We start from the raw sequence: 56,083 nt of genomic DNA on the forward strand, positions 1-56,083 counted from the left end.
TACTCGGTCGTCATGCGCTGAGGAGACTCGTGTCGGAACGACCGCGCCGTGCACAGTGACGGCACGGGAAGACACGGGGACGACACGGGGACGACACTGACCAGGAGCTGCTCCACCTCCCTGGATCAGCGCTCGAACAGGGCCACCGACTCCATGTGGTGGGTGTTCGGGTAGAGATCGAGGACTTGGAGGTCCGCAAGTCGCCATCCACGGGCCAGGAGGTCCTTCGCGTCGCGAGCGAAGGAGGCAGGTTCGCAGGACACGTAGACGATCTGTCGTGGGCCGGCCACGTCCAATCCGGCGATGACCTTCTTCCCCGCACCGGCACGCGGCGGATCCAGCAGGACCACGTCATGGCCGCAGAGTGAGTCCAGCACACGCTCCACCGCTGCTCGCTCCACGCTCACCTGCGAGGAAGTCGCGAAGAGCTCACGGGCTGAGGCGCTGGAGCCCGGGGCCGCCTCGACGCTGACCACTCGTCCCTCCGCGCCGGTCCGCTCGGCCGCCCAGGCGCTGAAGAGCCCGGCCCCGGCATAGAGGTCGGCCACCGAGCCCCCCGCCCCGAGGGAGACCATCTCGTCGACGGTGCGCACCAGCGCATCGGGCGCGTGCCGGTGGATCTGCCAGAAGCCTTCGGGGCGCAGCGGCACAAAATGGCGTACCTCGCCGGCATCCGTGGTCAGCGGCACCGGAAGCGGCTCCTCGACGGTGCGCCCTCCCAGGACCACCTCATACTCGACCACCGTGGGCACCTGAGGTGCGGCCAGCCGCTCACCCCGAGCCCGCCCGCGGGCACCGTTGCGTGCGCCCTGTCGGGACCCGCGGCCGCCTGCGCTGCTCGGATCCCCGGAGGTGCTGTCTCCGGCGCGCGCGTCGTCTGCCCGGCCCAGGGCCAGCACGATGGTCTGAACGGTCGGCTCGATCTCCGCGATGCGCAGGAGCCGCTCTCGCAGTCCTGCCTCAGCGGCCCGATGCTGCTGGGCGTGGACCACCAGGGCCAGCGGAGCCCGCCCGCCCGGAGCCACGACGTCGACCCGTTCCGCACCGGTGAAGTCTCCGCCGAAGAGTCGGGACTCGTGGATGGCCTCGACGGCCAACGGCATGCCGCGCAGATCGATGAGCTGGTGGCTGCGGTAGGGCTTCATGCTCAGCACGCCGTGATCGTTGATGCCGAAGCTCACCCGGGTGCGCCAGTGCAGGCCGTTGCTGTGCCGCTCTCCGACGTCGGCCACATGGATCTCCCCGTCGGCGGGGCCATGGGCCAGGGCGAGGTCCTGCAGTGCGATGCCCCCGATGCGCTGGAGGGTGTCTCGGAAGACCTGGGCCTTGACCCTCCGCTGGTGCTGATCGGTGATATGTCCGTACTCGGCGCCGCCCACCGGCAGCCGGTCCATCTCATGGGCGCGCAGGGCGTCGGCCAGCTTCCAGATGTGGCGGCGGCGATAGTCCGAGGCCGCGAGCACCTCGATGACGTCTGCGCGCCAGAACTTGGCCTGCGGCCCGGAGTCGGTGACCCGGGCTTGCACGACTTCACCGGGAATGGCGTGCCGGACGAAGATGACGCGGCCCTCGTGGCGGGCCACGCAATGACCACCATGGGCCATCGGGCCCACGTCGAGGGTGAGCACCTGCTGCGAGTTCGTGGTGCGTGCGGTCTGACCGGTCATGGGCTCAGGTCACCGCCCCACCGGTGCGCGGAGCGGGAACCGCCGAGGGGCGGGTGATCATCCAGGCGATCCACAGCGCCAGTGCATAGAGGGGAAGCCCCATCACGAGGCGGGCGGTGCCCAGCGCGACGACGGCGTCGGAGAGGTAGAGCGGGAGCTGGACCATCAGCCGCAGCGCCAGCACCCCGGTGACGATCCACGTGGCCAGGGCGTAGCGCCGTCGGCGTTCGTCGTCCTGCCGCCAGGTGACGCCCTCACCGCGGATGAAGCCGAAGAGGATGCCCAGGAAGGGCCAGCGCACTGCGATCGAGAGGGCGAAGCCTGCGATGTAGGCAGCATTGGTGAGGAATCCCCACAGGTAGAAGTCGCGGGCCTCACCGGTCTGCTGGGCCACGAAGGCACAGAGCACGATGACTGCGAGGCCAGAGAGGGACTGCACCAACGGGCCCCGCTGCATCAGGCGGGCGATGGTGAACAGCACGCCGAGGGCCACCGCCACGAGTGAGGAGCTCAGCAGGTCCTCGGTGATGACGAAGACCGTGAGGAACGCGGCGGCGGGCACCGAGGCCTCCACGAGGCCCCGCACCCCGCCGATGGAGGCCATCACGTCCAGGGAGCCGTCGTCGTGGGTGCGCATCCGGGAGGCGGCCGACTCGGAGAGCCGCTCGCCGAACTCCCCGGCGCCGGGCTCGGTCTCCGCGGGGGTGCCCTGCGGGCCCTCGGCCCGTGGCACGCCCCGGTGCGCCTGATCCGCCTGACGCACGTCGTCGTCCGGCTCACCGGGCGTGTCAGCCCGTGCCGATGAGTCTGTCATCACTGTCGCCTGTGCCTCCCCCTGTGCTGGTCCCCCCGCCGTGCGGGAGACCCCGCCGGCCTGCTCATCACACATCGGGCGTTCTCAGCCCTGGCCCGAGCCGTCCGCCCGTCCTGGACCGCGGGCCGCCCTGTCCTGCTCCTGCGGTCGCACCCCGTTCGCGGCGGGCTGAGCCTCTCCGCCCACTCCGCCGACGGCCGCCGCAGCCGGGTTCGGACCGGGAGCGGCATCCCGTCGCTGCGCCGGGTTCCGCGGAACCACCACACGCTTCGCGCCCTCGGGAGGTCGGAGGGCCAGCAGCTCACGCGGCGGCAGAGGGTCTTCTCCGCGGACGACCACGAGGCGGGAGAAGAGATCCTCCACGCCCTGGGCGGCCTTGGGATCGATGGCACCGCGGCCTCCGACGACTCCCCGGAGGAACCAGCGATTCCCCTCGAACCCGATGAAGCGGGCCACCCGCCAGCCGGAACGGCCGTCCTTGAGGGTGGTGGGCACGCGGGCGGCGATCTCCTTGCCGAAGCGGCCGTCGAGCGCCTTGATGCGGCCCTTCTGCTTGATCACCGAGTCCTGGATCTGCTCACGGACCTCGTCCCAGGTTCCGCCGGACTTGGGCGCGGAGAACGGCTGGATCTGGATGCTGGCCTCGCCGACCGAGATGGTCAGCGCCACCACTCGCTTGGTCTTCTGATCGATGTCGAGCCGGACCTTCTGCTCCTTGCCCGCTGGCACGAGCAGGGCGCCGAAATCGATGTAGCCCTTGGTCGACTTGACCTCGGTGACGTCATAGGGGCCCGCGCCGGCGATGCTCTCGACGGCATCCCCCTCTGCGGCGACGCCCTTGGCAGAAGCCGCTCCCGTCTCCTCGGCCCCGGACCGGGAGGGGCCCGGTTCCGCCGCGGTCTGCGTGCTCTCGTCGGCGGAGGTCTTCGTGGACACATCGGCGACGCCGGCGGCATCGGGGCCGGCAGCGGCCGCCGGATCCTCCTCGCGGAGGGCCTCCTGGATGGTGGCGGGCTTGGGCGCCTGCGCCTCCGTGGACTTCTTCCGTCGTCCGAAGATCATGCTGAAGTTCCTCTATTCCTCGGGAGTCACGTGCCGGTGGAGCCGAAGCCGCCCGCGCCGCGGACACTGTCGTCCAGCTCGTCGACAGGCACGAACTCGGCCTGCGCGACCCGCTGGATGACGAGCTGCGCGATGCGGTCTCCACGACAGAAGCTCACCGGAGTCGAACGGTCGGTGTTCACCAGACACACCTTGAGCTCTCCACGATACCCAGCATCGATGGTTCCCGGCGTGTTGACAAGGGTGATTCCGTGTTTCACGGCGAGACCGCTGCGCGGATGCACCAGGCCGACCCACCCCTGCGGGACGGCCACCGCGACCCCGGTGGGGACCAGACGACGTTCCCCCGGCTCCAGGGTGAAGTCCTCGGCGCTGACGAGGTCCGCTCCGGCATCCCCGGGGTGGGCGTAGTTCGGGAGGGGCAGCCCGTGGTCGAGCTGGCGGATCGGCACTTTCACCCGGTCCGGCACGTCGGTGACCGGGGCGGGCTCGTGAGCGTGCTCATGCGTGGACGTGGTCATCGGTGGTGCTCTCTCCTCGGGTGGGCGGCGACCCCTCGAGTCTACTCACCTCGACTCCCCTCGACACGGCCGGCGGAGCCTCCCCCGCACGGACGGAGCCCGGCCGGCCGGTTCCTCGCCCACCGGCATTCCGTGAGAAGCTTGAGAGCATGACGACCCATTCTCCGAGCTATTCCGAGAAGCTCTGGCCGGCGTGGTGGATCTGGCTCGTCGCGGTCATCATCGGAGCCTCGGTCTCGCTGATCTTCTTCCCGATCAGCATCGGCCTCGGCCTGGTGGTCATGGTGATCGGCATGGCGCTGCTGCTCTTCGCCCTGGTGATCACGACCCCGCGGCTCGAGGTCTCCGACGGGTGGCTCACCGCCGGCCGTGCCCGCATCGACCTGGAGCACGTGGGCATGGTGGTCGGTCACCGCGGCCCGGCCGCCCGCGAGCAGCTCGGTCCCGGCTTCGACGCCCGGTCCTATCAGTGCATCCGCGGGTGGATCGACCCCGTGCTCACCGTGCAGATCATCGATCCGGAGGATGCGACTCCGTATTGGATCGTCTCCACCCGAGACCCGGAGGCCGTGCTGGCCGCGCTCGGTTCCACGGAGCCGATCCGGGAGACCGGGGTCAGCGTGACCGACTGAGCCGATCGTGCACCCCGTGCGTCGGCTGAGACACCACGAGACCAGACTGATGGAGGCCCCGTCCCGGATCATCCGGGACGGGGCCTCCATCAGTCTGCGACCGCTGGCTGCGCCGTGAGGTCAGCTGTCGCAGTCCCTGCAGATGAACATGCCGTTCTCCTCGCGGGAGACCTGGGAACGGTGACGCACCAGGAAGCACTCCCCGCAGGTGAACTCATCGGACTGGGCGGGCAGCACCCGCACCTGCAGCTCCTCGTCCGAGAGGTCCGCGCCGGGGAGCTCGAAGCCCTCAGCGGCCTCGGCCTCATCTTCGTCGACGACGGCAGACTGTCGATTGGTCTGCTGATTCTTCAGTTCCTCGATGGAGTCTTCGTTGACGTCGTCGTCGTTCTTGCGCGGCGCATCGTAGTCGGTTGCCATGAGGGTCGCTCCACACTCCGAGAGTTGAATTCCTGTCGCGCGGCCACCGGCCACCACCAGTGCCTCCGGCGCGATTTGTCGGACAGATTGTGTCGTATCAGTCCCCCTGTGCCAAATCCAGGACGCCATGTTGAGCCGTGGGCGGAAGCGGTCGGACCGCACCGGTGTCCACGGACCTCATCTGGAGTCCAGAGCAGGCACAGGAGCACCCCTAGGAGACACTGTTGAGGCACAAGGTTCAAGTTCTGCTCCATCGGAGTCAGGAGGTCACCGGCGTCCCGCGCTACAGTGACCCCTGGACCACATCCATCAGGACGACGACTGCCGACCACTGGCAGGAGGAAGCATCGATGCAGCAGCTGCGGATCATGGGCGTGACGGAAGAGGACTCCGACGAGACGCTCGTCCTCGCGGACGAGGAGGGCCAGGAATACGCCCTGCCCGTGGACGAGGCGCTGCGCACGGCGGTGGCGCGGCGCTCTACGCGCCCAGCGCACCTCACCACACGAGCCGAGGACGCACGCGCCCCGATGACCGTCCGTGAGGTCCAGGCCCGGCTGCGCGCCGGCGCGACCGTGGAGCAGATGGTCGCTGAATCGGGATTGGACCCCGCCCGGGTGGAGCGCTACGCAGGCCCGGTGCAGGCCGAGCGCGCCTACATCGCCGAGCGCGCCCGGGGCACGCAGATCTCCCCGCCGTCCTCGACGGAGCAGCATCGGATCGCCTTCGGCGACGCCCCGGCCACGCTGCAGGCCATGGTCCTGGTCCGGCTGCGTGCTCTCGAGGTGGACCTCGCCTCACTGGCCTGGGACGCCTGGCGTCGACAGGACGGCAACTGGCAGATCCTGTGCTGGTTCGACGCCGACGACCTCTCCGCCGGCCGTGCCCGCGTCGACGTCGATCCGCCGGCGGAGTGGGTCTTCACCCCCGAGTCACGGCATCTGCGCCCCGTGGGGCCCTGGGCGCAGACCCTGAGCAGCCTTCCTCCGGAGACCGGATCCCGCCGTGGACCTCGCCGGCTGACCGCAGTCGACGCCCCGTTCGACGTGGAGTCCTCCGCCGAGCAGCCCTCGCCCCGGCGCCGCCCCGACCGCGCGGCGGGCCCGGTGCCCGCCGACGAGCAGGACACCTCCCCCATCGATGCCGCCGCCCCGGACCCTGCAACAGCCCGACCGGCAGGCCCCTCCGTCGAGGGAGACGAGCACGAGGACCTGCTGGACGTGCTGCGCGCCCGCCGTGGCCAGCGTCTGGGCGCCGACGAGGACGCCGACGACAAACTGGCCCTGATGCTCACCCGGGACGAGCAGACTGCCGGTCAGGACGCCCCCCGTCTGCGGGCGCTGGAGGACGAGGACGGCGAGGAGCCCTCCCTGACCGAGGCCGAGCGCACTGACGCCTGGGGATTCAGCTACGGCGAGACGGTGGAGGCGCAGACCACCGAGCCTGGCGGTGATGCCGGACCCGCCTCCGGAGCGACCGGCACCCACGACACGGACCAGCCGACGACCGGCGCGGATTCCCGCGGCTCCTCAGAGTCCAGGAGCCCGGACGAGGAGGGCGCCTCCGAAGGGCGCCCGCGACCAAAGCGCACAGGCGCTCGTCGCCCGAACATGCCCCGGTGGGACGACATCCTCTTCGGATCGAAGGGCGACTGAGCTCAGCTCCTGGGTGCGGGCTCAGCCGAAGGGGCGGCCCGTCAGCGAGAGCAGCGGCACCTTGATCTCAGCATCGGTGAGCGACCCGTGCTGGCCGATCATCTGCAGCGGGTCCGTCCCCGTGCGTTCGGTGTGATAGAACGCGAGCGGGCCGTGGACGGCGATGAGCAGGTCCCCGATGCGGGGGCGCACCCGGTCCTCCACGAGGCCGAACCAGCCGGCGTCGATGGCCTCATCCCGGGTGCAGATCCACGCCTGGTCGCCGAAGCGCTCCTCCCAGGCCTCGTGGACCTGTCGGCGCACCGCAGGAGAGGCGTCGTTGTCGAAGTAGACGTGCACGAAGCGTGGTTCGCCGCCGGTGTGCCTCACGCCGCGCAGCAGCGCCTCCTCCTGGCTGAAGTCCAGGCGCCCCTGCGGCGCGATGTCCAGCATCCCGTGATCGGCGGTGAGCACCACGGAGAGCTGATCGCCGAATCGCTGCCCGAGTCGAGTGACGAACTTCTCCGCCTCCGCGTCGAGCGTCTCCAGGGCACGGATCCACTCCGGGGAGTCGACGCCGTAGCGGTGCCCCGTCTTGTCCAGCTCATCCACGTAGAGATACATCAGCAGCGGCTGAGGAGAGCCCTGCCGGGCCGCGGAGGTTTCGGGCCGATGGGCGTGCACCGCGTCGGCCGCCATCCGAAACCGAGCGTCCATCCGGTTCGCGCCGAGGAACTCGCCGCCGGCGAGCACCGCCCGGGTGAGCGGGGAGTCGGCGAACTTCGGTCGGGACACCGTCAGCACCCGGGCACCGCCACGCTCCGCACGGCTCAGCACCGACATATGGGGCTGCCATCGGGCCGGATCCACCGCGGGGTCCCAGCCGCCGAGCATGTTGACCACCCGGTCCAGCCAGGGAGCCAGCACGTCGTAGCCCACCAGGCCGTGGCGTCCGGGAACCTCACCGGTGCCCAACGAAGCGATGGAGGCCGCCGTCGTGGCCGGGGCCGTGGCGTCGTTCACCTGCCCGGTGGCGCTGCGCCGCCAGGCGGAGGCCAGGAAGCGGGCGTGGCCGCTGTGCCGGGCGATGAGCTCATCGCCGAGCCCGTCGACCATGAGTACCACCGCGATGCTCGCCGAGGGCAGCCCCAGCCGCTCGGAGAAGCCGTCCAGCCCCAGGGAGGCGGCGGCAGAGGTCATCACATGGCGGACATGGCCCCCGTCATAGTCGGGGGCGAGTGCGGCCAGCTCACGTGCGCGTGCTGTCATCGGAATGCTCCCCTCCCGTTCAGCGGGCGTGACGAACGCAGGCACGACGCAGGGCACGCACGAAGCTTCGCGCCTCCTCCACGGCGGTGTCGCCCTCGGCGGTGGCCGCGATGCGCAGCACGATGTCCTCCGGGATCACGGTGCCGTCGTCGCCGTGGTCCGCCATGCAGTCCGGATCCCCACAGTGCACCGGAGCCGTCTCGAAGCGTGCCCCGCCGGTCCAGTTCATGTTGAGCGTGACCTCGGCCAGCCCGCGATCGGGGCGGAAGTGCTCGGGCTGGCGGTGCACCTCGGAGAGGATGACTGAACGGATCCGGCTGACCGGGACTACCTCCGTGGAGATCCTCGCCACAGTGTCGGTGCGCCCGGCGGTCGCCGCGTCGTCGGCCTCCAGGTCGTGGTCGTCGAGATGAGCCACGACGATGACGTTCTCGGCCAGCGCCAGCACGGTGATGTGCCGGTGCACCTCCTCCATGTCGAAATGAGTGTCCACATGGACGATCTGATGCGTCGGTTCGCGGCCGTCGAGCGCCTCGGTCACCGTGTGGTGCACCAGTGACGGATAGAAGCCGCCGCGTTCTATCGCCGCGCGCAGCGAGAGCGTCGAAGAGGGCGCGGAGTCGTCAGGGCTGAAGGTCATGGCACCCATGCTAGCTCGGCGCCGATTCGCTAGCCCGGTTCACCTGCTGGATAATGGAGCAGTGCCAGGAAACGCGACTTTTCACCACCGCAACGCAGCCCTGCTGTCCGTGGCCGAGGTTCAGGCCCCGGTTCCGCTCACGTCGAGGGATCTCGACCGCCGCCTGGCTGACGCCCTGAAGCGGCTCAAGCTCCCCCAGGGCCTGCTCCAGCGGGTCGCCGGGGTGAAGACGCGACGCAACTGGGAGCGGGCCGGCGATGTCCGTGCCGGGACGGTCGAGGCCGGGCGCCGGGCGCTGCAGGCCGCGGCGATAGACCCTGCCGACGTCTCGGTGATGATCAACACGTCGGTGACCCGGGAGCATCTCGAGCCCTCCGTCGCCGTCGGCATCCACCATGATCTGGGGCTGCCCAGCTCGGCGATGAACTTCGACATCACCAACGCCTGCCTGGGGTTCGTCAATGCGATGACCCTGGCCAGCTCGCTCATCGACGCCGGGCAGGCGACCTATGTGCTCATCGTCAACGGTGAGGACGCCCGGAAGGTCCAGGACGCCACCGTGGAGCGGATCAGCAGTCTGGAGTCGATGGTCAGCCGGGAGGACTTCATGTCCGAGTTCGCCTCCTTGACCCTGGGCTCGGGTGCCGCGGCCGCGGTCGTCGGCCCGGCGGACGGCCACCCGGAGGGCCACCGGATCGTAGGAGGCGTCACGCGGGCCGCCACCCAGCATCACGGCCTGTGCGTCGGCGACCACCGCGGCATGTACACAGACTCCAGGGGGCTGCTCGACGGAGGTCTGGAGCTCGTCATGGACGCCTGGCAGGACGCGAAGGAGCACTTCGACTGGGAGTCGATGGACGCCTATGTCACCCACCAGGTCTCCTCGCTGCACACCGCCTCGATCATCAAGGCCGCCAAGCTGGACAAGAAACGGGTCCCGGTGACCTATCCGGAGCTGGGCAACGTGGGCCCCGCCTCACTGCCCATCACCCTCTCCCGTGAGGCCCCCCGGCTCTCGCCAGGCTCGAGGGTGCTCTGCATGGGAGTGGGATCCGGGCTCAACACGGCCATGGTGGAGATCGCATGGTGAGTGCACCCCGGCTGAGCTTCCGTTCCCTGCCCGCGGCCCACGCGCAGCTCCCTCCGAGGCGCCTGCCCGGCCTCGACCCAGCCTGGTCGCGGCTAGTGGCAGCGCGGACCACGGACGGAAGCCGCACCTTCCACGTGCTCGACACCGGACCGCTGCTCGCCGAGCGGGGCATCCCCGTCCGCGGCACCATCCTCGCGGTGCACGGCAACCCGACCTGGTCCTATCTATGGCGCGGGCTCCTCGCGGAATCGCTGCGACGCGGCGGCGCCGAGGGAACTGCCGCCGGCTGGCGGGTGATCGCACCGGACCAGCTGGACATGGGCTTCTCCGAGCGCCTGGCCCACCCTCGGGCGCCCCGCCCCCAGCATGTCGGACAGCACGACGACGCCGGCTATCGGCGCCTGGAGCAGCGCCTCGACGACCTCGACGCCCTGATGGACGCGCTCGACGTCGACACCGCCCTGCCGCTGGTCACCCTCGGCCACGACTGGGGCGGCGTGATCTCGCTGGGCTGGGCCATGCGCCACCCGCACGACGTCGACGCCACCGCGACCTTGAACACCGCAGTGGACCATCCGGTGGAGGAGCACATCCCGGCGGCTCTGCGCGCCGCGATGGCGCCCGGGCTGCTCACCGCCTCCACCGTGGAGACCCGCGGCTTCCTCTCCGTGACGCTCTCGCTCGCCGAGCAGGGCCTGGACCCGGAGGTCCGGCGGGCCTATCTCGCCCCGTACCGGACCCGAGACCGTCGCGGCGGCGTCGGCGGCTTTGTCGCCGACATCCCCGCCCGAGCCGAGCACGTCTCCCGGGGCGCTCTCGAGGAGATCTCCTCCGCTCTGGGCGAGTGGACGAAGCCCTCGCTGGTGCTCTGGGGGCCGAAGGACCCGGTGTTCCAGGAACGCCACCTGGCCGATCTGCAGCGTCGACTCCCGCATGCCGACCTGCACCGTTTCGAAGGCTCCGGCCATCTGGTGGCCGAGGATCGGGACATCGCCTCGTCCGTGCTGACCTGGCTGGAGGGCCTCACCTGGACCGACGGGCAGCTCGTCCCGGAGATCGGAGGGCGCCGATCCCCCGAACCTGCCGCCGAGATCGACGGACTGCACGCGCAGCTGGCGGAGATGACCGCCGGCTGGCGTCGGGGATCACCCGCCGTGGTGGACATGACCGGGGAGGAACCGGCGACCCTGAGCTGGCAGGAGCTCTCCGCGCGCATCGACGCACTCGCCCGCGGTCTGAGCGAGCTCGGTGTCGCCCGCGGCGACCGGGTCTCGCTCCTGGTCCCCCCGGGCAATGATCTGACCGTGGTGCTCTACGCCTGTCTGCGCGTCGGCGCGGTGGCCGTCGTCGCGGACGCCGGCCTGGGCGTGCGCGGGATGACGCGGGCGGCCCGCAGCGCCCGTCCGGAATGGATCATCGGTGCCACCCCGGGCCTTGCCCTGGCCCGCGCGTTCGGATGGCCGGGTCGACGCATCAGCGTCCAGGCGCTCTCGAGCCGCCAGGCTCGGCTGCTGGGCACCGTCGCCTCGGTGGAGCGGCTGCTGCGCAGCCATGTGGGACGCACACCTGAGGTCCCCGCTCCTGCTCCGGAGGACGAGGCTGCGGTGCTCTTCACCTCAGGGTCCACCGGCCCCGCCAAAGGCGTGATCTACACCCATGGCCGGCTCGCCGCCCTGGTCGCCCTGCTGCGCCGACAGTTCGACGTCGTCCCCGGCTCCTCGCTGATCGCGGGCTTCGCGCCGTTCGCGCTGCTCGGTCCGGCCATCGGCGCGACCTCGGTGACCCCGGACATGTCGGTGACGAAACCCGCCACGCTGACCGCCGTCGCCGTGGCCGAGGCGGCGCTGGCCGGCGAGGCCACGATGTTCTTCGGCTCCCCCGCGGCGCTGCGCAACGTGGTGGCCACCGGCGCGGACCTCGACCCCGAGCAGCGCGCCGCCCTGCGCCGGATCGCTCTGGTGCTCTCCGCCGGGGCCCCGGTGCACCCGGACCTGCTGGACGCCGTCCAGGAGCTGTTCCCGACTGCGGAGATCCATACTCCCTACGGCATGACTGAAGGGCTGCTGCAGGCAGACATCGATCGTGGCCAGGTGCATGAGGCTATGGCCACCCGGCAGAGCGGTGTATGTGTGGGACGTCCGGTGGCCGGAGTCCACGTGGCTTTGGCTCCCCTGGACGCCGAGGGCCGCCCCGCCGAGGAGCTCGTCGTCCTGCAGGAGCCGCCCCAGCCCGAGGCTGTGGGCGTGCTCGCCGAGGTCGTCGTCTCCGCCGCGCACATGAAGGCCGGCTACGACCGCCTGTGGGACACCGACCGTGCCAGCAGCCGCGACGATGCCGACGGCCTGCTCTGGCACCGGACCAATGACGTCGGACACGTCGATGCCGAGGGCCGGCTGTGGATCGAAGGGCGCCTGCAGCACGTGATCACCGCCCCCGGAGGGCCTGTCGGTCCCGGGTCGGTGGAAACCCCCGTCGACGCTCTCGAGGAGGTCGCCCGCAGCGCGGCCGTCGGCGTAGGGCCCGTCGGCACCCAGTCCGTGGTGGTGATCGTGGAGCCCCAGACAGATCCGGGCGAGCTGTCGACCGGTCGATCCCCACTGGCCACCCCCGAGTTCGCCGCCGCCGTGCGAGGCGCCGCGGGGGACGTCCCCGTCTCCGCCGTGCTGGTGCTCGAGGAGCTTCCCACCGACATCCGCCACAACTCGAAGATCGACCGCACCCGACTCGCCGTCTGGGCCGACCGCGCACTGACCGGAAGGAGGCCCGGCACACCGTGACCGCCGCCACCCGGCTGGAGGACCAGCCCACCATCCCCCGGGAGATTCCTCCCGGTTCGCGGGTGCTGCTGACCGGCGCCTCAGGCCTGTTGGGTCGCAGCCTGGCCCGCCGCCTGGCCGAGACCGGCTACGTGGTCACCACGCTGCAGCGCGGCCCGTCCCAGCTCGAGGGCGTCCGGGATGTCCGCGGATCGCTGACCGATCGGGCCGTCGTGGCCGAGGCCATGGCAGACCAGGACGCCGTGGTCCATATGGCCGCGAAGGTCTCGGTCTCCGGCCGTCAGCAGGACTTCGTGGACGTGAACATCCATGGCACGGAGAACGTCCTCGACGCGGCCGAGGCCGCCGGGGTGGAACACGTGCTGCACGTGTCCTCCCCCTCGGTGGCCCACTCCGGCGCCTCTCTGGTCGGCGCGGGTGCAGGTGACCCGGACCCCGAGGCGGCCGAGGGACACTATGCCCGCACCAAGGCGGAGGCCGAGCTGCTCGTGCAGGCCCGGGCCGCCGCCGGGATGAAGGTGCTGGTCATCCGCCCTCACCTGATCTGGGGGCCCGGGGACGGTCAGCTGACGCGCCGCATCGTGGACCGTGCCCGCTCCGGACGGCTGCCGCTGATCGGCTCCGGGGCTGCCCTAGTGGACACCCTGTACATCGACAACGCCGTGGACGCCTTCGCGGCCGGGCTGCGTCGGCTGCCCGCCATCCATGGGAAGCGCCTGGTGCTCACCAACGGCGAGCCCCGACCGATCGGAGAACTGATCATGGGCATCGCGGCCGCCGGTGGGGCTCGACGTCCCCGGCTGCGCATCGCTCCAGGCGCGGCCAAGGCCGCCGGACGCGCCGTGGAGACGCTCTGGGGGCTGGCCGAGCGCGCCTTCGGCGACTTCGAGGACGAACCGCCGATGACGAGATTCCTGGCCGAGCAGCTCTCGACCGCCCACTGGTTCGACCAGCGCGAGACCCGAGAGGCGTTGGACTGGGCCCCAGCGGTCAGCATCGACGAGGGACTGGCCCGCCTCGCAGAGCATGTGCGTCGCACCGGCGGTGTCTGAGGCTCAGCGCGCGGCGACCTCCATCCGCAGGGCGGAGACGAGGTCTCGGTAGATCTCCGAGCTGCCCAGCAGCTCCGCGTGGGTGCCGGCGGCCACGATCTCACCGGCATCCATGACCAGGATCCGGTCGGCGTCGACCACTGTGGACAGTCGATGCGCGATCGTCACCACCGCCGCATCTCGTGCATGCTCGGCGATCGTGGCCTGGATGGCGGCCTCGGTGATGCCGTCCACCTGGGCGGTGGCCTCGTCGAGCAGGAGCACGGCGGGACGGGCGAGGAGCGCGCGTGCCAGGGCGATCCGCTGACGCTGTCCGCCGGAGACGTTGGTGTCGGTCAACGGAGTGTCCAGGCCTTGCGCGAGCCGGTCCGCCAGGTCCCCCAGATGCAGCCGCTGCAGCACGGCCTGAAGCTGATCCTCACCCGTCTGCGGGGCCGAGAACAGCAGGTTCTCCCGGACCGTGCCCGGTACGACCGGCGTCTCCTGCTCCACGTAGGCGAAGGCCGCGCGCACCTGGGCGTGGCTGAGCTCCGCGTAGGGGCGCCCGCCCAGCCGGATCAGTCCGGACTCCGGCTCCAGGAAGCGCATCATCAGCGAGAGCAGGGTCGTCTTCCCTCCACCGGATGCCCCCACCAGCGCCAGATGCCCACGCGCGGGCACCTCGATGCTGACCCCCTTGACTGCGGCCGGGGCATCCGCCCCGTAGCGGGCGGTCACCCGGTCCAGCTCCACCACCGGAGACTCCGCCAGCCCGTCCTCCGGCGGCTCCCTCCTGTCCAGCACCCCGGAGGCGACGGTCGACATGCGCCGCACGGCCGTCTCGACGTCCTCATGCTCCTCCCCCAGGACACGCACGTCGGCCCGCGGGTCCTCCACGGGCATGGCCTCCACCTGGCTGATGCGGCCGGCCGCAGCCAGGCCTGACTGCAGCGTGGTCAGGTTCTGGGTGAGCTCCATCAGGGGCCCGGTGAGTCCCCAGACGTAGAGCAGGAAGGCCACCATCGTGGAGACGCCCATCTCTCCGTCGGCCACCCTCCACGCCCCGAAGGCCAGCACCATGATCACTGCCCCGTCCAGGCCGACGCCGGCCACGGTCCACGCCCCAGCCTGGATGCGCACCGAGCGCAGGCTGTACCGCCTGGAATCGCCGACATGCCGCATGAGCGCGTCGAAGCGTCGCGGCTCGGCCCCAGAAGACTTCACGGTCTTGATCGCTCGCACGGTCCCCTCCAGCTCGGACCCGAGATCCCCCAGGGCGGCCTGCGCCTTCTCCTCCACCGTGGCGATCCGGGGCATCAGCACCGCGAAGATCGCCAGCACCAGGATGACGGAGCCCAGCGTCAGCCCCAGCAGAGGCAGGTCGAGGCGGGCCATCAGCACCAGGGATCCGATGATCATCATGGTGCCGTTGATCAGCCCGATGATCGCTGTGGAGGCCGCCTGGTTCAGCAGCACCGTGTCCGAGGTGACCCGGGTGACCAGTTCGCCTGGACCGCGCCGCAGCAGTTCGAAGACGCGGGCACCCAGGTAGCGCAGGATCATGCGTCGCCGGGCGTCATGGACGATGTCCTCGGCCAGGCGCCCCAGCAGGACCCATTGGACCCAGCCCAACCCCGCACCGAGGATCAGCAGTCCCACCAGCACCAGCACGGGATCACGCAGCGAGGCACCTTCAGTCAGGCTGTCCAGCACCCATTTGGTGACCATGGGGCTGGCCAGACCCATGGCGGAGACCGCCAGGGAGAGCAGGAGCCCAAGTCCGAGCACCGGCAGATGAGGTCGGGCGAAGGACCACAGGACCCGCAGTCGAGTCGAGGAGGAGGCCGACGTGACCTCGGTTGATGATTCAATCATGACACCTAGTGAGACATATTTGTCCCGTATTGGTCAAGTGGTGGCACTCTACAGGCCATGAAAGTCCGGTAGGCTGATGGCATGAGCGATCAGAACACCGCGGCACCCTCCGAGCCCAGCAGCACCGCCGCCAGGACGCGCCAGGCGATCCTGCTGGCCGCCGTGGAGGTCCTCTCCGTCAATCCCGGCGCCGCACTCGGTGAGGTGGCCACCCGGGCCGGGGTCTCGCGCAGCACCTTGCACCGGCACTTCGCCGATCGCGCCGCACTGCGTCAGGGCGTGGACTCGCTGGCGGAGGACCAGTGGAAGCTGGCAGTCCACAGCGCCCGCCTGGCGGACGGCACCGGTTTTGAGGCCTTTCGCCGCCTGTGCGGTGAGCTCATCAGCCGAATCGACACGCTGGCCTGGTGGATGGCCTGTGAGAGCGCGGGTTCTGAGGGCGAGGGTTCCGAAGGCGAGGAGTGGTCACAGGAGGACGCACTGATCGCGGAGGCGCTGACACGCGGCAAGCAGGACGGCAGCGTGGACCCGGCACTCAGCGTGGAATGGGTCAGCAACCTCACCTGGGCCACGCTCTATGCGATCCGTTTCGTCCCCGCCCAGGGCGGCCTGAGCCCTTTCGAGGCCCGTCAGCAGGGCCTGCGAACTCTCCTGAAGGCGGTGGCAGCCGATCCCGCCGCTTCCTGAGCCCGGCGCTCTCCGGCCCCTTCCCCCACACGATTCGTCACGGCTCACCAGCGGCTGATCGCCCGGCGCGCCGAATCGGTGCGCTGCTCCGGGTTCGCGATGTCGACGGCGGCGTGCAGGATCCGCACGCCCTCCTGGGCCGCGAGCAACGGAGACAGCTCCAAGGAGGCCACCTGGGGGTGGTTGTCCTTGAGCAGGGCCACCCGCTGCACGACCTCCTCGACGGCGGCGATGTCGACCACGGGCAGCCCGCGGTGTCCCAGCAGCTTCCGCGCGGCGCGGGGCCCACGGACCAGCTGGCGGATGTCCTGGTCGGTCAGCGGAGGCACGGCATGGGCCCAGTCGTCGAGCAGGTCGACGGCATCGCCGGAAATGCCGAAGGACACCACCGGGCCCATGAGCGGGTCCTCGATGGCACGGACCATGCAGCCCTGACCGATAGGGGCCATCGTTTGGATTTCCAGACCGGGGGCACCGTAGTGGGCCAGCTGGTGCCGCATCTCTGCCACAGTGTGCCGCAGCATCGTCGCATCGCTGATGTTGAGCCGCACCCCGCCGAGGTCCAGGCGGTGGCGCAGGTGACCGCTCGTGGCCTTCACCGCCACGGGCCAGCCGAGGCGCTCGGCGGCCTCAACCGCCTGATCTTCGGTGTCGAAGGGCACCGACTCCATGGCCTCGAGCCCGTAGACCTCCAGCAGCTGCGCGGCCCTCCCTGGGTCCAGCCGGCACAGATCAGCGCCGTCGACAGACTCCCCCAACCAGCGTTCCAGCAGCTCGTCACCGGTCCGCTGAGCCTGGGTGCCCTCCAGGTCAGGCGGGACCCGGTGCTCTCCGACGCCCTGTCGACGCCAGCGCTGGTAGGTGACGATCTTCCCCAGTGCAGCCATCGATCGTGCCGGGGAGGAGAACACCGGCACGCCCTGCTGCAGGGATCCGGTCGCCAGCACCGGCGCGGCGGCGGCCACATGGTTCAGCGGCACATCGGGCTCCAGGATCCCGATGAGGGACACGACGACCGGCTTCGGATGCTGCAGGGCGGTCTCCAGGATGGTGCGGGAGTGGTCATGGTGCTCTCCGGTGATGCTCGGCTGCAGACAGACGGCGACAGCGTCGACCTCCTCAGCGCCGAGCATCGTGTCGAGGACCTCGGCCAGGGCGGCGGCGGCTTCCCTCTGGGTCCCCTCGAGATCCAGGGTTCCGTCGAGGTGCGCCGCCTCCAGCCCGTGGGCCTCCGCCGCGTCGGCGAGGACCCGGCTCATCGAGGGCGAGTTGGACAGGATCCCCACCCGTCCACCGGCAGGCAGCGGCTGGGTGGCGAGGACCTGCAGCACGTCCATCAGGGAGTCGTGGTTGCCACAGCGGATCACCCCGGAGTTCTCCAGCATGGCGTCCAGCGCGCCCTGCGGTGCACTGGTGGTGCGGACGTCATGCCCAGGGGGCAGCCGGCGGCCCGTCACGTCGGAGGTCGCCACCACCACCGGCTTCGTCAGGGAGAGCCGACGGGCGATGCGAGAGAACTTCCGCGGGTTCCCGAAGCTCTCCAGGGAGATGCCGACCGCCCGGGTGGCCTCATCGTCCTCCAGACGCTGCATCGCGTCATTGCCGGAGAGGTCGGCGCGATTGCCTGCGGAGATCACAGCGGAGAGCCCGATCTGCCGACGATGCGCGGCGGCGTAGAGGGAGACTCCGATGGAGGCTGACTGGCTGAAGAGCCCCACTCCCCCGCGCAGCGGCATCTGGGGGGACAGCGAGGCGTTGAGGGCCACGTCGGGGGCGGTGTTGATCAGACCCACCGAGGCCGGGCCGATGACTCGCATACCCCACTGTCGGGCGAGACGCACCAGCTCACGCTGATCCAGCCCCAGGCCTTCGGTCCGGTCGAGCCCGGAGGTGACCACGAGCAGTCCCTTGACCCCGTGGCGGCCGCAGTCGATGACGACCTCGGCCAGACGCTCGGGCGGCACGGCGACCACCGCCAGGTCGACGTCCTGCTTGATATGGGCCAGCGAAACGTAGGCCTCGGTGCCCCCGACCTCGAAGGCCTCGGGATTCACGGAGTGCACGCCTCCCGTGAACCGGCCCTCCACGAGGTTCTGCAGCAGGTGGTACCCCACCGAGCCGTATTCGCGGGAGGCTCCGATCACCGCCACCTGCTTCGGAGCGAGCAGCTCGGCGACGCTGCGCGACTCCGCCCGATGCTCCCGGGCCTCCATGACCGCACGGGAGCGTTCGGTGGGATCGATGGAGAACTCCAGCAGCACGACACCGTCCTCGAACCGACGCTGGACCTCATAGCCGGCCTCGGAGAAGACGGTGAGCATCTTGCGGTTCTGCGGCAGCACCTCGGCGGAGAACCGCCTCAGCCCTCGCTCGCGGCCCGCGGCGGCCAGGTGCTCCAGCAGGATGGATCCGAGTCCTCGGCCCTGATGGGCGTCGGAGATGTTGAACGAGACCTCGGCCTCGGCCGAGCCGTCGATCCGGTCGTAGCCGCCGAGTCCGATGATCTCCTGCTCGCCGGAGGGGCTCGCCAGCAGGACCACCATGGCCACCCGGTCCACATGGTCCACCTGAGTGAACCGTAGGAGCTCCTTCTGGGTGAGCGTGGACTTGTAGGTGAAGTAGCGCAGATAGATGGAGGACTCGGACTGCGCGGCGTGCATGCGCTGGAGCCGCTCGGCGTCGTCGGTGCTGATCGGGCGCAGGTGGGCGGCCGCGCCGTCGCGCAGCACGACATCAGCCTCCCAGTGGGCCGGATATCCGCGGGATTCAGCTGGCTCACCCATAGGATCAAGACTACGAGAAGATCTCAGGGACTGACACCGACAGCATCTGCTGAGACCACCAGACCGATCGACGAAGGACACCTCCAGCCCCCATGGCCCGCCGTTCGACTTCCCGCTCCCCGCGCTCCGGCTCCGAGCAGCCCCCGGTGACACCGGAGGATCAGATCGTCGACATCGACGTCTCGGCGGAGATGGAGACCTCGTTTCTGGAGTACGCCTATTCGGTGATCTACTCCCGCGCCCTGCCGGACGCCCGGGACGGCCTGAAGCCGGTGCAGCGGCGGATCCTGTACATGATGTCCCAGATGGGACTGCGCCCCGAGAAGGGGCATGTGAAGTCGGCCCGCGTGGTCGGCGAGGTGATGGGGAAGCTGCACCCGCACGGCGACGCGGCGATCTATGACGCGCTGGTGCGCATGGCACAGTCCTTCTCGCTGCGCCTGCCCCTGGTGGACGGGCATGGCAACTTCGGCTCGCTCGACGACGGACCGGCCGCTCCGCGCTACACGGAGGCGCGCATGACGGCGGCGTCGGTGTCGATGACCACCGACCTCGACGAGGACGTCGTCGACTTCGAGCCGAACTACGACAATCAGCTCACCCAGCCGTCAGTGCTGCCCAGCGCGTTCCCGAACCTGCTGGTCAACGGCGCCTCCGGCATCGCGGTGGGCATGGCCACCAACATGGCCCCGCACAATCTGGGCGAGGTGGTCGCCGGAGCCCGGCACCTGATCGAGTACCCCGAGGCCACGCTCGAGGACCTGATGGTCCACATCCCCGGGCCGGACCTGCCTTCTGGCGGACGGATCGTGGGGCTGGACGGCATCCGTGATGCCTACCGGACCGGCCGCGGATCGTTCAAGACCCGAGCCACGGTCTCCATCGAGCAGGTCTCCGCACGGAAGACCGGGATCGTGGTCACCGAGCTGCCGTACATGGTCGGCCCGGAGAAGGTCATCGAGAAGATCAAGGACGCGGTGCAGTCGAAGAAGCTGGCCGGCATCTCCGACGTCCTCGACCTCACGGACCGCAAGCACGGGCTCCGGATGATCATCGAGCTCAAAGCCGGGTTCAACCCCCAGGCGGTCCTCGCCCAGCTCTACAAGCTCACTCCGCTGGAGGACTCCTTCGGGATCAACAATGTCGCTCTGGTGGAGGGCCAGCCGCGGACGCTGGGGCTCGTGGAGATGCTGCAGGTCTACGTGGGCCACCGGATCTCCGTGGTGCGTCGCCGCACCGCCTACCGGCTGAAGAAGCGTCAGGACCGGCTGCACCTGGTCGAGGGGCTGCTGATCGCGATCCTCGACATCGACGAGGTCATCCAGATCATCCGCGCGGCTGAGGACACCGCCACCGCGCGGGAGCGGCTGATGACGATCTTCGACCTGACCCACCTCCAGGCCGAGCACATCCTGGAGCTGCGGCTTCGTCAGCTGACCCGCTACTCCGCGCTGGAGCTGGAGCAGGAGAAGCAGCGCCTAGAGGAGGAGATCTCCGAGCTGCAGGCCATCCTGGACTCGGAGCTGCGGCTTCGTGAGGTGGTCTCCGACGAGCTGGAGCAGGTCGCCCTCGCCCATGGGGATGACCGGCGCACCCAGCTGGTCGAGTCGGAGACGCTGGCCGCACCGGCACCGGCGAAGGCTGCCTCCTCTGACGAGACCGCCTCTGCCCTGCAGATCGCCGACAGCCCATGCTGGGCCCTGCTGTCCACCTCGGGTCAGCTGGCCCGGACCACGGACCGTTCCGGGCTGGTCCACCCGACCCGGCGCGGCCGGCACGACGCCCTGATCTCGATGGTGCCGGTCTCCGCACGTGGAGAGATCGGCGCGGTCACCTCGCTGGGCAGGATGATCCGCGTTCCAGTGGTGGACATGCCTGCTGTGGAGGTCGCCGCCGGGAAAGTGAATCTGAATCACGGGGCCAAGGTCAAGGACTTCCTCTCCCTGGAGCGCAAGGAGGAGCTGGTGTCTTTCGTCCCACTGGACGCTGTGATCGCCCTGGGCACCGGCGCAGGCCGCGTGAAGCGGGTCAATCCGGACTACCCGCTCAACCGTGATGAGTGGGAGGTCATCTCACTGAAGGGCCGCGACCGCGTGATCGGAGCGCAGGTGGCCGCCGAGGAGCGCGACCAGCTGGTCTTCGTCACCGCCGGCGCCCAGCTGCTGCGCTTCGACGCCGCACTGGTGCGCCCGCAGGGGCGCACGGCCGCCGGCATGGCCGGGATCAAGATCGCCGACGGCGACGAGGCCATCAGCTTCACCGTGGTGCCGGCCGCCGGGCTCGGCGACGCGCAGGGTGGCACGGCCGAGGAGCTTGCCGGCTGGACGCCGGTGGTGGTCACAGTCGCCGCAGGTGACGAGCCGCTGGAAGGCTTCGAAGCCGGCAGCGTGAAGGTGACCGAGTTCTCCGAGTTCCCGGTCAAGGGCCGCTCCACCGCCGGGGTGCGCGCTCACCGGTTCCTCCGTGGGGAGGACCGGCTGCGGCTGGCCTGGGCAGGAATGGGCCCCGCCCTGGGTGCGGCCAGGAACGGCTCCGCCCGCGTGCTTCCCGCGGAGATGGCCCGCCGCGACGGGTCGGGAGTCCCGCTGGACCAGACCGTGGAGGCGGTGGCCTCGAGTCCGGAGGCGCTCACCCGCGTGGCCGGGGCACGGATCGCCGCAGCCGGGGAGGCCGACGGTGCGGGCGACGAGGCCTGATGCTCAAGGCTCGACGTACCCGGCAGATGTGTCTCAGGATATGACACAGGCTTACTACAGGTTGTAGAAATCAGCTGCCCACCAGGAGTATTGTGGAGAAGCACCACGGATTCCGGGACCTGCCCACAGGCTCGGGCACGTCCATGACAGTCCACCCATCGGCAAGGAGATCCACCGCATGGCCACCCTCGGCGACCTTGAGCGTTCCGTCATGAGCCTGCTCTGGGACAGCAACGAGTCCCTGAGCGCCAATGACGTGCGTGATCGTCTGGACGAGGACCTGGCGGTCACCACCGTGCTGACAGTCCTCTCCCGCCTCGAGAAGAAGTGCCTGGTCACCCGGGAGCGCTCCAGCCGGCCCCACCGCTACTCCGCCGCCGCGAGCCGTGAGGAGCACACCGTGGAGATGCTGAACGAGGTCCTGGGCACCGCCTCTGACCGAGAAGCCGTCCTGGCCCGATTCATCGGCGGGGTCTCGGACTCCGAGGCCGCCGCCCTCCGGCGCATCCTGAAGTCTTCCTGACCGCCGTTCGCCGACCCTGAGCCGACGGGCCCATAGACTGACATCGTGACCTCGTTGGCCCTCTTCCTCGCCGTCCTGGCGTTCCTGCTGGCCGTGCCGATCCCACGGATGCTCAGCCGCGCCGGATTCCGCGCGCGCTCCCCCTGGACCGCCATGCTGCTGTGGCAGGCGATCGCGCTGGCCGGAGGGCTCGCCCTGATCGGAGCGCCGCTGGTCTACGGCCTCAGCCCGTTCGGGGACTCCCTCCATGAGGCCGCCGCGGAAGTGCTGCGCCTGTTGTTCGCGGCAGATTTCAGCGCGTTGGAGGATCTGCATGTCCTCCCCCTCCATGTCTTCGCGCTGTGCCTGGGGGTCATGCTCGGCGCGCATCTGCTGCTCACCCTGCTTCGCACCTACATCCGCGTGCTGGGATCTCGGCGCAGGCATCGGGACCTGGTCAGACTGCTGTCCACCCCCTTCGACAGCAGCACACCGGCCCAGGCCGGGCCGTCGATGTCCGGAGCCGCCCTGGACGAGGCCCACGTCATCGACCATGATGCCCCGCTGGCCTACTGCCTGCCCGGGCGCACGAACGCCACCTCGGTGACGGTGCTCTCCCGCGGCCTGCTGGAGCAGCTCTCCCGCGCGGAACTCGCTGCCGTGGTGGCCCATGAACGCACCCACCTGCAGCAACGCCATCACCTGCTGACCATGGCCTTCGACGCCTGGTACCGCGCACTGCCCTGGCTGCCGACGACCCGCTACGGGCGGGAAGCGGTGCTGGAGCTCACCGAGATGCTCGCCGATGACGGCGCCCTGCAGGAGCACTCCCGTGAGGATCTCCTGCGCTCTCTGGCCCTGAGCACCCCCGACGCCGCGTCCACTGAGGCTGCGCCCGCTCCTGAAGGAGCAGCTGCCCCGCCGGTGGACGCGGCCCGCGGAGCGACGGCGGGCGCCGGCGGCGCGGTGATCACCACCGCACGGCTCCGGCGGCTGTTGGTCCCGCCCCCGGCGCTGCCGCGTGCCGCCCAGATCGTCGTCGTGGCCACGGCCGCAGCTCTGCTCACCGTTCCGACGGCCCTGCTGCTGATCCTCTGATCCGGCGTCGGGCAGGCCGCAGCGGCTTCAGCGGGAGCCGAGACGTTCCTCGACCCACGCGTCCTCGACGTCCTCGTCACTGGCCCTTCCGGCGCGCAGGCGGCGGATCCGCCGCGCCTCGCGCAGGCGATCCTGCTTCGAGACTCCAGCCGAGGCCACCCCGGCGGCGCGCTCCCGTCCTCCCTCCTCCTCGGCGATGAGGTCCAGATCTCGGTTCCTGGCCGTCAGCCTCGCCGCGTATCCCCAGCCGATGAATCCCAGCAGCCCGAAGGCGTACCACTGCATGGAGTAGGACAGATGCGGGCCCTCGTCGAGCTGAGGCCTCGCCAGGGGGCGAGGCTGCTCGGCGGGAGCTGGATCCTCCTCGGCCATGAGCCCGTAGGCCCCGGTGACGATCTCTCGGCCCAACTGCTGCTCATAGTCGACCAGGTCCAGGGAGGCCAGCTGCCCCTCGGGGGCCCCTCGATCGATCTCCGGCTCCGCAGGTTTGAGCCGCACGGTCAGCTCGATCTCACCGCGCGGCGGCTCCGGCATATAGGCCGGCAGGGAGGCGTCAGTGCTGTCCGTGGGGAGCCAGCCGCGGCTGATCACGACGACGTCGCCGCCGTCGATCTGAAACGGCATCACCTGTTCATAGCCCACGGCCCCACTGTGGCCGCGGTTGCGGACCAGCCGAACATCTTCGGACAGGTACTGCCCGCGCATCGTGGTGACGGTCCATTCATCGTCGGCGTGGGGCTGGTGGAACGTCTCCCGGACCTCCGCATACGGGGTCGGCTCCTCGTCGTAGTTGGACACGACACGGTTGATGTCCTGCATGGCCTGCTCACGGCGGTCGAGCTGCCACTGGCCGAGGAAGACACACGCCACGGCGAAACCCACACAGACGGCCAGCCAGCCCAACCAGGTGGGGCTGAGCAGGAAGCGGTAGCGGGTCATCCGGAGCCCTCCTGGACGTCACCTGGGCCGCGCTCTCCGGAGCGGCCACCTGCAGGATGGGAAGGCAGCGGTTCGGTGCTGCGCCAGAAGAGCCGCTGCGCGAGGAAGTTCTCCAGCCACGGGCGATGCTCATCACAGGCGAGCCAGATCTTTCGGCGATCGGGCGCATGGATCTTCGGGTTGTTCCACAGGATCTGCCAGCACGCCTCGGAGCGGCAGCCTCTGCGGGAGCACTGGGGGGTCTCCGGACCGGCGTCCTGGCCGTCCGGTCCGCCCAGCGAGCTAAGGACGTCCATCGTCTCCATCATCTCGCACGACTTCACCTTCGATGATCTGCACCGGCCCGTGGTCGTCGCCCTCCGGCCGGGGGTCGCCGGCGGCGTCGGCGGCATCTTCGCTCTCCGAAGACGGCACGCTGCCCAGCTGCGCAGTGCCGGAGGGCAGCTGCGGCGTCGCGGACACCCCTTCGGCGTCACGGGAGCGGAAGTAGCGGTCAGTGCCGGCATTGGCCACGGTGACCGCGACGTAGGGCAGCACCACGGCCAGCGCGAGGAACACCCAGGTCATCCAGTTCTGCACGACCACGGCCAGCACGAAGCACACAGCGCGGATGCCCATGGAGACGGCGTAGCGCACCATGCGGCCGTGCTGCTCCTCGCTGTGGCGCTGGGGAGCGTCCGTGATGGAGTGGACCTGTTCGTTCACCGCTCCATTGTAGTGCTCCGACCTGGAAGCATACCGGCGATGTGACGAGACGGTCACCGGGTCGCTGACATAGGCTGGTGGGCAGTTCTGACCATCGTGACGAGTGGAGACCCATGAGCGGACGCAGCGTACTGATCACCGGCGGGAACCGAGGCATCGGCCGCGCCATCGCCGAGAAGTTCATCGCGGATGGAGACAAGGTGGCGGTGACCACCCGCAACGGTGACGCCCCGGAGGGCGCGCTGGGCGTGGCCGCCGACGTGACCGATGCCGCCTCGATCGATGAGGCCTTCACCACGGTGGAGAAGGAGCACGGCCCGGTGGAGGTGCTCGTCGCCAACGCCGGCATCACCCGGGATACGCTGCTGCTGCGCATGTCCGAGGACGACTTCACCGACGTCGTCGACACCAACCTCACCGGCGCCTTCCGCGTGCTCAAGCGGGCCTCCAAGGGCATGCTGAAGATGCGCAGGGGCCGCGTGGTGCTGATCTCCTCGGTGGTGGGCCTCTATGGCTCCCCGGGCCAGATCAACTACTCCTCGTCCAAGGCGGGCCTGGTGGGCATGGCCCGTTCCCTGACCCGCGAGCTCGGCGGACGAGGGATCACCGCCAACGTGGTGGCGCCCGGCTTCGTCCGGTCGGACATGACCGACGCGCTGGACGAGGACACCCAGAAGAAGTACCTGGCGAGCATCCCGGCGGGCCGCTTCGCCGAGACCGACGAGGTCGCACAGGTGGTCCGCTGGCTCTCCTCCGACGAGGCCGCCTACATCTCCGGCGCCGTCATTCCCGTCGACGGCGGCCTGGGAATGGGCCACTGAGTCATTCGCCCCCCTCTCCGACATCCAGCACAGAAGGAAACTCACAGACATGACTGACACCCAGGACCTCGCCGGGACCGGCGCCGTCATCACCGGGTCCTCCCGCGGCATCGGTGCCGCCACCGCCCAGCTGATCGCCGCTCGGGGCGCCGGCGTCGTGGTCAACTATCGCCAGAAGGCCCCGCGCGCCCAGAAGGTCGTCAAGGGCATCGAGGAGGCGGGCGGCCGCGCCGTCGCCGTCGGCGCCGACCTCACCGAGGCCGCCGGGGCCCAGGCTCTGGTCGACGCCGCGGTCTCCACCTTCGGCTCCCTGGACCTGCTCATCCTCAACGCCTCCGGCGGCATGGAGGCCGGCCGGGGCGAGGACTATGCGCTGACGCTCAACCGCGACGCCCAGGTGCAGATGCTGCGCACCGCCATGGCGGTGATGCCGCGCGGCTCTCAGGTCGTCTTCGTCACCAGCCACCAGGCGCACTTCATCAATGCGACCGCGACCATGGACGCCTACGAACCGGTGGCACGCTCCAAGCGTGCCGGTGAAGACGCGCTGATCGCCATGATTCCGGAGCTGGAGGAGAAGGGCATCACTCTGACCGTCGTCTCCGGCGACATGATCGAGGGGACCATCACCGCCACGCTGCTCGAACGCGCCGAGCCCGGGGCCATCGACGCCCGCCGCGAAGCCGCAGGCCGGCTCTACTCGGTGGAGGAGTTCGCCGTCGAGATCGCCTCCCAGGTGAATCGAGACGGCCTGGCGCAGGGGCATGTGGAGCTCGTCGGCGGCGCCCAGGACTTCCTGGACCGACAGCGCTGAGCCCACGCGCCCGGGCCCTGGGGCCTGGGCGCGCCGAGGCTCAGGCCACCTCAGGCGAGGCTGACGAGGTCCTGATAGTCCGCGGTGTAGAGGTCCTCCACGCCGTCGGGCAGCAGCACCACCCGTTCGGGAGCCAGCGCCTCCACCGCGCCCTCATCGTGGGTGACCAGCACGACGGCGCCCTCATACGTGCGCAGCGCGGCCAGGATCTCCTCGCGGGAGGCCGGGTCGAGGTTGTTGGTGGGCTCGTCGAGCAGCAGCACGTTGGCGCTCGAGGCGACCAATGTGGCCAGGGCGAGGCGTGTCTTCTCCCCGCCCGAGAGCACCTCCGCCGGCTTGTGGACGTCGTCGCCGGTGAACAGGAAGGAGCCCAGGATCCGTCGCTGCTCGGTGTCAGCGAGCTCCGGGGCCGCAGTCTTCATGTTCGCCAGCACGGTGCGCTCGGTGTCCAAGGTGTCGTGCTCCTGGGCGTAGTACCCCAGCTTGAGTCCGTGGCCGGGGATGACCGCCCCGGAGTCCGGCTGAGCGACTCCGGCCAGCATGCGCAGCAGAGTGGTCTTGCCGGCACCGTTGTAGCCGAGGATCACCACGCGGGACCCGCGGTCGATGGCCAGGTCCACGCCGGTGAAGATCTCCAGGGAGCCGTATGACTTCGAGAGACCCTCGGCGAACAGTGGAGTCTTGCCGCAGGAAGCCGGCCGTGGGAAGCGAATGTTGGCGACCCGGTCGGCCTGCCGTTCACCCTCGACGCCGGCCATCATGCGGTCGGCGCGCTTGAGCATGTTCTGGGCGGCCACGGCCTTCGAGGCCTTGGCCCGCATCTTCTCGGCCTGGGACCGCAGGGCTGTCGCCTTCTTGTCCGCATTGGCGAACTCCCGTTTGCGCCGTGCCTCGTCCTGCTCCCGCTGGGTGAGGTAGTTCCTCCACCCCATGTTGTAGACGTCGACCACGCAGCGGTTGGCGTCCAGGTAGAGGACCTTGTTGACGGTGCGCTCCATGAGCTCCACATCGTGAGAGATCACGATGAACCCGCCGGAGAAGTGCTGCAGGTAGTCACGCAGCCAGACGATGGAGTCCTGGTCCAGGTGGTTGGTGGGCTCGTCGAGCAGCAGGGTGTCCGCGTCCGAGAAGAGGATCCGCGCCAGCTCCACACGGCGGCGCTGACCTCCGGAGAGGGTCTTCAGCGGCTGGGTGAGGATGCGCTCGGGAAGGTCGAGGTTAGCGCAGATCGTGGCGGCCTCGGACTCGGCGGCATAGCCTCCAGCGGCCACGAACCGGGCCTCCAGCGAGGAGTAGCGCTTCATGGCCCGGGCCTGGACGGTCTCGTCGGAGGAGCTCATCTGTTCCTCGGCGGTGCGCATCCGAGTGATGACGTCGTCGAGTCCGCGGGCGGAGAGGATGCGTTCCCGGGCCAGCTGCTCCATGTTCTCCACCCGAGGGTCCTGCGGCAGGTAGCCCACGGAGCCGCTGCGCTCGACGTGGCCGTCCGCGGGCTCCGCCTGGCCGGCCAGCACCTTGGTCATAGTGGTCTTGCCGGCACCGTTGCGCCCCACCAGGCCGATCTTGTCCCCGGAGTCGATGCGGAAGGACACCTCGTCCATGAGCAGACGGGCGCCGGCTCGGAGCTCGAGGTTCGATACGCTGATCACAGTTGACAGGCCTTCCTGAGGTAGACAGAGACGACCGCAGAGCGGAGCAGCAGTCGATATGGCAGAGATGTTCGATGGCACGGGACCCCGGCACCCTGGACAGTCTAACGAGACTGTCCAGTCGAGCCCCGGGGCGGGGACGACGACGGCGGGCCAGCCCGCCGCCGGGCTGGTGACGCAGATCTCAGAGGTCCAGGTGGAGGTGGACTCCCCTGACGGCACACGACGGACGATCCTCCACGAGCTGAGCCTCACGCTGGAAGAACATGTGGTGGCGGTGGTCGGCGCCAACGGCTCCGGGAAGTCCACGCTGCTGCGGCTGGTGGCAGGGCTGGTCGCGCCCTCCGCCGGGGAGATCCGCTTCTCCCCCACCGTGCCGCGCTCCGGGTTCATCTTCGCGAACCCGCAGGCGCAGATCATCATGCCGGTGGTCGGTGAGGACATCGAGTTCTCACTGCGCGGCACGATCAAGGGTCGGGCCGAGCGCACCCGCAGGATGCGCGAGATCCTCGAGTCCCTGGAGCTGGGCCACCGGGAGGAGGCCAGCGTCTACGAGCTCTCCTCCGGAGAGCGGCAGAAGGTCGCGCTGGCCGGTGTGCTGGCCACCGAGCCCGAGCTGGTGATCGCCGACGAGCCCACCACCCTGCTCGACCTCCGCAACGCCGCCGAGTTCCGACGACGCCTGCTGGGGCTGGAGGTCCCGCTGCTGCTGGCCACCCATGACCTGGAGTTCGCCGCGCAGGCGGACCGGGTCCTGGTCTTCGATCACGGCAGGCTCCTCGACGACGATGAGCCCGCGGCAGCGATCCCTCGCTACCGCAGGCTCGCCCTGCAGACCCCCGAAGGAGCCTGAGGGTCACCAGCCCGCCGGATCAGGCGGGCAGCCTCAGATGTTGAAGCCGAGGGCGCGCATCTGCTCACGGCCGTCCTCGGTGATCTTCTCCGGGCCCCACGGCGGCATCCACACCCAGTTCAGCCGCCATTCGTCCACCATGGTGCCGACGTGCTGGCCGACCTGGTCCTCGAGGACGTCGGTCAGCGGGCAGGCCGCGGTGGTCAGCGTCATGTCAATCACCAGGGCGCCGTCCTGCGCATAGTTCAGGCCATAGAGCAGGCCCAGGTCGACGATGTTGATGCCCAGCTCGGGGTCGATGACCTCCTTGAGGGCCTCTTCGATGTCTTCGAGCGGGGTCCGCTCGGTGGTCGGGGTCTCACTCATGCTCTGGTCTCCTTCCTGGATGGCGTAACGCCTCGGCGTCACCGTGTATGCCCGGCCCGTGCGGCCGGCTGCTGTGGGGCGCGGCCCGACGGCCGGCCACGGACCAGGGTCAGGTCCGCCCTCGGGAGGCCTGGGCCTGCAGCAGCGCGTCGTGCAGGGCCATCCACCCCAGCAGCGCGCACTTGATGCGTGCAGGATACTTGGCGACCCCGACGAACGCCGAGGCGTCCTCGAGGCTCTCCTGCCGCTGCTCGTCCTCCAACGGCCGCCCGCGCCCTCGCATCAGGTCGCGAAACGTCTCTCCCAGCGCCTCGGCCTCGGTGAGGTCGACGCCGTCGACGAGGTCGTGCATCACTGACAGGGAGGCCTGGGAGATGGAGCATCCCTGACCCTCCCAGCCCAGGTCGACGATCCGCAGCGCGGCGTCACCGCCCTCGGTGCTGCCGTGCTCCTCCACCCGTACCTGCAGCCGGGCCTCGTCACCGCAGGTGGGATTGATCTGCAAGGACTCCCCGTCGAAGATCTCGAGCTGGCCCTGCCCATGGCGCTCCCGGGAATGATCCAGGATCACCTGCTGATAGAGCTGCTCCATCGCATCAGCCACGGACGCCTCCCACGGGAGTCGAGCCGAGGCCGAAGAAGGGCCGGACCCGGCCCAGCGCGTCGATGAAGGACTCGATCTCCGCCGCTGTGGTGTGGATCCCCGCCGACGCGCGGGCGGAGGCATGCGCCCCCAGCCGACGGTGCACCGGCTGAGCACAGTGGTGACCCACCCGCACGGCGATGCCGGCGTCGTCGAGCACCTGTCCGACGTCGTGCGGGTGCACGCCGTCCACGGCGAAGGAGACCACGGCGAGGCGGTCCACCGCGTCCTGCGGGCCGAGCACACGTACGCCGGGCACCGACTCGATGCCGGAAAGCAGCATCTCGGTGAGCTCGGCCTCATGGGCGGCGAAGACGTCCATGCCGACCTTCTGGAGATAGTCGACCGCGGCGTGGACGCCTGCCGTCTGGGCGACCATCTGGGTGCCGGCCTCGAAGCGGTTCGGCGGGGGCATGAAGGTGGTCGTCTCCATGGTCACCACCTCCACCATCGACCCGCCGGTGATGAACGGGGGCATGGCGGCCAGCAGGTCGCGGCGCCCATGGAGCACGCCGATGCCGGTGGGGCCCAGCATCTTGTGCCCGGAGAACGCCGCGAAGTCCACGTCGAGCGCCCGCAGGTCCAGGGGCAGATGTGCCGCGGACTGGCAGGCGTCCAGCACGACGATCGCACCGGATCGACGAGCCAGGGCTACCACCTCGGCGACCGGGCTGATGGCCCCGGTGACGTTGGAGGCATGGGTGAGCGCGACGATCCTGGTGCGCTCGGTGATCACTGAGAAGGTCTCTGGGTCCAGCCGCCCGTCATCGGTCAGGCCGATCCAGCGCAGCGTGGCCCCGGTGCGCGCGGCCAGCTGCTGCCAGGGCACCAGGTTCGCATGGTGCTCAGCCTCGGTCACGACGATCTCATCACCGGCGGCCAGCGCGAACAGTTCCGCGGAATCAGGCTCGCCGCGACCCAGACGCGCATCGAGGGTGGCGTGGAGGAAGGCATGGGAGACCAGGTTCAGCGCTTCTGTCGCGTTCTTGGTCCAGACGACCTCGTCCTCGGCCACGCCCACGAAGCCGGCGACGGCGGCACGGGCCGCCTCGTAGACCTCCGTGGCCTCCTCGGCGATCTGGTGGGCACCGCGATGCACGGCCGCGTTGGTGTGCTCGTAGAAGTGACGCTCGGCGTCGAGCACCGCGCGCGGCTTCTGCGAGGTGGCCGCCGTGTCCAGATAGACCAGCGGCCGCCCCTCCCGCACAGTGCGCTCCAGCAGCGGGAAGTCCGCGCGCAGGGCCGCCAGCTCCGCCGCGCTCAGGGAGGGGGCGGAGCCGGTGGACGCGGCGGGCTGCGGCTGAGCAGCGGTCATCGGATCAGAGCCTCTCGAGATGGGCGTCTCAGGCGGTGGCGGCCAGGAAGCGGTCGTAGCCGTTGGCCTCGAGCTCGTCGGCGAGCTCGGGACCGCCGTGCTCGGCCACCCGCCCGTCGATGAACACGTGCACGTGGTCAGGCTTGATGTAGTTGAGGATGCGCGTGTAGTGGGTGATGAGCATGGTGCCCATGTCGTTGTTCTGCTGGGCACGGTTCACACCTTCGGAGACCACGCGCAGCGCGTCGATGTCCAGTCCGGAGTCGGTCTCGTCCAGCACGGCGAACTTCGGCTTGAAGAGCTCCAGCTGCAGGATCTCGACGCGCTTCTTCTCACCACCGGAGAAGCCCTCGTTGACGTTCCGGCTGGCGAAGTCGGCGTCGATCTTCAGCAGCTCCATCGCGTCCCGGACCTCCTTGGTCCAGGTGCGGAGCTTCGGCGCCTCGCCGTCCAGGGCGGTCTTGGCGGTGCGCAGGAAGTTGGTCATGGTCACCCCGGGGACCTCGACCGGGTACTGCATGGCCAGGAAGAGGCCCGCCTGCGCGCGCTCGTCGACGCCCATCTCCAGGACGTCCTCACCGTCGAAGGTGATGGAGCCGGAGGTCACCTCGTAGCGAGGGTGGCCTGCGATGGTCGCGGCCAGAGTCGACTTGCCGGAGCCGTTGGGGCCCATGATGGCGTGGATCTCACCGGAGTTGATGGTCAGGGAGACGCCCTTGAGGATCTCCTTGCTGCCCTGCTCGGTCTCGATGGAGACGTGGAGGTCCTTGATCTCGAGAGTAGACATGTCGTGTCCGTTGTCCTTTGCTGTGTCTTGAAGCGTCAGTGTGAAGCGATGGGGCGGGCCCGCATCGTCGGTGTGCGGCGACCGATCGGTGCTCAGAAGCCGGCGATCTCCAGCTCGTTCTCCAGGTCGTCCTGCAGCGAGTCCTCGATGCTGGCCACACCGATCTTCTGGATGATCTCGTTGAGGAAGCCCCGGACCACCAGCTGGCGGGCCTCCTTCTCCGGGATGCCGCGGGCCATCAGGTAGAACAGGTGGTTCTCGTCGAAGCGCCCGGTCGAGGAGGCATGTCCGGCACCATCGATGAGCCCGGTCTCGATCTCCAGGTTGGGCACCGAGTCCGCGCGGGCGCCGTCGGTGAGCACCAGGTTCTGGTTCTTCTCGTAGGAGTCCGTGCCCTCGGCGGCCTTGCGGATCAGCACGTCGCCGACCCAGACCGTCCGGGCGGACTCTCCCTGCAGCGCACCCTTGTAGAGCACGTTGGAGGTGTTGCGCGGCGCGTTGTGGTCCACGAAGGTGCGGTGCTCGATGTGCTGGCCGGAGTCGGCGAAGTACAGGCCGTACATCTCGGCCTCGGCTCCCTCAGCGGCATAGCGGAAGTTGGTGTTAAGCCGGATCACCGACCCGCCGAGCGAGATCGCGACGTGCTTGTAGGTGGCGTCGCGGCCGACCTCCGCGTCGTGCTGGCCGACGTGGACGGCGTCGTCGTCCCAGCGCTGCAGCGAGATCACCTTGACGTGGGCGCCGTCCCCGACGACGACCTCCACGTTGCCGTTGAAGTCGGCGCTGCCCCGGTGCTCGAGCACGAAGACGGCGGTGGCGTGGGTCCCGGCCTCCAGCACGATGTGGCTGTTGGCACGACGTCCCGCTCCCCGGCCGGTGACGTCCACGCGGATCGGCTCGGCGACCTCGACGTCGGCGGGGACCTTCACGTGGAGTGCCTCGGCGACGTTCTTCGTGGCCAGGACGGCGGCACGGTCGGCCGGCTGCAGCACGCTGTTGCGCGGCGCCGCACCCTGGGACAGGGAAGAGACGACGACGGCGTCGGAGGCGGTGACCTGGTAGTCGACGGCCTCCGCCTCGCCCGGCGTGTCGGTGAGCACGCCGGCGAGCTTCTTCAGCGGGGTGAAGCGCCATTCCTCTTCGCGGCCGTTCGGCTCCGGGAAGCCCGCCGCGTCGAAGCCGACGTGACGGTTGGCCCGAGATCCGATGCCCGAGGTGAGCTTCTTGGTCTCGCCGAGGCCGCCATGGGTGTGCTCGGCGGCCTGGTTGGTCTGGGCGGCGAGGTTCTCGCCCTCCTCCGTCATGCCGGGGATGGAGATGCGGCGTTCGCCGACCTCCACTCCGGAGACCTTCTCCGCCTGGTCAGCGGGGGTGTTCGTCATCTGTTCCTCGTCCCTTGTCTGTCGTGGAGATGTCGGTGAAGTCTGTTCCCACGGACACCCGCTCAGGGCAGCCCCTGAGCGGGTGTCCGTGGGCACCGCGTCGCGGTGTGAGGCGGGCGGTGATCAGCCCACAGAGCCTTCCATCTGCAGCTCGATGAGGCGGTTGAGCTCGAGGGCGTACTCCATCGGCAGCTCACGGGCGATCGGCTCGATGAAGCCTCGCACGATCATCGCCATGGCCTCGTCCTCGGCCAGCCCGCGAGCCATCAGGTAGAACAGCTGGTCCTCGGAGACCTTGGAGACCGTCGCCTCATGGCCGAGGGTGACGTCGTCCTCGCGGATGTCGATGTACGGGTACGTGTCGGTTTTGGAGATCGTGTCCACCAGCAGCGCGTCGCAGACCACGGAGTTCGCCGAGTGCTCGGCGCCCTCGTTGATCTGGATCAGGCCACGGTAGGAGGCGCGGCCGCCGTTGCGGGCCACCGACTTCGAGACGATGGAGCTCGAGGTGTGCGGGGCCATGTGGACCATCTTGGACCCGGTGTCCTGGTGCTGGCCTTCGCCGGCGAAGGCCAGGGAGAGGGTCTCACCCTTGGCGTGCTCACCGGTGAGGTACACCGCCGGGTACTTCATGGTGACCTTGGAGCCGATGTTGCCGTCGATCCACTCCATGGTCCCGCCGGCGTCGACCACGGCACGCTTGGTGACCAGGTTGTACACGTTGTTGGACCAGTTCTGGATGGTCGTGTAACGGACTCGGGCGTTCTTCTTGACCACGATCTCCACCACGGCCGAATGCAGCGAATCGGTGTCGTAGATCGGCGCGGTGCAGCCTTCGATGTAGTGGACGTAGGAGTCCTCGTCGGCGATGATCAGCGTCCGCTCGAACTGGCCCATGTTCTCGGTGTTGATGCGGAAGTAGGCCTGGAGCGGGATCTCCACCTTCACGCCCTTGGGCACGTAGACGAAGGAGCCGCCGGACCACACGGCCGTGTTCAGTGCGGCGAACTTGTTGTCGCCGACCGGGATCACGGAGCCGAAGTACTCCTCGAAGAACTCCGGGTGCTCCTTCAGAGCGGTGTCGGTGTCCATGAAGATGACGCCCTGAGCCTCCAGGTCCTCACGGATCTGGTGGTAGACGACCTCCGACTCGTACTGGGCGGCGACACCGGCGACCAGGCGCCCACGCTCCGCCTCGGGGATGCCGAGCCGCTCGTAGGTGTTGCGGATGTCCTCGGGCAGGTCCTCCCAGGTACGGGCCTGCTTCTCGGTGGAGCGGACGAAGTACTTGATGTTGTCGAAGTCGATCCCCGAGAGGTCCGCTCCCCACATCGGCTGCGGCTTGCGCTGGAAGTACTTCAGGCCCTTCTTGCGCAGCTTGAGGATCCACTCCGGCTCGGACTTCTTGGAGGAGATGTCCTCGACGACGCTCACATCGAGGCCGCGCTTGGCGTTGGCCCCTGCGGTGTCGGAGTCGGACCAGCCGTACTCGTAGGCGCCGATCCCGTTCAGCTCCGGATTCTTCTCAAGGATCTCGGAGATGACACCCGGGTCCTCGGTGCGCTGGATCTGCTCGGTCATGACAACCTCTCTTGTTGACGGGGGGAGATGACGATTCTCTTGCGCCCGCCGCCGGACAGGCGGGGGCCTGCGGAGGCGGGGCGTGACGTGGGGTCCTGCGGGTCCTCCGACGCGACGCGCCGGGCCCGCTGCTCGGCGGCGAGCCGCTCGCGGCCGACCGGGACATGTGTCGTGCAGACATGAGCCCCGGAGGCCTGGGTGGAGAGACGCCGGACATCGACCTCGAGAAGTCGAGAGATCATCTCGGTCTCTTCCTCACAGAACACCGGATGCGCCTCTGCTATTTCCCGGACGGGGCAGTGGCCCTGACAGAGCTGGGTGGACTGCATGGCCATCAGGGGGTTGTCGCGGCCCACCTTGCGGGTGAATCCGGCGAAGCCGTCGGCGTTGAAGAGCTCGGCGAGCTTCTCGGTGCGCTCGTCGAGGTCCTCCACTCCGGCGAGCTGCTCCCGGTAGCGCTCCTCATGGTCAGCGAAGTACGCCGCGGCCAGCGCGCGAGGAGCCTCCTCGCCCACAGAGTCCCCGAGCACCTCGAGAGCACGGCGGGTCAGCGAGAGATAATCGTCACCGAGGGCCTCCTGGCCGCGCTGTGAGATGACATATCGACGGGAGGGACGGCCGGCGCCCTTGCGGCGCGAGGTGACGTTCTTGATCTCCACGATGCCCTGCTCGGCCATGGCGTCGAGGTGACGGCGCACAGCCGCCGCCGTCAGGTCGAGCCGCCGACCCAGGGCCGCGGCACTGATGGGACCCTCCTCGACGACGAGCTGCAGCACCCGCTCGCGGGTGGTGCCGTCGCCGTCCCGACCGGCGTCGGAGGACACCAGCTCGGGCTCTTCGGAGTTCCGGCTCGAATACATGAGTCTATTGTGACTTATTCAGATCTGGCGTGCCAGTAAGGCGACCCTGTGTTGACCGGAGGCGACACCGCAGCGTGGCCCCTGCTCCGTCATCTGGCACGGAGGACCCGGAGGCCCCCTCTACTACAACCTGTAGAAATGTAGAATGTCCTGGTGCCCCAGCAATCTCTCTGCCTCAGCCTGCGCCAGGTCCGGTACGCCGTCGGCTCCGCCCGCTCACGGGCCGGGGTTCAGGAGATCCTGCGCGGCGTCGACTTCACCGCCCGCCGAGGCGAGGTGACCGTGCTCCTGGGCCCCAATGGTGCAGGAAAGACCACCGCCCTGGGGTGCGCGCAGGGCCTGCTGCGTCCGTCGCAGGGCGCCGTGAGCCTGCTGGGAGAGGACCCCTGGCACGGCTCCGCGGCGCTGCGCGCCCGCGTCGGCGTGATGCTCCAGGACGGCGGCCTCCCCCAGGCCGTCCGCCCGCGGATCCTCCTGGAGCACGTGGCCAGACTGCACAGCACCCCCTGGCCCCTCGACGACCTCGTCGAACGGCTCGACATGGCCGACTTCATGACCACCTCGATCCGCCGCCTCTCAGGCGGACAGCGCCAGCGCGTGGCCCTGGCCGCGAGCCTGATCGGCAGCCCTGAGGCCGTCTTCCTCGACGAGCCCTCGGCGGGGCTGGACCCGCAGTCGCGGCAGATGACCTTCGAGCTGATCACGCATCTGCGCGACAGAGGCCTGGGTATCGTGCTCACCACACATCTGCTCGAGGAGGCCCAGAGGCTCGCCGACTCGGTCCACATCCTCAAGGACGGTGTCGTGGTCCGCCACGGCACCGTCGCCGAGCTCACCGAGGACGGCCGCAGCCGCCGCCTGCTCTTCGTCTCTCCGCGCACGCTCACCCGGGCGGAGCTCGACGCCGCCCCGACGCCGGTGTCGCTCGACGGCGGCGCGGACAACGAGCCCGGCGCCCGCTGGGCCGTCGGCGCCATCGCCGGACCCGAGGACCTCCACCGGCTGACCGCCTGGTGGGAGCACATCGATCTGATGCCCGGCGAGGTCTCCTTCGAGGCCCGCACTCTGGAGGACGTCTTCTGGGAGGTGTCCGTCTCATGAGTCTCCAGACCGCCAGCCCGGCCCCCGCGGCACGCCGGATCCTCGCCCACGGCGCCTACGAGACCCGCAACGTGCTGCGCAACGGCGAGCAGCTGCTCGTCTCGGTGATCCTGCCGCTGCTCGTGCTCGTCGGAGCGCACCGCCTGGACCTGGTCGCCGGCAGTGCCGCGGACGGGCTCACCGTGCCCAGCATCGACGTCATCACCCCCGGCGTCCTGGCCCTGGCGGTGATGGCCTCGGCCTTCACCGGTCAGGGCATCGCCGCCGGCTTCGAACGGCAGTACGGAGTGCTGGCCTATCTGTCCACCACGCCCCTGGGCCCGACCGGCCTCATCCTGGGAAAGGCGGTGGCCGTGGCCTGCGTGGTGGCGATCCAGGTGGTCGTGATCGGCACCGCCGGTCTGGTGCTGGGCTGGCAGCCCTCCCCCGGCGGCCTGGCCTGGCTGCTGATCTTCCTGCTGCTGGGCGCCACAGCGTTCACCGCGCTGGGGCTCCTGCTGGCGGGCACCGTGCGCGCGGAGGCCACTCTGGCGGTCACCAACATCCTCTGGGTGCTGCTCGGCGCCGCCGGCGGCGCCGTCTTCCCCCTGCACCATGAGGGTCCCGGCGTCCTGCTCCTCCTCCTGCCCTCCGCCGCACTGGGAGAGGGACTCCGCGCGGCCACGATCGACGGGGCCCTCGCCCCGGTCCCTGCACTCGTCCTGGCGAGCTGGTCCGTGCTCGCCGTCCTCGCCGCACGAAGGTGGTTCCAATGGCGCTGACCGACTCCCTCACCAGCCGTCTCCCCACACGGATCACGCGCACCACGCGGATCCTGGCCATCGCCACGCTGATCTCCAACATCGGCATCATGATCACCGGCGGGGCCGTGAGGCTCACCGCCTCCGGCCTGGGTTGCCCGGAATGGCCGCGGTGCACTCCGGACTCCTGGGTCTCCACCCCCGAGATGGGCATGCACGGGGCCATCGAGTTCGGCAACCGGCTGCTGACCTATGTCCTGATCGCCATCAGCCTGGCCATGTTCCTGGCCCTCGTGAGGCTCTGGGACAGCCATCGGCCCCTGGTCGTCCGAGCTCTGCTGATCGGCCTGGGCATCCCGCTGCAGGGGGTCATCGGCGGGATCACCGTCTGGACCAACCTCAACCCCTGGGTCGTGGGACTGCACTTCGTGCTGTCCTCGGTGCTGGTGATGCTGGCCGCCCAGCTGCTCCACCGGGTCACCCTCGAGCTTCACCATGACGGGGCCACCGGGCGCCCACTCGTCGACGGCGCCACCGATTCCGTGACCACGGCCATGGCTCCGGTGGTCCTCGCCGCCAGCTGGGCCGCCGTCATCCTGGGCACCATCGTCACCGGCACCGGGCCGCACGCGGGAGACCCGGGCGCGCCACGCCACGACTTCGACGCCGACCTGGTGACCCGGCTTCATGTGGTCCCCGTCTATGTGCTGTGCGCCGCCGCCGTCGCGATCATGCTGCGCCAGCGTCGGCTGCAGGCCTCACCGGCGCAGAAGAAGGCCGCCTGGTGGCTGGTCACGGTCATCCTGGCCCAGGGCACCATCGGCTACATCCAGCATTTCACCGGGCTGCCGATCCTGCTGGTGCTCTTTCACATGCTGGGGTCCGCGCTGCTCATCGCCACCGCCACGATGGTCTTCGACCGACTCCGAGCCAGCTATCGGACCCGCGGCCTGGAGGGTGCGTCCGCCGAGGACGTCGTGTCACGCTGAGCGGAGCCGATCTTCAGCGGCATGGTCAGCCGCACGGTCACATCCTCAACTGCGTGGTCCCGGCCGCACGGTCATGCCCTGCGCGTCCATCCGGGCCGAACACGATCGCCGGGATGACCACGAGCAACAGCAGCGTCCGCACCGTGGCCCACAGGGGTCCGGGGGCCCGAGCACCGCGCACCACCTGGATCCGGACCAGTCGCTTGCCGATGGTCACCCCCAGCAGGCCGATGAGGATGATGTGCATCGCCGCGAAGATGAGCAGCGTGACGATCGGGTCCGCGTCGAACCACATGGTGGAGATCAGCAGGGCGATGCCCCAGTCGATCAGCAGGGCCAGCACCCTCCGCCCGAAGGGGGCCAGGCTGCCTGGCCCGCGCTCCGGCAGCCCCAGGCGGTCCCCGGGCCACCTGTCCCCAATGCCTCCGTCGGGCTCCTCAGAATGCCCAGGACGCGGGTCTCGACTGGCTGCCACGGATCTCCTCTGCTCGGCGGATCACCGGCGCTGGTCGGCCGGCCCCTTCAGGCCCACCAGTCTAGTGGCACCTCAGGCACAGTGAGCCCCGGGAGACTGTGTCGACATCCGGCCCAGGGGACCCGATGAGCAACTTAAGTTACATGGCTGAAACATTTGCGTGACGGTCGAGAAATGCCGCCTGCATACCGTTGAGCCCGAGCGAGAGCCCCGGCTCACAGCACAGAATCGCAGGACCGACCACCGCGAGACTGCGGCGACGAGGCATCACGGTCGGCAGGTCATCCACGGTGATCGGTCCCACATGCCTGTGCCGATGCCGCTAGGGTGAACAACGCAGACCGGGTCCGCCCGGAGCCCAGCACGATATCCATGAGGAGCAAGGACGCATGTTCAGCAATCCCGAAGAAGTCCTGAAGTTCATCCAGGAGGAGGACGTCAAGTTCGTCGACATCCGCTTCACCGACCTTCCTGGCAGCCAGCACCACTTCAACGTCCCGGCCAAGACTGTCGACCTCGACTTCTTCGAGAACGGCCAGCTGTTCGACGGCTCCTCGATCCGTGGATTCCAGGGCATCGAAGAGTCTGATATGCAGCTGCTCCCCGACGTCGCGACCGCGTTCATCGACGAGTACCGCGTCGAGAAGACCCTGGCGATGAACTTCTCGATCGTCAACCCGCGCACCGGGGAGCCCTATGTCCGCGACCCGCGCGGCGTCGCGCAGAAGGCCGAGGAGTACCTGGCGTCCTCCGGCATCGCCGACACCGCCTTCTTCGGCGCCGAGGCAGAGTTCTTCGTCTTCGACGACGTGAAGTGGCAGTCCTCCCCGCAGGCGTCCTTCTACGCCGTGGACGCCGAGGAGGCCAACTGGAACTCCGCGGAAGAGATCAGCGGCGGCAACATGGGCCACAAGCTCGCCACCAAGGGCGGATACTTCCCGGTCTCCCCGCAGGACAAGACCGCCGACCTCCGTGACGCGATCTGCGTGGCCATGGACAACGTCGGCCTCGAGGTCGAGCGCTCGCACCACGAGGTCGCAGCCCCGGGCCAGCAGGAGATCAACTACAAGTTCAACACCTTGGTCCACGCGGCCGACGACGTGCAGAAGTTCAAGTACGTGGTCAAGAACACCGCTGACCAGTTCGGCAAGTCCGCGACCTTCATGCCCAAGCCGATCTTCGAGGAGAACGGCTCCGGCATGCACTGCCACCAGTCGCTGTGGAAGGACGGCGAGCCGCTGTTCTTCGACGAGAAGGGCTATGCGAACCTCTCGGACACGGCTCGCTGGTACATCGGTGGTCTGCTGAAGCACGCCCACGCGGTGCTCGCGTTCACGAACCCGACCGTGAACTCCTACAAGCGACTGGTCAAGGGCTATGAGGCTCCGGTCTCCCTGGTGTACTCGCAGGGCAACCGCTCGGCCTCCATCCGCATCCCGATCACCGGCGCCAACCCGAAGGCCAAGCGCCTCGAGTTCCGCGCCCCGGACGCCTCGGGCAACCCCTACCTGGCCTTCGCGGCGCAGATGATGGCGGGCCTGGACGGCATCCGGAACCGCATCGAGCCGCACGAGCCGGTCGACAAGGACCTCTACGAGCTGCCCGCCGAGGAGCTCGCCACCATCCCGCAGGCCCCCGGCTCGCTGGACGAGGCCCTCGAGGCGCTGGAGAACGACTACGAGTTCCTGCTCGAAGGCGGGGTGTTCACCGAGGAGATCGTCAAGACCTGGATCGCGTACAAGCGCGAGGAGGAGATCCTCCCGCTGAACCTGCGCCCGAACCCCTACGAGTTCGAGCTCTACTACTCGGTCTGATGCGTCCCGCGGGAGGGAGCCGGGTCATCGCCCGCTCCTCCCCCAGGTGACACAGACACAGAAGCGCCGCTCGCAGCTGTCCGCCCGGCTGCGTGCGGCGCTTCTGTCATGTCCGGCCTCAAGGGCGCCTGCCTGCTCAGAGGAGGCGCTCGGCCAAGCGACCTCTCCTCAGCTCAGCCGACCGGATGAGGGTGCTCTGCGGCGCGACCCTGGAACGCCAGGATCTGAGGGTTGATGACGTGGCCGTCGCGGATCTCGATCGCGCGGCCGATCGTCTCGTCCCCCTCCCAGGCCTCCGGCCCGTCCAGCACCGTCGGCACGAACCCGAGCAGCGCGAGGCTGTTCTCCCAGGTCGCGGAGTTCCACAGATAGGACGGGCTGTGGTCCACTCCGTAGTAGATGACGTTCTCCCCCACGGTGAAGATCGGGTCGATGAACGAGGTCGGCCGCGCCCATTCGAAACCCATCCCTTCGTCGCAGGACACGTCCACGATCAGACTTCCGGGACGGAAACGGGCGAGGTCGTCGTGGGTCAGGTACGTCAACGGTGCGGCCGTGTCCTGCAGGGTGCAGTTGACCACGATGTCAGCACGCGCCAGAAACGCCGCCAGCGGCATGCGGCCCTCGTCGGTGATGACCTCGGAGAGGTGTGCGCCGTCGCGGTCGTGCTCGAACTGCCGGATCCGGACCGAGTGGATCGGTGACCCGACGGCCGCGACACCGCGGTTGGTCAGCACATGGACATCATGCACGCCGTGTGCGTTGAGCGCCGTGACCGCCCCTCGGGCGGTCGCACCGAATCCGATGACGACGGCGCTCAGCGGGCGTCCGTAGTCACCGGTGGATCCTGTCAGCTGCAGGGCATGAAGGACCGAGCTGTATCCGGCGAGCTCGTTGTTCTTGTGGAACACATGAAGTCCCACCGCGCCGTCGGCGGTCCAATGATGCATGGCCTCGAAGGCGATCAGTGTCAGGCCCTCGTCGATCGCCAGCTGCGTGATCCCCGGGTCCTGAACGCAGTGGGTCCAGGCCCAGAGCACCTGGCCCTCGCGCATCAGCGCCACGTCCTCATGCTGGGGCTTGGGCATCAGCACGACGTCGGAGGTCGCGATCAGCTCGTCCCGCGGCGCGAAGCCGCCGACGAGTTCGCCCAGATCATCATCGGTGCGGCCGAACCGCTGCCCGTACCCGTGCTCCAGAGTGATGCGGGACCGGATCGATTCGTCCAGTCGCCCCAGGTGATCGGGATGCAGCGGAAGGCGGAATTCGTTCTCCTTGGTCGAGGTACCCACCACGCCAAGGGATCGGCCCGTCAGCGTTTCTTCCCGGCGAGCTTCTCGCCGAAGGACTTCTCAGCCGCCGCAGCCCGCTTGTCGGCGCGCTTCTCTTTGATGGACTTCTCGGACTTCTTGGAAAGATTCTTACGTGGCGACTTATCGCTCATGGTGACTCCTGGGTTGGAAGCCTGGACGGCTCCATGACCCCACCGTACGCCTGTTCCGTCCACGGGGCTGACTCCCGGTAGCTCCGGCCCGGATCCGGCACCAGGGAAGGCAGCCCGTGGTCGACGGGTGATGATGCTCTCAGCGAACCCGGGATGACCACCTGTGCCCTCCCCGTTGCACCAGAGGGCCTGATGAATTGTCCTGGCCCGTCCCCGTCGCGAGGAGTCGCTGTGCCTGCATCCCGTCCGCTGTCCCTGCTGGATCTGGCGACCGTCCGAGGCTCGGAGAGCATCGCGGACGGCATCGCCCGCAGTCGGCGTCTGGCCCGCACCGCCGACGGACTCGGCTACTCCCGGCTCTGGTTCGCCGAACACCACAACATGCCGCACATCGCCTCCTCAGCAACCGCGCTGATGATCCAGCACATCGCCGCCGCGACGTCGACCATCCGCGTCGGGTCGGGAGGGATCATGCTGCCCAACCACACACCGCTGGTCATCGCCGAGCAGTTCGGCATGCTCGAGACGCTGTTTCCTGGAAGGATCGACCTGGGACTGGGGCGGGCACCCGGCACCGACGGCGCCACCATGCGGGCGCTGCGGCGCGACGGCACCGAGGCAGACCGTTTCGAGTCCGACATCATGGAGCTCAACGGCTACCTGGCCGGATACTCCCGGATCCCCGGGGTCCATGCGTATCCCGGCCATGCGACCAGGGTCCCCATGTACGTCCTGGGCTCTTCGCTGTTCGGCGCCCAGCTGGCTGCCAAGCTCGGTCTGCCCTACGCCTTCGCTTCCCACTTCGCCCCGCAGATGCTAGTCCAGGCCGCCGACGTCTACCGCTCATCGTTCGACGCCTCCACATCGCTGCTGGGCCCGGACGCCCGTCCCCACTTCATCGCCGCGGCCAACGTGATCGCCCACGACGACGGCGACATCGCTCGGGCGCAGCGTCAGGCCGCAGAAGACTCCTGGATCCGGAACATGCTGGGCCGGAACCGCACCCTCAGCGACGATGACGTGGTCATGCTGCGTGACCACCCGGCCGGGCAGCAGGTTCTGGGCATGCTCAGCCGTACTGTGGCAGGCACCGCGGAGGAGGTCATCGACTGGCTGGACACCTTCGCCGAGGAGGCCTCCGCCGATGAGCTGATGCTGGTCAACCTCGCTCCCCAAGAGGACGTGCAGCACCGCAGTCTCGAGCTGCTCGCTCCTCAGGCCTCGGCGTAGAAGAGCCGCTCGTAGACCTGTCGACACCGCCTGGTGGTGCGCAGATAGTGCTCCTCGAAGGCAGCCGCCGAGCCGGCGTCGAATCCGCACCAGCGGGCCACCGCCTCCACGTCACGACGCGAGGAGGGCAGCACGTCCGCCGTCCTGCCGCTCCAGACCTTCGAGGCTGCCCGCACCCGCGTGCAGAGCCGCCACGCCTCGGCCAGGACGCCGGCGTCCGCACTGTCCATCAGCTCGTGCTGGACGAGGATCTCCAGGGTGTCCAACGTGTTGGTCACCCGCAGCGCCGGCACATCGTGGGCATGCTGGAGCTGCATCAGCTGAGCGAGCCATTCGACGTCGGAGAGCCCACCGCGGCCCAGCTTCACATGGCGTGAGGGATCGGCTCCACGAGGCAGCCGCTCGGACTCGACGCGCGCCTTGATGCGGCGGATCTCCCGCACCTCGGCCGCGCTGGGTGCCGCGCCATAGCGCACCTCGTCGACCAGCGCCATGAAATCCTCCGCCAGACCGTCGAAACCGGCAATCGGGCGGGCTCGGAGGAGAGCCTGCCGCTCCCAGACGTCCATCCAGCGGCGGTAGTACTCACGGAAGGACTCCAGAGTCCGCGAGATCGGCCCGTTCTTTCCTTCCGGCCGCAGATCGGCGTCCAGCTTGAGCGGATCCTCACCGCGCACCGGCGGCTTCACCGACTGGGACAGGAGCGCGGTCAGCCGGGTGGCCAGTCGACGAGCCTGCTCGTCGGCGACCGACGGATCCGCACCCTCGACGGCACGGTGGACGAACATCGCGTCCATGTCCGAGCCGTAGGAGATCTCGCGGCCGCCCTGGCGTCCCATGGCCACCACCAGGAACTTCACCTGCTCGCCGTGCTCTGCGAAGACCTCCCGCTCGGCTACGTGCAGGGCACCCAGCGTGGCGGCACGGTCCACGTCGGAGAGCGCCAGCCCCACCTCGTCGAGCTCCAGGAGCCCGGCGGCGTCCGCGATGGCGATGCGCAGCACCTCACGCTGACGCACCAGCCGGGTCAGCCTCACCGCAGTGGAGGAATCACCTTCGTGGCGAGCCAGTTGATGACGGATCTCGGTCCATAGGGACTCGAAGCTCAGCGGCTGCAGGGCGGTGTCGTCCCCCAGCCACCGACTCGACTCCGGGGAGTGCTCCAGCAGGTCCGAGATGAAACGAGAGCTGGTCAGGATGTGGCAGAGCCGCTCGGCTGCCACTGAAGAGTCACGCAGCATGGTCAGGTACCAGGGACTCGTGCCCAGCGATTCGCTGAGGCGACGGAAGGCCAGCAGCCCACGATCAGGATCCACCCCCTCGGCGAACCAGCCGAGCATCATCGGCAGAATCCGCCGCTGGAGCGTGGCCCGGCGGGTCACTCCGGAGGTCAGCGCCTCGATGTGCCGCATCGCCCCCGGGGTGTCGGAGTAGCCCAGCGCGGCCAGGCGGTCCTGGGCGGCCTGCGAGGAGAGCCTGACCTCCTCGTCGGAGAGCACGGCAGTGGTGGAGAGCAGCGGTCGGTAGAAGATGGTCTCATGGAAGGTGGCGACCTCACGGACCACGCTGCGCCAGGCCTTGAGCAGATCCTGGGCCGTGTCACGGCGCTCAGCCTGCGGGGGCCGGACGGCGTGCGCGAGAGCCCGCAGCTCCGGTTCACGAGTCGGCATCAGATGGGTGCGCCGCATGTTCGACATCTGGATGCGATGTTCATAGAGGCGCAGCTGCCGGTAGCACCGAGACATCGCCTCCTGGTCCCGGTGGGCCATGTACTCGCCCTCGTCCAGAGCGCGGATGGCGGTGAGGGTGTCCCGGACGCGGAGGTCCTCGTCCACCCGGCCATGGACCAGCTGGAGCAGCTGGACGGTGAACTCGATGTCGCGCAGCCCACCCCGCCCGAGCTTGATCTCCCGGTCGACGTCTTCGGCGGGGATGTGTTCGAAGACCCGGCGGCGCATCCGTTGGACGTTCTCCACGAACTCGACCTGCTGCGAGGAGCTCCACACCAGCGGCCAGAGCTTCTCGATGTAGTCCTGGCCCAGCGCCGCGCTGCCGGCGATCGGCCGGGCCTTCAGCAGCGCCTGGAACTCCCATCCGTGGGCCCATCGGCGGTAGTACTCCACGTGGGACTCCAAGGTCCGGCTGAGCGCGCCGCCCTTGCCCTCCGGGCGCAGGTTCGCGTCCACCTCCCACAGCCCGGGCTCGGGGGCGGAGGAGTTGATGGTCCGGGAGATCCCGCCGGCCAGGCTGACGGCGATTCTGCGCGCCTCAATCTCGTCGAGGTGCTCCGGGGCCCGGTGGACGTAGACGACGTCGACGTCGGAGATGTAGTTGAGCTCCCGGGCTCCACACTTGCCCATGCCGATGACAGCGAGCTCCACCTGGTGGGCGGCCTCGCCGTGGCGGTCAGCCAGCTCAGCACGTGTGACGGCCAGGGCGGCGTCGACCGCTCCCGCGGCCAGGTCCGCCAGCTGCTGGGAGACCAGGGGTTGATAGGCCAACGGATCTGCGGCGCAGAGGTCGCGGAGCGCGACGGCGGTCAGTTCGCGACGATAGGCCACACGCAGGGCGACGGCGGCCTCCCGTGCGGTGAACTCCCCCTCGAGCCCGGCGGCGGGCGCCTCCGCCTGCGGATCTGCGCGCACCGCCTCCATGAGCCCGGTGCGGAAGGTCTCGGCGTCGACCACCGCGGGCAGCTCGCGAGGCGATTCCCCCTGACCGGCCGCGGCGTGGTCGAAGAGCACCTGGACGGATTCGGGCCTTCGCACGAGGAACTCGCCCAGCGCCCGCGACGCGCCCAGGAGCCGGATCAGCGGCACGGCCTGCCGGTGGTGCCCCTCATCGGCATCGTCGAAGAGCCGACGCACCTCCGGAGCCCGCTCGAGCAGACGGATCAGCAGCAGCAGCGCCTGGTCCGCGTCAGGCGCCCGGCGCAGTGTCCGCAGCAGGGCGGTGCGGTCCAGGCCGCTGAGCTGCTCGTCCTGGAGGAAGGTCGCCGCCCGCTCCAGCTCGTCGAATCCGGCAGCGATCAGGTCACGTGAGGTCAGTCCGCTCATGCTCGCCCGACCGGGCTCAGATCATCCCGAGGTAGCGGTTGATCTCGAACGGTGAGACGTTGATGCGGTACTCGTCCCACTCCTGCTGCTTGTTGCGCAGGAAATTCTCGAAGACCTGCTCACCCAGGATTTCGGCCACCAGCTCGGACTCCTCCATCTGCCGGATCGCGTCGTGCAGAGTGCCCGGCAGCGGCTTGATGCCCAGCGCCTTGCGCTCGGGAGTGGTCAGCGACCAGACGTCCTCGGTGATCGCCTCTGCCAGCTGATACTCCTCCTTGATGCCCTTCAGCCCGGCGCCGAGCACCACGGCGTAGGCGAGGTACGGGTTGGCGGAGGAGTCGATGCCGCGGAACTCCACACGGGCCGACCCGCCCTTCGTGGGCTTGTACAGCGGCACGCGCATCAGCGCGGACCGGTTGTTGTGGCCCCAGGAGACGTGCGACGGCGCCTCTCCCCCGCCCCAGAGTCGCTTGTAGGAGTTCACGAACTGGTTCGTGACGGCGGTGAACTCGGGCGCGTGCGTCAGCACTCCGGCGATGAACTGCCGGGCGATGGTCGACAGGTTGAACTCCGCGTTGGGTGCGAAGAAGGCGTTGGTGTCGCCCTCGAAGAGCCCGAAATGCGTGTGCATGCCGGATCCCGGGTGCTCGGTGAAGGGCTTCGGCATGAAGGTCGCGTACTTCCCCTGCATGACGGCGACCTCTTTGATGACCGTCCGGAAGGTCATGATGTTGTCCGCGGTGGTCAGGGCGTCGGCGTAGCGGAGATCGATCTCGTTCTGCCCCGGGCCGGCCTCGTGGTGGCTGAACTCCACCGAGATGCCCACGGCCTCGAGCATGGAGACCACATGGCGGCGGAAGTCCTGGGAGACGCTGCCGGTGACATGGTCGAAGTAGCCGGCGCGGTCCACAGGAACAGGGCTGCCCGTGGCGTCGAGCTCCTCGGAGTCCAGCAGGTAGAACTCGATCTCCGGGTGGGTGTAGCAGGTGAAGCCCATCTCACCGGCGGAGTCGAGCTGACGGCGCAGCACCGATCGCGGGTCCGCGGAGGCAGGCTCCTGGTCCGGGGTGAGGATGTCGCAGAACATCCGGGACGTGGGCTCCTCCTCACCGCGCCAGGGAAGGATCTGGAAGCTGGAGGGGTCCGGCTTGAGCAGCATGTCGGATTCGAAGACACGGGAGAGCCCCTCGATGGAGGAGCCGTCGAAGCCCAGCCCCTCGCTGAAGACGCCCTCGACCTCGGCCGGAGCCAGCGCCACGGATTTGAGCGCGCCGACGACGTCGGTGAACCAGAGGCGCACGAAACGCACGTCTCGTTCCTCGATGGTGCGAAGTACGAATTCCTGCTGTCGGTCCATGCTCGCTGCAGCCTCTCTGACATGCGTGGGTGTCTCGCCGTTCCCACTCTACCCAAGACTCCGCCCACGTCTGGGGCGGCCCGGCCCGGGATCCGCTCGCGCGCCCGCAAGAGGCTAGCCTGGTGTCATGCCAGCCGAGAATCAGAGCAGCCACGCCCCCGACGACCCCGCCTCAGACGCTCCACGCCCCTACGGGGGCGCCGCCGCGCCGGGTGCCGCGGGCACCGGCGATCCCACGGCGCCCCAGAAGCCTCCTCGCACGCCCGCGCGGATCCGCACCGTGCACCTGCGGCGTTTCAAGGAGGAAGGTCGCCGCTTCGCCATGCTCACCGCCTATGACGCGCAGATCGCCTCGATCTTCGACGAGGCGGGCGTGGAAGTCCTGCTGGTGGGCGACTCAGCCTCGAACGTGATGATGGGCCGCAGCACGACCCTGCCGATCACTGTGGAGGAGATGTTGGTCTTCTCCCGCTCCGTGGTCAACGGGGCCGAACGGGCCCTCGTGGTGGCCGATGTGCCGTTCGGCAGCTATGAGGCCTCAGCCCAGCAGGCGGTGGAGACCGGAGTCCGCTTCATGAAGGAGGCCGAGGTCCACGCCGTCAAGGTGGAGGGCGACGCGTCCATGGCCGGCCACGTGCGTGCCATGGTCTCGGCAGGGATCCCGGTGATGGCGCACGTGGGATTCACCCCGCAGTCCGAGCACGCTCTGGGTGGTTACCGCGTCCAGGGACGCGGAGACGCCGCTGCCCGCGTGCTCGCCGACGCCCGAGCCATGCAGGAGGCCGGGGCCTTCTGCGTGCTGATGGAGATGGTCCCCTCCGACGTCGCGGCCGAGGTCGAGGCCGCCTTGGACGTCCCGACTATCGGGATCGGGGCCGGTCCCGCGACCACGGGTCAGGTGCTTGTGTGGCAGGACATGATGGGCATGACGCCAGGGAGGCTTCCGCGCTTCGTGAAGAGGTACGCTGACCTCCGCGGCACCGTCGCCGCGGCTGCGGCCGCCTACGCCGAGGACGTGCGCTCCGGGGCCTTCCCCGCCGAAGAGCACGGCTTCTGAGAGGTCCGGCTCAGTCCTCGGCGTCCTCACCCTCCCAGCGCTCGTTGTTGGCCTGGACCTTCTTCATGGCCTGAGAGGCTTCGGCGTGGGAGTCGTAGGGGCCCAGCAGGTGCTTCCAGCTGGACTGCGCCCCCTGCTCCACCTCGCCGGTGCGGACGTTGTACCAGTACTGCGTGGTCATGGAGCCAGCCTACGCCGGTCAGGCGACGGTGACGACATCCACTCCTGACTGCTCCAGCCAGAGGCGCTGCTCGAGGCGCAGCTCGCCGGTGACCACCGTTCCGATCTCTTCGGTCGCACAGACCGCGAAGGTCGCCGAGACGCCCAGCTTGTCCGCGCCTGCGGCGGCGATGAGCTCCCGCGATGAACTCCGGATGGCGCGCTTGATGTCGGCGTCCTGGACGGTGGAAGCGGTCATGCCGGAGTGCTCGTCCCAGCCGCAGACCCCGAGCACCCCGACATCGGCACGGAACCCCTCGATGTCCCGCACGGCCCGGTGCCCGCTCCAGGAGAGCTCCCCGGCGTTCAGCTCTCCTCCCGGGGTGAGGACCCGAGTGCCACGCTCCGCCGCCCCGGGGTCCCGAGCCAGCACGACGGCGATGTGCAGGGAGAGCGCCAGGACCGTGACATCCCGACCGGCCAGTGCCTGGGCCACCGCCGTGCAGGTGGTACCGTCATCGATGATCACGCTGGAGCCGTCCGGGATCAGCGCGGCCGCAGCTCGACCGATCGCCCGCTTTTCCTCGACATGGCTCTCCCGCCGGACTTCATAGGGCAGATGCGTGCCGCGCGCGGGCAGACCGACCGCACCGCCGTGGGTGCGGCGGAGCAGACCACACTGCTCCAGCTCGCTGAGGTCCCGCCGGATCGTCATCGCCGACGCCCCGGTGGCTCGCACCAGATCGGCGGCACGGACCTCCTCACCTCCGCGGACGGCCGCGATGATCGTTCTATGTCTGTTCGCACGTTGCATGTGTGCGATTCCAGCGGAAGACTGCTCGCCATGCAAATGCCCACCTCACCGCGTGGAGACCAGCACGGACCGGTCTCCGTCCGGCTGCGCCGCAGCCGTCTGGCCACCATGACGGCCTTCGCCACCAACGGTGCGCTGCCGGCCTCGCTGCTGGCACGCTACGCGGAGGTCAAGGAGACGCTGGGGCTGAGCCCTGCGCTCTTCGGCCTGCTCGTGGTCGGCTTCGGCCTGGGAGGCACACTCGCGGTGCACCTTCCAGGAGTGGTCTCTCGCACCGTCGGCGTGGCGCGCGCCGCAGGATTCGGCACCCTGTGGGTCGGCGCGTCACTGGTGCTGGCCACAGTCGGCATCGCCCTCGGCGATCCCTGGCTGGTGGTGGCGGGCCTTCTCCTGGCCGGCTTCGGTGACGCCACGGTGGACGTCGCACAGAACTCCCAGGGGCTGAGGGTCCAGGAGGCCTACGGCCGCTCTCTGCTGAACTCCATGCATGCGGGCTGGAGCATCGGTGCCGCGCTCGGTGGCGGCGTCGGCACGCTGGCGGCCCTGGCAGGGATTCCGCTGCTCGGGCACATGGCAGTCTGGGCGATGGTCTGCGTGCTGGCCATGAGCCTCTCCGCGCGTGCGTTCCTGCCTGAGCCTCGGCGCGTCCTGGGCACCGCACAGAGCACCACACGACCCACCGGCTGGGCGACGGCGAAGATCCTCGTGCCCCTGGCGCTGGTCGCCCTGGCCGGCATCTCGGTGGAGGACGTCGGCAACAACTGGTCGGCGGTGCTGCTCTCCAGCGAACGGGACATGGCGGCTGCCTCCGCCGGCGTGGGTCTGACCGTGCTGCTGACCGCCCAGTTCATCGGCAGGATGCTCGGCGATCGAGTGATCGACCGCCTCGGCGATCGCCGTTCGCTGCTGCTGAGCCTCGCAGCCGTCATCCTCGGACTCCTCGCCGCGGCCTGGGCTCCGACCATCGCGCTGACGCTGGCCGGCCTCGCGCTGGCCGGGCTGGGCTGCGCCGTGACCGTACCCATCGCCTTCGCTCGGGCCGACGCAGTTCCCGGCCTGCCTCCGCACAGCGGCGTCACCTGGATCAGCTGGACGATGCGGACCGTCACTCTGAGCCTCTCTCCGACGATCGGCGCCCTGAGCCAGGGGACCTCCCTGCCGATCGCCCTCACCGCGGTGACGCTGATCGCGGTGCTGGCGCTGGCCCTGCAGCTGCGGACCCGGGGCGCTGAACCTCGAGGCGGCCCGGCGGGACCCTGATGTCGACCCTCGTCTCGACGGTCGGACCGATGCCGACGATAGGATGGATCCCATGGCTTCCGTCTCTCCCCCGACTGCCCCCGTCGGCACGCTGACCAAGGGCACCGTGAGCCCGCCGCGCCCGGTCCCGAACCACATCGAGAAGCCGAACTACGTCGGCCTGGACGCCCCGCCCGACTACACGGGCGAGAACGTCTACGACGCCGAGACCGTGGCTCGGATCCGCCGGGCGGGACGGCTCGCCGCCGACGCGATGGTCGCCACCGGGGAACAGATCAGGCCCGGGGTGACCACCGACGAGCTGGACGCCTTCGCCCATGACTACCTCACCTCAAGGGGCGCCTACCCGTCCTGCCTCTCCTACCGAGGCTTCCCCAAGGCGATCTGCACCTCCATCAACGAGGTCATCTGCCATGGGATCCCGGACTCCACCCCGCTGCAGGACGGCGACATCGTCAATCTCGACATCACCGCGTACCTCGACGGAGTCCATGGCGACCACAACCACACCTTCCTGGTGGGCGACGTCGACGAGGAGTCGCGCCTTCTCGTCGAACGCACCCATGAGGCGATGATGCGTGGCATCCGTGCGGTGAAGCCGGGGCGCCCCATCAACGTGATCGGCCGCTCCATCGAGTCCTATGCCAAGCGGTTCGGATACGGGGTGGTGCGTGAGTTCATCGGCCACGGCGTGGGCAAGGCCTTCCACACCGGCCTGGTGATCCCCCACTACGACACCGCCCCGGACCACTCCCAGCTGATGGAGCCGGGCATGGTGTTCACCATCGAGCCGATGCTGACTCTCGGCACCCGTCACTGGGACATGTGGGCCGATGACTGGACGGCAGTGACCCGGGACAGGAGGCGCACCGCCCAGTTCGAACACACGCTGGTCGTCACCGACGGCGGTTCCGAGATCCTCACACTGCCTTCGGGGGACGACGGCTGATCACTGCTCGCGGGTGACAGAGGTGACCTAGATCGCGTACACCGGCTATCCTGGTCCGTGGCCGGCTCGCAGGAGCGTCCGGTCGATCACATCCGGTGCGACGACGCACGTCCAGTCCCTGTGGCCCGCGAGCGGAGCCGAAGGCGCGTCGCCGACCGTCGGCCGTGCTCTTCTCGCCTCACCCCTTGGAGAGCAATGACCCAGTCTGACCAGTCCCAGCCCTTGGCCGCCCAGGCGGTGGCCCCGGCCAGCGTCGCCCTCGACCACCTGCCGAAGCGCGCCATCGGCATCGATGTGGGCGGCACCGGCATCAAGGGCGGGATCGTCAATCTACACAAGGGCAAGCTGGTCGGGGAACGCTTCCGCATCCCGACGCCGAGGCCTGCCACACCGGAGGCCGTGGCCGAGGTCATCAGCACCATCCTGGAGGAGCTGCTGGGGCGCGAGAAGGCTCCCGACCGGGACGAGCTGGCGGTGGGCGTGCTGGTGCCCGGCATCGTGATCGACAACGTGGTGCTCTCCGCGGCGAACATCGACGACTCCTGGATCGAATGCGACGCCGGCGAGCTTCTGCGCGAGCTCCCCGGGGACATCTTCACGTTCAACGACGCCGACGGTGCCGGCCTGGCCGAGGCGCGCTACGGCGCCGGCGCCGGGCGGTCGGGCTCCGTCCTGACCATCACCCTGGGTACAGGCATCGGCTCGGCCCTGGTGCACGACGGGGTGCTCGTGCCCAACAGCGAGCTGGGCCATCTGGAGTTCGAAGGCGAGGTCGCCGAGGTGGTGGCCTCCGCCGCTGCCCGGGAGCGGATGGACATGCCCTGGGATGAGTACGGGAGGCTCCTAGACCGCTATCTCACCCATGTGGAGCGGCTGTTCTCCCCCTCGCAGTTCATCATCGGAGGAGGCATCTCCAAACGCAGCGACGATTTCCTGCCGCAGGTCAGCAGCCCTCGCGCCCCCGTGGTTCCGGCACAGCTGAAGAACAACGCCGGCATCGTGGGCGCGGCCCTCTATGGAGCGGAACAGCGCGCCCTGGCCCAGCGATCCGACGCCGCGGATCTCGATCGCGTGGCCGCGGAGAAAGTTGCCGCTGAAGCCTGAGCTCCGGCCTCGTCCGCAGGGAGTCTTGGTATAGTTCAGACGCCGGTGCGCCCGTCCCCTGTCACCGCGCGACCACGGGACGAGGCCGCCGGTCCAGGGCCTTTAGCTCAGCTGGTAGAGCATCGCGTTTACACCGCGAGTGTCGTCGGTTCGATCCCGGCAGGGCCCACACGATCGGTGTCGTCCTCAGCCCATCGGACACCCGTCGCACCAGCGCATCTCCAGTCTCCTGACGCGGACTCGGTGAGGAGGCGCCACTCGGAACGAGGCACTCGATGTCCGCAGCTGTGGACCTGCACTATCCCTTCGACGGCCGGTGGCTGACGCAGAACAGCCCTGCCGATCGAGTGCCCAGCCACGGCACTGTCCTGTTCGCCGCCTCGTACGCCATCGACTTCGTGCCTGTGGACGACACCGGGCGCACCGCTCCGATCTCCCTGCGCTCACTTGTGCGCTCGGAATCACCGGACCGGTTCCCGGGCTTCGGCCGCCCGGTGCTGGCGCCGGTCGAGGGGGTCATCGTGGCGGCGCATGACGCCGAAGGCGATCACGCCGTCCATCGCGGGCTGCCCTCAGTCGGCTATGCCCTCACCCAGCGCTCCCGCGCGACCCAGGGCTGGGTCGCCCTCGCCGGCAATCATGTGTTCATCGATGCCGGCGGCGCCGTCATCGTCCTCTGCCACCTCCAGCAGGACAGTGTCTGCGTGGAGGTCGGGCAGAAGGTGCGTCCCGGCGACATGCTGGGACGCTGCGGGAACTCAGGCAACAGCACCGAACCGCACCTCCACCTTCAGGCGATGGACCGGTCCGACGTTGAGCGCGCCCGAGCTGTGCCCTTCACCTTGCGCGGCTCGCTGCCGCCCAATGGCGTGGTCGTCGACAGCGGGAAGGTCTGAGCCCCACCGAGCCTCCGATGACAGGAGCCCGGGTCCACGCTGATGCGTAGACCCGGGCTCCGGTCAGGTGCTGAGAGGCGCCGCTGACCGCGCGTGCGCTCAGTGCTCGTCGTAGTGGTCGCCATGGGCGGCGTGGCGGTGGCCGTCGTGGACGTAGTCCACGTGGTCCTCGTGCGGCACTGCTTCGTGGCCGCAGTTCTCGCCGTGCTGGTGCTCCTCGACGGTGTGCTCGGCAGCCTTGTGGTCAGTCATGGTGAGATCCTTCCGGGCCGTCGGTCGGCCGTCTTCGTGGTGTGAGACTCTTCGACGTGCGCGATGGCGTCATCGACGATATGTGCGACATGATCGTCCGCCAGGTGATAGTTCATGGCTTTGCCATGCCGGTCCGCCGCCACCAGCCCCGCCTGCTTCAAGGACCGCAGGTGCTGGGAGACCAACGGCTGCGACATTCCTGTCACCTCCACCAGTCTCCCCACCGTTCGGGGCGACTCGCCGAGCAGCTGCAGCAGCTGGAGCCTCGACTCATTGCCGAGGACTTTGAACAGCTGAGCAGCCGCCACCACACCGTGTTCGTCGTGCACAGCTCCACCTCACCACACATATAAATAGATTGCAATCTGTTTACCGGGAATCGTTCTCAAGGCCTTCAGAATAGGCGAGCCCCTGTCGGGCACGTCACCCGGCACCCCCACCCGGAGGACCCGCCCCACGCGGGGTCGCAGCCGGTGAGCTCGTGCCATCGACCGCTGGGTTAAGTAGACTGCCGAGCGTCCGTGTCGAGGACGACGAGGCACTGCCTACGTCACGGGCGAGGGAGCGGGACCCGGCGAGACGGTGGAGCTGCGCTCCATCATGCGACCCGGCGGGAAGAGGAGGAACCGTGCCTGACCCCCACACCGACGGCGGCTCTGCCGCCACCTCGCCTCGGCGGCACGCGCCGACGTCCCGCCGGACGATTCGTCTCTCCTTCCTGGTCGCGGCAGTCCTGGGCACGCTGCATGCGATTCCCAGCTTCTACTGGGCCCTGGGCGGCGAACGGCTGCTGCCACTGGTCGGACAGTGGGCCGTCGACGCCGTCAGGCAGGGCGACACCTCGTGGACGCTCCTCCTGCTGGCGACTGGTGTGCTGAAGCTCGCCGCCGCATGGGTGCCGATGCTCGCCGAGGAGGGCGGACTCCCCTGGCCCAAGCTGTGGCGAGCGACCTCCTGGGTGGGAGCCGTGGGCCTGATCCTCTACGGAGGTGCCGATATCGTCGCCGGCGGGCTCGTCCTGATGGGTGTCCTGGACGTCGAGGTCAGCGACCGAACCGGTCTCCTCGGGCACACCCTCCTCTGGGGTCCCCATTTCATGCTGTGGGGACTGGCACTGCTCGGTGCCCTGGTGCTGAGCCGGCGTGGTCCCGGAGCCTCGTCGCGATGATTCCGCCAGACTCCGTCGAGGTGTCAGCGAGGAGAGAGCAGCTCGATGCCAGGAGCATCAGCAGCCCCTGATCCCCCGGATGCGGCCGGATACAGGACCCCGACCCCGGTGACCGTCAGCCCGACCGCAGCACCGGCTCGCAGGGGGTCGGCGTTGAGCCGACGCACCCGGACGAGCTCCTTGAGCCCTTCCACCGCCACCACAGCCGTGGTGTCGTGGCCGAAGTACTGCGAGGACACCACGATCCCCGGCGTGCCCTGTTCGGTGAGCTCGATCTGCTCCGGACGCAGCATCACGGTGCCGTG

At 69.1% G+C, this 56,083-nt stretch carries 53 protein-coding genes and 1 tRNA gene (1 of these 54 only partly in view); 24 read left to right on the plus strand and 30 right to left on the minus strand.

All coding sequences use genetic code 11. The features are described from left to right. Positions 1-125: 125 nt before the first annotated feature. From HNR09_RS15365 to dut, 4 genes are all read right to left on the minus strand, one after another. Complete coding sequence (locus HNR09_RS15365; RefSeq protein ID WP_179542822.1) at positions 126-1,667, minus strand: class I SAM-dependent RNA methyltransferase; 1,542 nt, start codon at positions 1,665-1,667, stop codon at positions 126-128. Positions 1,668-1,671: 4 nt separating this feature from the next. Next, entirely contained in the window at positions 1,672-2,481 is an 810-nt protein-coding gene (locus HNR09_RS15370) for a DUF3159 domain-containing protein (RefSeq protein WP_179542823.1), read from the minus strand. Between the two features lie 84 nt (positions 2,482-2,565). Next, positions 2,566-3,543 carry a DUF3710 domain-containing protein gene (locus tag HNR09_RS15375; RefSeq protein WP_179542824.1) on the minus strand — a complete coding sequence of 326 codons (978 nt, stop codon included), beginning with the start codon at positions 3,541-3,543 and terminating at the stop codon, positions 2,566-2,568. Between the two features lie 26 nt (positions 3,544-3,569). Next, positions 3,570-4,064, minus strand: coding sequence for a dUTP diphosphatase (gene dut / locus HNR09_RS15380; RefSeq protein WP_179542825.1), 495 nt, complete (start codon positions 4,062-4,064; stop codon positions 3,570-3,572). Between the two features lie 149 nt (positions 4,065-4,213). Here dut and HNR09_RS15385 point away from each other — a divergent pair, with 149 nt between their 5' ends. Continuing rightward, positions 4,214-4,696 (plus strand): DUF3093 domain-containing protein, encoded by a 483-nt coding sequence (locus HNR09_RS15385; RefSeq protein ID WP_179542826.1) that lies wholly within the window; start codon positions 4,214-4,216, stop codon positions 4,694-4,696. 120 nt (positions 4,697-4,816) lie between these two features. Here HNR09_RS15385 and HNR09_RS15390 read toward each other — a convergent pair whose 3' ends face one another. Beyond that, positions 4,817-5,116: a DUF4193 domain-containing protein gene (locus HNR09_RS15390; RefSeq protein ID WP_179542827.1), complete on the minus strand. Its 300-nt coding sequence runs from the start codon at positions 5,114-5,116 to the stop codon at positions 4,817-4,819. 224 nt (positions 5,117-5,340) lie between these two features. Here HNR09_RS15390 and sepH point away from each other — a divergent pair, with 224 nt between their 5' ends. Next, a complete protein-coding gene (gene sepH / locus HNR09_RS15395; RefSeq protein ID WP_179542828.1) occupies positions 5,341-6,771 on the plus strand; it encodes a septation protein SepH in 1,431 nt (476 codons plus the stop codon). 21 nt (positions 6,772-6,792) lie between these two features. On the opposite strand, the gene HNR09_RS15400 is transcribed toward sepH, so the two are convergent. Both HNR09_RS15400 and HNR09_RS15405 read right to left on the minus strand, forming a co-directional pair. Then, complete coding sequence (locus HNR09_RS15400; protein ID WP_179542829.1) at positions 6,793-8,019, minus strand: alkaline phosphatase family protein; 1,227 nt, start codon at positions 8,017-8,019, stop codon at positions 6,793-6,795. A gap of 19 nt (positions 8,020-8,038) precedes the next feature. Next, positions 8,039-8,659 (minus strand): DUF5998 family protein, encoded by a 621-nt coding sequence (locus HNR09_RS15405; protein ID WP_179542830.1) that lies wholly within the window; start codon positions 8,657-8,659, stop codon positions 8,039-8,041. Positions 8,660-8,720: 61 nt separating this feature from the next. Between HNR09_RS15405 and HNR09_RS15410 the strand changes: the two genes are divergently transcribed. From HNR09_RS15410 to HNR09_RS15420, 3 genes are all read left to right on the plus strand, one after another. Further along, positions 8,721-9,749, plus strand: coding sequence for a 3-oxoacyl-ACP synthase III (locus HNR09_RS15410; RefSeq protein WP_343047566.1), 1,029 nt, complete (start codon positions 8,721-8,723; stop codon positions 9,747-9,749). Further along, positions 9,743-12,526, plus strand: a complete 2,784-nt coding sequence (locus tag HNR09_RS15415) for an alpha/beta fold hydrolase (protein ID WP_179542831.1) — start codon at positions 9,743-9,745, stop codon at positions 12,524-12,526. Before HNR09_RS15410 ends, HNR09_RS15415 begins: the two co-directional genes overlap by 7 nt. Before the next feature lie 62 nt (positions 12,527-12,588). Then, the gene (locus HNR09_RS15420; protein ID WP_179543257.1) at positions 12,589-13,578 is read left to right on the plus strand and encodes an NAD-dependent epimerase/dehydratase family protein; all 990 of its coding nucleotides are present in this window, start codon (positions 12,589-12,591) and stop codon (positions 13,576-13,578) included. A 3-nt stretch (positions 13,579-13,581) separates the two neighbouring features. On the opposite strand, the gene HNR09_RS15425 is transcribed toward HNR09_RS15420, so the two are convergent. Continuing rightward, positions 13,582-15,432, minus strand: a complete 1,851-nt coding sequence (locus HNR09_RS15425; RefSeq protein ID WP_179542832.1) for an ABC transporter ATP-binding protein — start codon at positions 15,430-15,432, stop codon at positions 13,582-13,584. A gap of 81 nt (positions 15,433-15,513) precedes the next feature. Here HNR09_RS15425 and HNR09_RS15430 point away from each other — a divergent pair, with 81 nt between their 5' ends. Next, complete coding sequence (locus HNR09_RS15430; protein WP_179542833.1) at positions 15,514-16,119, plus strand: TetR/AcrR family transcriptional regulator; 606 nt, start codon at positions 15,514-15,516, stop codon at positions 16,117-16,119. Between the two features lie 44 nt (positions 16,120-16,163). On the opposite strand, the gene HNR09_RS15435 is transcribed toward HNR09_RS15430, so the two are convergent. Continuing rightward, entirely contained in the window at positions 16,164-18,902 is a 2,739-nt protein-coding gene (locus tag HNR09_RS15435; protein WP_179542834.1) for a bifunctional GNAT family N-acetyltransferase/acetate--CoA ligase family protein, read from the minus strand. A 92-nt stretch (positions 18,903-18,994) separates the two neighbouring features. Here HNR09_RS15435 and HNR09_RS15440 point away from each other — a divergent pair, with 92 nt between their 5' ends. From HNR09_RS15440 to HNR09_RS15450, 3 genes are all read left to right on the plus strand, one after another. Next, complete coding sequence (locus HNR09_RS15440) at positions 18,995-21,598, plus strand: DNA gyrase/topoisomerase IV subunit A (protein ID WP_179542835.1); 2,604 nt, start codon at positions 18,995-18,997, stop codon at positions 21,596-21,598. Positions 21,599-21,776: 178 nt separating this feature from the next. Continuing rightward, entirely contained in the window at positions 21,777-22,121 is a 345-nt protein-coding gene (locus HNR09_RS15445) for a BlaI/MecI/CopY family transcriptional regulator (RefSeq protein ID WP_179542836.1), read from the plus strand. A 45-nt stretch (positions 22,122-22,166) separates the two neighbouring features. Beyond that, complete coding sequence (locus tag HNR09_RS15450) at positions 22,167-23,198, plus strand: M56 family metallopeptidase (RefSeq protein ID WP_343047568.1); 1,032 nt, start codon at positions 22,167-22,169, stop codon at positions 23,196-23,198. 27 nt (positions 23,199-23,225) lie between these two features. Here the strand turns inward: HNR09_RS15450 and HNR09_RS15455 are convergent, their stop codons facing one another. The 3 genes from HNR09_RS15455 to HNR09_RS15465 are packed head-to-tail and all read right to left on the minus strand — an operon-like array spanning position 23,226 to position 24,842. Next, on the minus strand, positions 23,226-24,137 hold the full coding sequence (locus HNR09_RS15455; protein ID WP_179542837.1) for an SURF1 family cytochrome oxidase biogenesis protein: 912 nt from the start codon (positions 24,135-24,137) through the stop codon (positions 23,226-23,228). Then, positions 24,134-24,433, minus strand: a complete 300-nt coding sequence (locus tag HNR09_RS15460) for an acetone carboxylase (protein WP_246348909.1) — start codon at positions 24,431-24,433, stop codon at positions 24,134-24,136. The genes HNR09_RS15455 and HNR09_RS15460 overlap by 4 nt, the downstream gene beginning before the upstream one ends. Continuing rightward, positions 24,420-24,842 carry a DUF3099 domain-containing protein gene (locus HNR09_RS15465; protein WP_179542838.1) on the minus strand — a complete coding sequence of 141 codons (423 nt, stop codon included), beginning with the start codon at positions 24,840-24,842 and terminating at the stop codon, positions 24,420-24,422. The genes HNR09_RS15460 and HNR09_RS15465 overlap by 14 nt, the downstream gene beginning before the upstream one ends. A gap of 113 nt (positions 24,843-24,955) precedes the next feature. Between HNR09_RS15465 and fabG the strand changes: the two genes are divergently transcribed. Together fabG and HNR09_RS15475 are read left to right on the plus strand one after the other, a co-directional pair. Next, positions 24,956-25,663, plus strand: a complete 708-nt coding sequence (gene fabG, locus HNR09_RS15470; RefSeq protein ID WP_179542839.1) for a 3-oxoacyl-ACP reductase FabG — start codon at positions 24,956-24,958, stop codon at positions 25,661-25,663. A gap of 49 nt (positions 25,664-25,712) precedes the next feature. Then, positions 25,713-26,477, plus strand: coding sequence for an SDR family oxidoreductase (locus tag HNR09_RS15475; protein WP_179542840.1), 765 nt, complete (start codon positions 25,713-25,715; stop codon positions 26,475-26,477). Between the two features lie 50 nt (positions 26,478-26,527). On the opposite strand, the gene HNR09_RS15480 is transcribed toward HNR09_RS15475, so the two are convergent. After that, a complete protein-coding gene (locus HNR09_RS15480) occupies positions 26,528-28,126 on the minus strand; it encodes an ATP-binding cassette domain-containing protein (RefSeq protein ID WP_179542841.1) in 1,599 nt (532 codons plus the stop codon). Between the two features lie 172 nt (positions 28,127-28,298). Between HNR09_RS15480 and HNR09_RS15485 the strand changes: the two genes are divergently transcribed. After that, positions 28,299-28,979: an energy-coupling factor ABC transporter ATP-binding protein gene (locus HNR09_RS15485; protein ID WP_343047569.1), complete on the plus strand. Its 681-nt coding sequence runs from the start codon at positions 28,299-28,301 to the stop codon at positions 28,977-28,979. 33 nt (positions 28,980-29,012) lie between these two features. Here HNR09_RS15485 and HNR09_RS15490 read toward each other — a convergent pair whose 3' ends face one another. The 7 genes from HNR09_RS15490 to HNR09_RS15520 form a co-directional block, all read right to left on the minus strand. Next, positions 29,013-29,345 (minus strand): metal-sulfur cluster assembly factor, encoded by a 333-nt coding sequence (locus HNR09_RS15490; RefSeq protein ID WP_179542842.1) that lies wholly within the window; start codon positions 29,343-29,345, stop codon positions 29,013-29,015. A 109-nt stretch (positions 29,346-29,454) separates the two neighbouring features. After that, positions 29,455-29,949, minus strand: a complete 495-nt coding sequence (gene sufU / locus HNR09_RS15495; protein ID WP_343047570.1) for a Fe-S cluster assembly sulfur transfer protein SufU — start codon at positions 29,947-29,949, stop codon at positions 29,455-29,457. Next, positions 29,942-31,303, minus strand: a complete 1,362-nt coding sequence (locus HNR09_RS15500; RefSeq protein ID WP_179542843.1) for a SufS family cysteine desulfurase — start codon at positions 31,301-31,303, stop codon at positions 29,942-29,944. Before HNR09_RS15500 ends, sufU begins: the two co-directional genes overlap by 8 nt. A gap of 28 nt (positions 31,304-31,331) precedes the next feature. Beyond that, positions 31,332-32,090 (minus strand): Fe-S cluster assembly ATPase SufC, encoded by a 759-nt coding sequence (gene sufC / locus HNR09_RS15505; protein WP_179542844.1) that lies wholly within the window; start codon positions 32,088-32,090, stop codon positions 31,332-31,334. 92 nt (positions 32,091-32,182) lie between these two features. Continuing rightward, complete coding sequence (gene sufD, locus HNR09_RS15510; RefSeq protein WP_179542845.1) at positions 32,183-33,472, minus strand: Fe-S cluster assembly protein SufD; 1,290 nt, start codon at positions 33,470-33,472, stop codon at positions 32,183-32,185. A 123-nt stretch (positions 33,473-33,595) separates the two neighbouring features. Next, positions 33,596-35,053, minus strand: coding sequence for a Fe-S cluster assembly protein SufB (gene sufB / locus HNR09_RS15515; protein WP_179542846.1), 1,458 nt, complete (start codon positions 35,051-35,053; stop codon positions 33,596-33,598). Further along, on the minus strand, positions 35,050-35,913 hold the full coding sequence (locus tag HNR09_RS15520) for a helix-turn-helix transcriptional regulator (RefSeq protein WP_179542847.1): 864 nt from the start codon (positions 35,911-35,913) through the stop codon (positions 35,050-35,052). The genes sufB and HNR09_RS15520 overlap by 4 nt, the downstream gene beginning before the upstream one ends. A gap of 153 nt (positions 35,914-36,066) precedes the next feature. Between HNR09_RS15520 and HNR09_RS15525 the strand changes: the two genes are divergently transcribed. Genes HNR09_RS15525 through HNR09_RS15535 form a run of 3 tightly spaced genes read left to right on the plus strand, consistent with a single transcriptional unit; the run spans position 36,067 to position 38,743 of the window. Then, on the plus strand, positions 36,067-37,014 hold the full coding sequence (locus HNR09_RS15525; RefSeq protein WP_343047571.1) for an ABC transporter ATP-binding protein: 948 nt from the start codon (positions 36,067-36,069) through the stop codon (positions 37,012-37,014). Continuing rightward, on the plus strand, positions 37,011-37,775 hold the full coding sequence (locus HNR09_RS15530; RefSeq protein ID WP_179542848.1) for an ABC transporter permease: 765 nt from the start codon (positions 37,011-37,013) through the stop codon (positions 37,773-37,775). The genes HNR09_RS15525 and HNR09_RS15530 overlap by 4 nt, the downstream gene beginning before the upstream one ends. Next, on the plus strand, positions 37,766-38,743 hold the full coding sequence (locus HNR09_RS15535) for a COX15/CtaA family protein (RefSeq protein WP_179542849.1): 978 nt from the start codon (positions 37,766-37,768) through the stop codon (positions 38,741-38,743). Before HNR09_RS15530 ends, HNR09_RS15535 begins: the two co-directional genes overlap by 10 nt. A gap of 37 nt (positions 38,744-38,780) precedes the next feature. Here HNR09_RS15535 and HNR09_RS15540 read toward each other — a convergent pair whose 3' ends face one another. Further along, positions 38,781-39,218: an RDD family protein gene (locus HNR09_RS15540; protein WP_378938606.1), complete on the minus strand. Its 438-nt coding sequence runs from the start codon at positions 39,216-39,218 to the stop codon at positions 38,781-38,783. A gap of 389 nt (positions 39,219-39,607) precedes the next feature. Between HNR09_RS15540 and glnA the strand changes: the two genes are divergently transcribed. After that, positions 39,608-41,032, plus strand: a complete 1,425-nt coding sequence (gene glnA / locus HNR09_RS15545) for a type I glutamate--ammonia ligase (protein WP_179542850.1) — start codon at positions 39,608-39,610, stop codon at positions 41,030-41,032. A 173-nt stretch (positions 41,033-41,205) separates the two neighbouring features. Here the strand turns inward: glnA and HNR09_RS15550 are convergent, their stop codons facing one another. Continuing rightward, complete coding sequence (locus HNR09_RS15550) at positions 41,206-42,324, minus strand: N(5)-(carboxyethyl)ornithine synthase (protein WP_378938609.1); 1,119 nt, start codon at positions 42,322-42,324, stop codon at positions 41,206-41,208. Between the two features lie 20 nt (positions 42,325-42,344). Beyond that, positions 42,345-42,476 (minus strand): hypothetical protein, encoded by a 132-nt coding sequence (locus HNR09_RS16405; protein WP_281366358.1) that lies wholly within the window; start codon positions 42,474-42,476, stop codon positions 42,345-42,347. Between the two features lie 231 nt (positions 42,477-42,707). Between HNR09_RS16405 and HNR09_RS15555 the strand changes: the two genes are divergently transcribed. After that, on the plus strand, positions 42,708-43,706 hold the full coding sequence (locus tag HNR09_RS15555) for an LLM class flavin-dependent oxidoreductase (RefSeq protein ID WP_322479550.1): 999 nt from the start codon (positions 42,708-42,710) through the stop codon (positions 43,704-43,706). Here HNR09_RS15555 and HNR09_RS15560 read toward each other — a convergent pair. Both HNR09_RS15560 and HNR09_RS15565 read right to left on the minus strand, forming a co-directional pair. Continuing rightward, positions 43,691-46,762, minus strand: coding sequence for a bifunctional [glutamine synthetase] adenylyltransferase/[glutamine synthetase]-adenylyl-L-tyrosine phosphorylase (locus HNR09_RS15560; RefSeq protein ID WP_179542852.1), 3,072 nt, complete (start codon positions 46,760-46,762; stop codon positions 43,691-43,693). The genes HNR09_RS15555 and HNR09_RS15560 overlap by 16 nt on opposite strands. A 16-nt stretch (positions 46,763-46,778) precedes the next feature. Further along, positions 46,779-48,119, minus strand: coding sequence for a glutamine synthetase family protein (locus tag HNR09_RS15565; RefSeq protein WP_179542853.1), 1,341 nt, complete (start codon positions 48,117-48,119; stop codon positions 46,779-46,781). Positions 48,120-48,246: 127 nt separating this feature from the next. Here HNR09_RS15565 and panB point away from each other — a divergent pair, with 127 nt between their 5' ends. Further along, positions 48,247-49,176 (plus strand): 3-methyl-2-oxobutanoate hydroxymethyltransferase, encoded by a 930-nt coding sequence (gene panB / locus HNR09_RS15570; protein ID WP_179542854.1) that lies wholly within the window; start codon positions 48,247-48,249, stop codon positions 49,174-49,176. Positions 49,177-49,186: 10 nt separating this feature from the next. On the opposite strand, the gene HNR09_RS15575 is transcribed toward panB, so the two are convergent. Beyond that, complete coding sequence (locus HNR09_RS15575; protein WP_179542855.1) at positions 49,187-49,357, minus strand: SPOR domain-containing protein; 171 nt, start codon at positions 49,355-49,357, stop codon at positions 49,187-49,189. Between the two features lie 18 nt (positions 49,358-49,375). Next, positions 49,376-50,149, minus strand: a complete 774-nt coding sequence (locus tag HNR09_RS15580) for a DeoR/GlpR family DNA-binding transcription regulator (RefSeq protein WP_179542856.1) — start codon at positions 50,147-50,149, stop codon at positions 49,376-49,378. 30 nt (positions 50,150-50,179) lie between these two features. On the opposite strand from HNR09_RS15580, the gene HNR09_RS15585 reads away from it, so the two are divergent. From HNR09_RS15585 to HNR09_RS15605, 5 genes are all read left to right on the plus strand, one after another. Then, positions 50,180-51,409, plus strand: coding sequence for an MFS transporter (locus HNR09_RS15585; RefSeq protein ID WP_179542857.1), 1,230 nt, complete (start codon positions 50,180-50,182; stop codon positions 51,407-51,409). Positions 51,410-51,461: 52 nt separating this feature from the next. Then, positions 51,462-52,358: a type I methionyl aminopeptidase gene (gene map / locus HNR09_RS15590; protein ID WP_378938620.1), complete on the plus strand. Its 897-nt coding sequence runs from the start codon at positions 51,462-51,464 to the stop codon at positions 52,356-52,358. A 195-nt stretch (positions 52,359-52,553) separates the two neighbouring features. Beyond that, positions 52,554-53,462 (plus strand): polyphosphate--glucose phosphotransferase, encoded by a 909-nt coding sequence (gene ppgK, locus HNR09_RS15595; protein ID WP_179542859.1) that lies wholly within the window; start codon positions 52,554-52,556, stop codon positions 53,460-53,462. Positions 53,463-53,558: 96 nt separating this feature from the next. Continuing rightward, positions 53,559-53,631, plus strand: a tRNA-Val gene (locus HNR09_RS15600). A gap of 106 nt (positions 53,632-53,737) precedes the next feature. Next, a complete protein-coding gene (locus tag HNR09_RS15605; protein ID WP_179542860.1) occupies positions 53,738-54,358 on the plus strand; it encodes a M23 family metallopeptidase in 621 nt (206 codons plus the stop codon). 99 nt (positions 54,359-54,457) lie between these two features. On the opposite strand, the gene HNR09_RS15610 is transcribed toward HNR09_RS15605, so the two are convergent. After that, entirely contained in the window at positions 54,458-54,610 is a 153-nt protein-coding gene (locus HNR09_RS15610) for a zinc transporter permease (RefSeq protein WP_179542861.1), read from the minus strand. Further along, a complete protein-coding gene (locus HNR09_RS15615; RefSeq protein ID WP_179542862.1) occupies positions 54,607-54,939 on the minus strand; it encodes a metalloregulator ArsR/SmtB family transcription factor in 333 nt (110 codons plus the stop codon). The genes HNR09_RS15610 and HNR09_RS15615 overlap by 4 nt, the downstream gene beginning before the upstream one ends. 299 nt (positions 54,940-55,238) lie before the next feature. Between HNR09_RS15615 and HNR09_RS15620 the strand changes: the two genes are divergently transcribed. Next, a complete protein-coding gene (locus tag HNR09_RS15620; RefSeq protein ID WP_218881959.1) occupies positions 55,239-55,778 on the plus strand; it encodes a DUF3995 domain-containing protein in 540 nt (179 codons plus the stop codon). A gap of 23 nt (positions 55,779-55,801) precedes the next feature. Here the strand turns inward: HNR09_RS15620 and HNR09_RS15625 are convergent, their stop codons facing one another. Beyond that, positions 55,802-56,083, minus strand: the end of a protein-coding gene (locus HNR09_RS15625; protein ID WP_179542863.1) for an ABC transporter ATP-binding protein. It continues 927 nt past the right edge of the window; the window shows 282 of its 1,209 coding nt (coding positions 928-1,209); the start codon falls outside the window, past its right edge — the gene reads right to left on this strand; it ends in the stop codon at positions 55,802-55,804.

This window comes from Nesterenkonia xinjiangensis, from assembly GCF_013410745.1.
Lineage (GTDB): Bacteria > Actinomycetota > Actinomycetes > Actinomycetales > Micrococcaceae > Nesterenkonia > Nesterenkonia xinjiangensis.

Excerpts from the sequence above, each read along its gene's own strand:
- HNR09_RS15365 (WP_179542822.1), bottom strand. The coding sequence starts at position 1,667 with ATGACCGGTCAGACCGCACGCACCACGAACTCGCAGCAGGTGCTCACC.
- HNR09_RS15370 (WP_179542823.1), bottom strand. The coding sequence starts at position 2,481 with ATGACAGACTCATCGGCACGGGCTGACACGCCCGGTGAGCCGGACGAC.
- HNR09_RS15375 (WP_179542824.1), bottom strand. The coding sequence starts at position 3,543 with ATGATCTTCGGACGACGGAAGAAGTCCACGGAGGCGCAGGCGCCCAAG.
- dut (WP_179542825.1), bottom strand. The coding sequence starts at position 4,064 with ATGACCACGTCCACGCATGAGCACGCTCACGAGCCCGCCCCGGTCACC.
- HNR09_RS15385 (WP_179542826.1), top strand. The coding sequence starts at position 4,214 with ATGACGACCCATTCTCCGAGCTATTCCGAGAAGCTCTGGCCGGCGTGG.
- HNR09_RS15390 (WP_179542827.1), bottom strand. The coding sequence starts at position 5,116 with ATGGCAACCGACTACGATGCGCCGCGCAAGAACGACGACGACGTCAAC.
- HNR09_RS15400 (WP_179542829.1), bottom strand. The coding sequence starts at position 8,019 with ATGACAGCACGCGCACGTGAGCTGGCCGCACTCGCCCCCGACTATGAC.
- HNR09_RS15405 (WP_179542830.1), bottom strand. The coding sequence starts at position 8,659 with ATGACCTTCAGCCCTGACGACTCCGCGCCCTCTTCGACGCTCTCGCTG.
- HNR09_RS15415 (WP_179542831.1), top strand. The coding sequence starts at position 9,743 with ATGGTGAGTGCACCCCGGCTGAGCTTCCGTTCCCTGCCCGCGGCCCAC.
- HNR09_RS15425 (WP_179542832.1), bottom strand. The coding sequence starts at position 15,432 with ATGATTGAATCATCAACCGAGGTCACGTCGGCCTCCTCCTCGACTCGA.
- HNR09_RS15430 (WP_179542833.1), top strand. The coding sequence starts at position 15,514 with ATGAGCGATCAGAACACCGCGGCACCCTCCGAGCCCAGCAGCACCGCC.
- HNR09_RS15435 (WP_179542834.1), bottom strand. The coding sequence starts at position 18,902 with ATGGGTGAGCCAGCTGAATCCCGCGGATATCCGGCCCACTGGGAGGCT.
- HNR09_RS15440 (WP_179542835.1), top strand. The coding sequence starts at position 18,995 with ATGGCCCGCCGTTCGACTTCCCGCTCCCCGCGCTCCGGCTCCGAGCAG.
- HNR09_RS15445 (WP_179542836.1), top strand. The coding sequence starts at position 21,777 with ATGGCCACCCTCGGCGACCTTGAGCGTTCCGTCATGAGCCTGCTCTGG.
- HNR09_RS15455 (WP_179542837.1), bottom strand. The coding sequence starts at position 24,137 with ATGACCCGCTACCGCTTCCTGCTCAGCCCCACCTGGTTGGGCTGGCTG.
- HNR09_RS15460 (WP_246348909.1), bottom strand. The coding sequence starts at position 24,433 with ATGGACGTCCTTAGCTCGCTGGGCGGACCGGACGGCCAGGACGCCGGT.
- fabG (WP_179542839.1), top strand. The coding sequence starts at position 24,956 with ATGAGCGGACGCAGCGTACTGATCACCGGCGGGAACCGAGGCATCGGC.
- HNR09_RS15475 (WP_179542840.1), top strand. The coding sequence starts at position 25,713 with ATGACTGACACCCAGGACCTCGCCGGGACCGGCGCCGTCATCACCGGG.
- HNR09_RS15490 (WP_179542842.1), bottom strand. The coding sequence starts at position 29,345 with ATGAGTGAGACCCCGACCACCGAGCGGACCCCGCTCGAAGACATCGAA.
- HNR09_RS15500 (WP_179542843.1), bottom strand. The coding sequence starts at position 31,303 with ATGACCGCTGCTCAGCCGCAGCCCGCCGCGTCCACCGGCTCCGCCCCC.
- sufC (WP_179542844.1), bottom strand. The coding sequence starts at position 32,090 with ATGTCTACTCTCGAGATCAAGGACCTCCACGTCTCCATCGAGACCGAG.
- sufD (WP_179542845.1), bottom strand. The coding sequence starts at position 33,472 with ATGACGAACACCCCCGCTGACCAGGCGGAGAAGGTCTCCGGAGTGGAG.
- sufB (WP_179542846.1), bottom strand. The coding sequence starts at position 35,053 with ATGACCGAGCAGATCCAGCGCACCGAGGACCCGGGTGTCATCTCCGAG.
- HNR09_RS15520 (WP_179542847.1), bottom strand. The coding sequence starts at position 35,913 with ATGTATTCGAGCCGGAACTCCGAAGAGCCCGAGCTGGTGTCCTCCGAC.
- HNR09_RS15530 (WP_179542848.1), top strand. The coding sequence starts at position 37,011 with ATGAGTCTCCAGACCGCCAGCCCGGCCCCCGCGGCACGCCGGATCCTC.
- HNR09_RS15535 (WP_179542849.1), top strand. The coding sequence starts at position 37,766 with ATGGCGCTGACCGACTCCCTCACCAGCCGTCTCCCCACACGGATCACG.
- glnA (WP_179542850.1), top strand. The coding sequence starts at position 39,608 with ATGTTCAGCAATCCCGAAGAAGTCCTGAAGTTCATCCAGGAGGAGGAC.
- HNR09_RS16405 (WP_281366358.1), bottom strand. The coding sequence starts at position 42,476 with ATGAGCGATAAGTCGCCACGTAAGAATCTTTCCAAGAAGTCCGAGAAG.
- HNR09_RS15560 (WP_179542852.1), bottom strand. The coding sequence starts at position 46,762 with ATGAGCGGACTGACCTCACGTGACCTGATCGCTGCCGGATTCGACGAG.
- HNR09_RS15565 (WP_179542853.1), bottom strand. The coding sequence starts at position 48,119 with ATGGACCGACAGCAGGAATTCGTACTTCGCACCATCGAGGAACGAGAC.
- panB (WP_179542854.1), top strand. The coding sequence starts at position 48,247 with ATGCCAGCCGAGAATCAGAGCAGCCACGCCCCCGACGACCCCGCCTCA.
- HNR09_RS15575 (WP_179542855.1), bottom strand. The coding sequence starts at position 49,357 with ATGACCACGCAGTACTGGTACAACGTCCGCACCGGCGAGGTGGAGCAG.
- HNR09_RS15580 (WP_179542856.1), bottom strand. The coding sequence starts at position 50,149 with ATGCAACGTGCGAACAGACATAGAACGATCATCGCGGCCGTCCGCGGA.
- HNR09_RS15585 (WP_179542857.1), top strand. The coding sequence starts at position 50,180 with ATGCAAATGCCCACCTCACCGCGTGGAGACCAGCACGGACCGGTCTCC.
- map (WP_378938620.1), top strand. The coding sequence starts at position 51,462 with ATGGCTTCCGTCTCTCCCCCGACTGCCCCCGTCGGCACGCTGACCAAG.
- ppgK (WP_179542859.1), top strand. The coding sequence starts at position 52,554 with ATGACCCAGTCTGACCAGTCCCAGCCCTTGGCCGCCCAGGCGGTGGCC.
- HNR09_RS15605 (WP_179542860.1), top strand. The coding sequence starts at position 53,738 with ATGTCCGCAGCTGTGGACCTGCACTATCCCTTCGACGGCCGGTGGCTG.
- HNR09_RS15610 (WP_179542861.1), bottom strand. The coding sequence starts at position 54,610 with ATGACTGACCACAAGGCTGCCGAGCACACCGTCGAGGAGCACCAGCAC.